The organism is Streptomyces sp. MAR4 CNX-425 (assembly GCF_048656465.1).
Lineage (GTDB): Bacteria > Actinomycetota > Actinomycetes > Streptomycetales > Streptomycetaceae > Streptomyces.
Genome location: NZ_JBMDLF010000014.1, coordinates 57,672 through 115,342 on the forward strand (window position 1 = coordinate 57,672; position 57,671 = coordinate 115,342).

39 protein-coding genes (1 of these 39 only partly in view) are annotated in these 57,671 nt (G+C 74.0%); 18 read left to right on the forward strand and 21 right to left on the reverse strand.

Annotated elements, in window-relative coordinates:
* The first annotated feature begins 57 nt into the window (after positions 1-57).
* The 3 genes from ACHZ99_RS30525 (at position 58) to ACHZ99_RS30535 (ending at position 2,988) form a co-directional block, all read left to right on the forward strand.
* Positions 58-1,215, forward strand: coding sequence for a 3-deoxy-7-phosphoheptulonate synthase (locus ACHZ99_RS30525; protein ID WP_420308119.1), 1,158 nt, complete (start codon positions 58-60; stop codon positions 1,213-1,215).
* Positions 1,212-2,045: a shikimate dehydrogenase family protein gene (locus tag ACHZ99_RS30530; RefSeq protein WP_420308062.1), complete on the forward strand. Its 834-nt coding sequence runs from the start codon at positions 1,212-1,214 to the stop codon at positions 2,043-2,045. Before ACHZ99_RS30525 ends, ACHZ99_RS30530 begins: the two co-directional genes overlap by 4 nt.
* A 160-nt stretch (positions 2,046-2,205) precedes the next feature.
* Complete coding sequence (locus ACHZ99_RS30535) at positions 2,206-2,988, forward strand: hypothetical protein (RefSeq protein WP_420308063.1); 783 nt, start codon at positions 2,206-2,208, stop codon at positions 2,986-2,988.
* 25 nt (positions 2,989-3,013) lie between these two features.
* On the opposite strand, the gene ACHZ99_RS30540 is transcribed toward ACHZ99_RS30535, so the two are convergent.
* The 7 genes from ACHZ99_RS30540 to ACHZ99_RS30570 all read right to left on the reverse strand — a co-directional run bounded on the left by ACHZ99_RS30540 (position 3,014) and on the right by ACHZ99_RS30570 (position 10,418).
* Complete coding sequence (locus ACHZ99_RS30540) at positions 3,014-3,700, reverse strand: HAD-IA family hydrolase (protein ID WP_420308064.1); 687 nt, start codon at positions 3,698-3,700, stop codon at positions 3,014-3,016.
* Between the two features lie 10 nt (positions 3,701-3,710).
* Entirely contained in the window at positions 3,711-4,844 is a 1,134-nt protein-coding gene (locus ACHZ99_RS30545) for a Gfo/Idh/MocA family protein (protein WP_420308065.1), read from the reverse strand.
* Positions 4,841-6,004: a DegT/DnrJ/EryC1/StrS family aminotransferase gene (locus ACHZ99_RS30550; protein ID WP_420308066.1), complete on the reverse strand. Its 1,164-nt coding sequence runs from the start codon at positions 6,002-6,004 to the stop codon at positions 4,841-4,843. Before ACHZ99_RS30550 ends, ACHZ99_RS30545 begins: the two co-directional genes overlap by 4 nt.
* Before the next feature lie 693 nt (positions 6,005-6,697).
* On the reverse strand, positions 6,698-7,810 hold the full coding sequence (locus tag ACHZ99_RS30555) for a type III polyketide synthase (protein WP_420308067.1): 1,113 nt from the start codon (positions 7,808-7,810) through the stop codon (positions 6,698-6,700).
* Between the two features lie 97 nt (positions 7,811-7,907).
* The gene (locus tag ACHZ99_RS30560) at positions 7,908-9,128 is read right to left on the reverse strand and encodes a beta-ketoacyl-[acyl-carrier-protein] synthase family protein (RefSeq protein WP_420308068.1); all 1,221 of its coding nucleotides are present in this window, start codon (positions 9,126-9,128) and stop codon (positions 7,908-7,910) included.
* A complete protein-coding gene (locus ACHZ99_RS30565) occupies positions 9,118-9,402 on the reverse strand; it encodes an acyl carrier protein (RefSeq protein ID WP_420308069.1) in 285 nt (94 codons plus the stop codon). Before ACHZ99_RS30565 ends, ACHZ99_RS30560 begins: the two co-directional genes overlap by 11 nt.
* A gap of 47 nt (positions 9,403-9,449) precedes the next feature.
* On the reverse strand, positions 9,450-10,418 hold the full coding sequence (locus ACHZ99_RS30570) for an acyl-ACP desaturase (RefSeq protein ID WP_420308070.1): 969 nt from the start codon (positions 10,416-10,418) through the stop codon (positions 9,450-9,452).
* 266 nt (positions 10,419-10,684) lie between these two features.
* Between ACHZ99_RS30570 and ACHZ99_RS30575 the strand changes: the two genes are divergently transcribed.
* On the forward strand, positions 10,685-11,455 hold the full coding sequence (locus ACHZ99_RS30575; RefSeq protein ID WP_420308071.1) for a vWA domain-containing protein: 771 nt from the start codon (positions 10,685-10,687) through the stop codon (positions 11,453-11,455).
* A gap of 37 nt (positions 11,456-11,492) precedes the next feature.
* Here the strand turns inward: ACHZ99_RS30575 and ACHZ99_RS30580 are convergent, their stop codons facing one another.
* From ACHZ99_RS30580 to ACHZ99_RS30600, 5 genes are all read right to left on the reverse strand, one after another.
* Positions 11,493-12,233: a hypothetical protein gene (locus ACHZ99_RS30580; RefSeq protein WP_420308072.1), complete on the reverse strand. Its 741-nt coding sequence runs from the start codon at positions 12,231-12,233 to the stop codon at positions 11,493-11,495.
* Positions 12,234-12,344: 111 nt separating this feature from the next.
* On the reverse strand, positions 12,345-13,877 hold the full coding sequence (locus ACHZ99_RS30585; protein ID WP_420308073.1) for a hypothetical protein: 1,533 nt from the start codon (positions 13,875-13,877) through the stop codon (positions 12,345-12,347).
* A 283-nt stretch (positions 13,878-14,160) separates the two neighbouring features.
* Entirely contained in the window at positions 14,161-15,339 is a 1,179-nt protein-coding gene (locus ACHZ99_RS30590) for a protein kinase domain-containing protein (RefSeq protein WP_420308074.1), read from the reverse strand.
* Positions 15,340-15,766: 427 nt separating this feature from the next.
* Positions 15,767-16,561 (reverse strand): SAM-dependent methyltransferase, encoded by a 795-nt coding sequence (locus ACHZ99_RS30595; protein ID WP_420308075.1) that lies wholly within the window; start codon positions 16,559-16,561, stop codon positions 15,767-15,769.
* Positions 16,558-17,403 carry a helix-turn-helix domain-containing protein gene (locus tag ACHZ99_RS30600; RefSeq protein WP_420308076.1) on the reverse strand — a complete coding sequence of 282 codons (846 nt, stop codon included), beginning with the start codon at positions 17,401-17,403 and terminating at the stop codon, positions 16,558-16,560. Before ACHZ99_RS30600 ends, ACHZ99_RS30595 begins: the two co-directional genes overlap by 4 nt.
* A 512-nt stretch (positions 17,404-17,915) precedes the next feature.
* Here ACHZ99_RS30600 and ACHZ99_RS30605 point away from each other — a divergent pair.
* The 8 genes from ACHZ99_RS30605 to ACHZ99_RS30640 all read left to right on the forward strand — a co-directional run bounded on the left by ACHZ99_RS30605 (position 17,916) and on the right by ACHZ99_RS30640 (position 29,955).
* Positions 17,916-21,275, forward strand: a complete 3,360-nt coding sequence (locus ACHZ99_RS30605; RefSeq protein ID WP_420308077.1) for an ALF repeat-containing protein — start codon at positions 17,916-17,918, stop codon at positions 21,273-21,275.
* A gap of 108 nt (positions 21,276-21,383) precedes the next feature.
* Positions 21,384-21,878, forward strand: a complete 495-nt coding sequence (locus ACHZ99_RS30610) for a hypothetical protein (protein WP_420308078.1) — start codon at positions 21,384-21,386, stop codon at positions 21,876-21,878.
* Between the two features lie 73 nt (positions 21,879-21,951).
* Entirely contained in the window at positions 21,952-24,177 is a 2,226-nt protein-coding gene (locus ACHZ99_RS30615) for a trypsin-like serine protease (protein ID WP_420308079.1), read from the forward strand.
* A 132-nt stretch (positions 24,178-24,309) separates the two neighbouring features.
* The gene (locus ACHZ99_RS30620; protein ID WP_420308080.1) at positions 24,310-25,587 is read left to right on the forward strand and encodes an MFS transporter; all 1,278 of its coding nucleotides are present in this window, start codon (positions 24,310-24,312) and stop codon (positions 25,585-25,587) included.
* Between the two features lie 151 nt (positions 25,588-25,738).
* Positions 25,739-26,761: a FecCD family ABC transporter permease gene (locus ACHZ99_RS30625; RefSeq protein WP_420308120.1), complete on the forward strand. Its 1,023-nt coding sequence runs from the start codon at positions 25,739-25,741 to the stop codon at positions 26,759-26,761.
* Between the two features lie 2 nt (positions 26,762-26,763).
* The gene (locus ACHZ99_RS30630; RefSeq protein WP_420308081.1) at positions 26,764-27,561 is read left to right on the forward strand and encodes an ABC transporter ATP-binding protein; all 798 of its coding nucleotides are present in this window, start codon (positions 26,764-26,766) and stop codon (positions 27,559-27,561) included.
* Positions 27,552-28,553, forward strand: a complete 1,002-nt coding sequence (locus ACHZ99_RS30635) for an ABC transporter substrate-binding protein (RefSeq protein WP_420308082.1) — start codon at positions 27,552-27,554, stop codon at positions 28,551-28,553. The genes ACHZ99_RS30630 and ACHZ99_RS30635 overlap by 10 nt, the downstream gene beginning before the upstream one ends.
* A 127-nt stretch (positions 28,554-28,680) precedes the next feature.
* On the forward strand, positions 28,681-29,955 hold the full coding sequence (locus tag ACHZ99_RS30640; protein WP_420308083.1) for an FAD-dependent oxidoreductase: 1,275 nt from the start codon (positions 28,681-28,683) through the stop codon (positions 29,953-29,955).
* A 103-nt stretch (positions 29,956-30,058) separates the two neighbouring features.
* Here the strand turns inward: ACHZ99_RS30640 and ACHZ99_RS30645 are convergent, their stop codons facing one another.
* The 9 genes from ACHZ99_RS30645 to ACHZ99_RS30685 all read right to left on the reverse strand — a co-directional run bounded on the left by ACHZ99_RS30645 (position 30,059) and on the right by ACHZ99_RS30685 (position 48,937).
* The gene (locus tag ACHZ99_RS30645; protein ID WP_420308084.1) at positions 30,059-31,303 is read right to left on the reverse strand and encodes an NAD(P)/FAD-dependent oxidoreductase; all 1,245 of its coding nucleotides are present in this window, start codon (positions 31,301-31,303) and stop codon (positions 30,059-30,061) included.
* Between the two features lie 130 nt (positions 31,304-31,433).
* Positions 31,434-32,738: a Rieske 2Fe-2S domain-containing protein gene (locus tag ACHZ99_RS30650; protein ID WP_420308085.1), complete on the reverse strand. Its 1,305-nt coding sequence runs from the start codon at positions 32,736-32,738 to the stop codon at positions 31,434-31,436.
* 24 nt (positions 32,739-32,762) lie between these two features.
* Positions 32,763-35,663 carry a PEP/pyruvate-binding domain-containing protein gene (locus ACHZ99_RS30655; RefSeq protein WP_420308086.1) on the reverse strand — a complete coding sequence of 967 codons (2,901 nt, stop codon included), beginning with the start codon at positions 35,661-35,663 and terminating at the stop codon, positions 32,763-32,765.
* A 19-nt stretch (positions 35,664-35,682) separates the two neighbouring features.
* Complete coding sequence (locus tag ACHZ99_RS30660; protein WP_420308087.1) at positions 35,683-36,768, reverse strand: SAM-dependent methyltransferase; 1,086 nt, start codon at positions 36,766-36,768, stop codon at positions 35,683-35,685.
* 53 nt (positions 36,769-36,821) lie between these two features.
* On the reverse strand, positions 36,822-38,087 hold the full coding sequence (locus ACHZ99_RS30665) for a Rieske 2Fe-2S domain-containing protein (protein WP_420308088.1): 1,266 nt from the start codon (positions 38,085-38,087) through the stop codon (positions 36,822-36,824).
* A gap of 72 nt (positions 38,088-38,159) precedes the next feature.
* Complete coding sequence (locus ACHZ99_RS30670) at positions 38,160-38,630, reverse strand: hypothetical protein (protein ID WP_420308089.1); 471 nt, start codon at positions 38,628-38,630, stop codon at positions 38,160-38,162.
* 1 nt (position 38,631) lies between these two features.
* On the reverse strand, positions 38,632-39,546 hold the full coding sequence (locus ACHZ99_RS30675) for a thioesterase II family protein (RefSeq protein ID WP_420308090.1): 915 nt from the start codon (positions 39,544-39,546) through the stop codon (positions 38,632-38,634).
* A complete protein-coding gene (locus ACHZ99_RS30680) occupies positions 39,543-40,601 on the reverse strand; it encodes an NAD-dependent epimerase/dehydratase family protein (RefSeq protein WP_420308091.1) in 1,059 nt (352 codons plus the stop codon). The genes ACHZ99_RS30675 and ACHZ99_RS30680 overlap by 4 nt, the downstream gene beginning before the upstream one ends.
* Positions 40,598-48,937: an amino acid adenylation domain-containing protein gene (locus ACHZ99_RS30685; RefSeq protein ID WP_420308092.1), complete on the reverse strand. Its 8,340-nt coding sequence runs from the start codon at positions 48,935-48,937 to the stop codon at positions 40,598-40,600. Before ACHZ99_RS30685 ends, ACHZ99_RS30680 begins: the two co-directional genes overlap by 4 nt.
* Positions 48,938-49,187: 250 nt before the next feature.
* Here ACHZ99_RS30685 and ACHZ99_RS30690 point away from each other — a divergent pair, with 250 nt between their 5' ends.
* The 6 genes from ACHZ99_RS30690 to ACHZ99_RS30715 all read left to right on the forward strand — a co-directional run.
* Entirely contained in the window at positions 49,188-49,925 is a 738-nt protein-coding gene (locus ACHZ99_RS30690; protein ID WP_420308093.1) for an ABC transporter ATP-binding protein, read from the forward strand.
* Positions 49,922-52,294, forward strand: coding sequence for an FtsX-like permease family protein (locus ACHZ99_RS30695; RefSeq protein ID WP_420308094.1), 2,373 nt, complete (start codon positions 49,922-49,924; stop codon positions 52,292-52,294). Before ACHZ99_RS30690 ends, ACHZ99_RS30695 begins: the two co-directional genes overlap by 4 nt.
* Positions 52,295-52,666: 372 nt before the next feature.
* On the forward strand, positions 52,667-53,398 hold the full coding sequence (locus tag ACHZ99_RS30700) for an AfsR/SARP family transcriptional regulator (protein ID WP_420308095.1): 732 nt from the start codon (positions 52,667-52,669) through the stop codon (positions 53,396-53,398).
* 14 nt (positions 53,399-53,412) lie between these two features.
* Positions 53,413-56,217, forward strand: coding sequence for a polyketide synthase (locus tag ACHZ99_RS30705; protein ID WP_420308096.1), 2,805 nt, complete (start codon positions 53,413-53,415; stop codon positions 56,215-56,217).
* Positions 56,214-57,359 (forward strand): acyl-CoA dehydrogenase family protein, encoded by a 1,146-nt coding sequence (locus tag ACHZ99_RS30710; protein WP_420308097.1) that lies wholly within the window; start codon positions 56,214-56,216, stop codon positions 57,357-57,359. Before ACHZ99_RS30705 ends, ACHZ99_RS30710 begins: the two co-directional genes overlap by 4 nt.
* A 26-nt stretch (positions 57,360-57,385) precedes the next feature.
* Positions 57,386-57,671, forward strand: the 5' portion of a protein-coding gene (locus ACHZ99_RS30715) for a RedY protein (protein ID WP_420308098.1). Its footprint extends 50 nt past the window's final position; the window shows 286 of its 336 coding nt (coding positions 1-286); it begins with the start codon at positions 57,386-57,388; its stop codon lies off the right edge, out of view.

Below are 57,671 nucleotides of genomic sequence, written 5' to 3' on the forward strand. Positions count from 1 at the left end.
GCCCATGCATCCGTCCTCGCCGGAGAGGATCACAGTCAGCAGGAGTGGGCGGCCGAGCTGGCCGCGGCGCTGGCGCGGCCCGCCGCGCAGCAACCGGACTGGCCGGACCCGAAGCGGGTACGCGATGCCTGCGAGACCCTGCGCGAGGCGCCCCCGATCGTGACGGCGGCCGAGACCCGCCGCCTGCTGGGACGGCTCGCGGCCGTGGCCCGGGGTGAGGCATTCCTGCTGCAGAGCGGCGACTGCGCCGAGACCTTCGCCGGGAACACCGAAGCGCACCTGCGCGCCAACCTGCGCTGTCTGCTCCAGATGGCCGGGGTCCTGATGCACTCCGCCGAGATCCCGGTCGCCGTGGTGGGACGGATCGCCGGCCAGTACGCCAAGCCCCGCTCCGCCGCCACCGACGCCCTGGACCTGCCGGTCTACCGCGGCGACGGCGTCAACTCCCACGAGCCGGTGCGCGCCGCCCGTACACCTGACCCGGACCGCATGGTACGGGCGCACGCACACGCGGCAGCCGCGATGAACCTGGTGCGGGTGGTGAGCCACGCCGGGGTGGAGATCTTCTCCAGCCACGAGGCGCTGCTGCTCGACTACGAGCGTGCGCTGCTGCGCCCCGAGCCCGGCGCCGCCCGTATCGACAGCGGCTCCGCGCACTTCCTGTGGATCGGCGAGCGGACGCGGCAACTGGACGGCGCGCACCTCGCGTTCGCGGAGCTGCTCGCCAACCCGGTCGGGGTGAAGATCGGGCCGGGCACGACTCCCGAGGAGGCGGTCGCGTACGCCCGGCGGCTGGACCCGGACCGCACGCCGGGGCGGCTGACCTTCATCAGCCGGATGGGGTTCCGGAAGGTCCGCGACGTCCTGCCGGCGATCGTGGAGCGGGTCACGGCCACCGGTCACCCGGTGATCTGGCAGTGCGACCCGATGCACGGCAACACCCATGAGTCGCCCTCCGGGTACAAGACGCGGCGACTCGACGAGGTGTGCGACGAGGTGCGCGGCTTCTTCGAGGTGCACAGGGCCCTCGGCACCCACCCCGGGGGCATCCACGTGGAGGCGACGGGCGACGAGGTCACCGAGTGCCTCGGAGGCGATCAGGAGCTCTCCGACGCCGATCTGGTGGCGCGTTACGACACCCTCTGCGACCCGCGGCTGAACACCCGCCAGGCGTTGACACTCGCCTCTTTCGTGGGGGAGTTGCTGCGGGGATGACTTCCTCCGGCCCCGAGGAGCGGGGAGCATCGATCACGCCGCCGATCAGTGGCGCCACCCGGCTGTACGCGGTCCTCGGCGATCCAGTGGCGCAGGTCCGGGCCCCGGCACTGCTCAACGCGCTCTTCGGCCGGCTGGGCAGGGACGCCGTTCTGGTACCCGTGCTCGCCACCCCGGATGACTTCACCGACGTGGTCGGGGGCCTCAAGCGCGTGGGCAACCTGGACGGGATGCTGTTCACGGTGCCGCACAAGGCGGCCGCCGCGCGGCTCGCCGACCGGCGCAGCACGGTCGTCACCGTGGCGGGCGGCGCGAACGCGATGCGCCGCGAGCCTGACGGCAGCTGGTCCGCGGAGAACTTCGACGGCGCCGGCTTCGTGCGGGGGCTGGCCGCGGCGGGCCACGTGCTGCGGGGCCGCCGCGTCACGGTGTCCGGTGCGGGCGGGGCCGGCAGTTCGATCGCCGTGGCTCTCCTGGACGCCGGTGTCGGCGGTCTCTCGCTCTACGACCCCGATGCCGAGCGGCTCGCCGCCCTGCTGAAGCGGCTCGACGAGCACTGGCCCGGCCGGTCGGTGGGCACCGAGGCGCCCGAGCTGGAGCTCGCCGACATCGTCGTCAACGCCACCCCGCTCGGGATGCGGCCGGACGACCCGCTGCCGTTCGACCCGGCGCGGGTTCCGCCGGGGCGGGTGGTGGCCGACATCGTGATGAAGCCGCGCCTGACCCGTCTGCTCAAGCGGTCGGCCTCGCTCGGCCTCACGGTGCACCCGGGAATTCACATGCTGGACGCACAGCTGGATTCCTACCGTCACTTCTTCCGTCTCGGATGACGCCCGTCACCTCGTTCTCAAGGGTATTTCAGGGGTATTGGCCGCGCGCCGGCGCTGCCTAGGATTATTCCCGCGCGTACACATACTCCCCTCCCCCGGAAATGAGGCGTTCCGCATGACTCGTGTCTGGTTGTCAGTGCGCATGATGAGGCATCACCGTATGGGGCATCACGACCATGTCTCGCTGCTCGTCACCGACGTCTTACCGGCCCTGGTCAGCCACCTCCGGTCCGCGGACGGGCAAGGGCGCTGGCGTTTGGAGCGCCACCCCGAATCCGCCCCGGTGGCCCTGGAAATCCGGTTCGAATCGGTGCCCGACGTCCTCGGCGAACTCGAACAGCGGGTGCAGCACGCGGCGGCACGGCTCGGCCTCTCCGTCGAGGTGAGCCGTACGGGTGCGGACGGCTCGGGCGTATCGGCCGCGCTTTCGGAACTCGCCAGCGAACTGGCCCTGAAGGTCCTGGGCGGCGGCCCACTCGACCGGGCCGAGCAGGTCTCCACGGCGGCGCTCCACCTGCGATTGCTCACCGAACTGACGCCGCCCGGAAACCGGCCCGCGTTTCTCTTTCTCAACTGGCAGCACTGGAGCCGGACATTGGGTCCCGCGCTACGCGTCGAGCTGCACGAGCAGGCGGAGAAGCTGGCGCCGGCGCTGCTCGCGGGCACCGTGGAGACCGCACGCGACCACCGCCACCGGCCGGCCTGGACGGAGTACGGCCGGGCGCTGCGCACCACCGTGGCGGACCACGCGGCGGCGGGCCGCCCGGCGCTCGCCTACGAGCTGTTCGACCACGCCCACCACACGCACCTCCGGTTGGGCATCACGGTGGCGGCGGAGGCCGTCGCGGCGCGGGCGCTGCGCTCCGCGCTGGCCGCGGCCGACCCGGCAGACACGAGCACGGCCCTGGAGGCCGTGCTCGCCGCCGCGCCGCTCGCGATCTGACCCGTCCGACCGCGGGATTCCGTACTCACTCCGCCACGGAGGCCCCGGTCAGCCGGAGCAGCTGGAGCAGCTCAAGCGGGTGGCGGAGTGCGGCGTCCGGGTCCGTGGCGAGCAGCGCGGCCTCGTCGGTCTCCCCCCACAGGGCGGCGACCGGCGGCACCCCGGCGCTGCGGGCACTGATCAGGTCGGTGACCGCGTCGCCCACCATGACCGTCTCGTACGGGGCCGTGCCCATCAACCGCATGGCGCGGATCACGATGTCCGGTGCGGGCTTGGCCCGGGCCACCTCGTCGGAGCCGACCACGTGGTCGAACAGGTCGAGTACGTCGAGGCGCCGCAGCAGCGAGCGGGCCCGCGGGCCGCTCTTGCCCGTGGCCACCGAGGTCCTGATGCGGTGCCGGCGCAGCTCCTCCAGCAGCTCCCGGACCCCGTCGAACATGGTGACCTGGTGCTCCAGGCGATAGCTCTCCCTGACGAAGGGCTCCTGCATGGCCGGGGGCAGCCCCATGATCCGCATGATCTCGGGGAAGTACCGCCCCAGGTGGCGGCTGTACTCCTCGAACGGGGCCGGGCCCGGCCCCACCACCTCCCGGTACGCGACCGCGAACGCGGCCCGCATCACGGCGAAGCTGTCGACGAGCACGCCGTCCATGTCGAAGACGACGCCGGCCGGCCGGCCGGTCCGCGCGAGCGAGTTGGTGTCGACGGACATGCCTGGCCCCTCACATCGTGGTGGTCGGTTGGGGTGTCGCCCCCGACGGATTCGAGGGCCTTGAGGTACGTCCCCGCGACGCGCGCGCCGAGGCGTAGAGGCGTTCGATCACGCGGATGGTGCGATCGGCCTCCTCGGCCGCCCGCCCCTTGGCGCCGGGGTCGGCGAGCCGGGTCAGGAGGTCGTCGAGCTGACGGTCGTACTCGACGCCGATCGGCTGGTCCGCCAGCGGTACGGCGTCCGTGCGGCCGTGCCGGCCCACCAGCAGCTCGGAGCCGCCGGCGCGCTGCGGGCTGAAGCCGAAGGTGCAGCGCAGCGACGCGGTGCCCGCCGTACCGTCGACGCGGACCGTGGTGACGTCGAGCGGCTCGTGCGAGGCCCAGCTGGTGCGCAGGGACACGGACACGCCGTCCTCGGTGACCAGGAATCCCCGCGCGGTGTCCTCCACGTCCGCGGTGACCGCACCGCCCGCGGGGGCGTCGCCCCGCCACCGCGCCGCGGCGGTGCCGCCGGCGATGAAGTCGGCGGAGACGGCCCCCGCGACCTGGTCGAAGCGGGCGGGGCCGATCAGCGGGCCCAGTACGTCGAACAGGTGCCAGCCGAGGTCGAGGAGGGCGCCGCCGCCGGCCAGTTCACGCCTGGTGAACCAGCCGCCGCCGGCCGGCACCCCACGGGCCCGTACCCAGGACGCCTCGATGTGCCGGATGTCCCCGAGGCCCTCCGCGGCGGCATGGAGTGCCCGGACGTCGGCCCGGTGCACGGCGGCGCTCCCGGCGAGCAGCACCGCCGGGCCGGAGCGCTCGGCGGCGGCGAGCCGCGCCGACTCCGCCGAGGTGAGGCAGACCGGCTTCTCCACGAAGACGGTCACGCCGCGCTCCAGCAGCCGGGTGGCGATGCTGCCGTGCAGGTGGTTGGGGACCGCCACCACGGCGAGGTCGACCTGCCCCGGTTCGAGTTCCTCGACCGACTCCAGGGAACCGGCGCCCGTACCGGTGGCCGCCCACGCCGCCCGGGCCTTCGGGTCCGGGTCGACCACGGACACCACCGTGTATCCGGGGTGGGCGAGCAGCCGGTCCAGCCAGATCTCGCGGGCCGCCCAGCCGAGTCCGACCATGGCGACCCGGACCTGCGGACGACGGTTCACAGGTGCGCCACGGCTTCCGCGACGACCGCGGCGATGTCGTGCATCTGCCGCTCGGTGCCGAGCAGGGTGCGGTGGTGCAGCCAGATCCCCTCGCTGTTGATGAGCTCCGAGTTGGGGCAGCGCAGGGCGATCTCCTCGGCGGTCTCGTCGGGGGACGAGTGCTCCCAGAAGGCGTCCGTGCGGTAGACGGCGCGGAACGCCGCGAAGGCGGGCAGGCCACGGGCGATCAGGTCGTCGACCAGGGCGTTGCGGCGCTCCTCGGTGAGGCCGGGCACCCGGAACATCGCCATGTAGTGCGGATTGCGGTCGGCCCGGTCGTCGACCTGCTGCGGCACCACGCCCGGGATGTCGGCGAGCAGCCGGGACAGCACCGGCCAGCGCTCCTCGCGGGTGTCGATCTGCCCGTCGAGGCGCGCGAGCTGGGCGCGCAGCACGCTCGCGGAGAACTCGTTGAGGCGGAAGTTGGAGCCGGAGGTGCGGTGCCGGTACGTGCGGTCCTCGCGGGGGCGGCCGCAGCTGTGGCGCAGGAAGCCCAGTTCGTAGGACTCGGCGTCGGGAAAGAGCACGGCGCCGCCCTCACCCGCCGTCATCAGCTTGCCGTTCTGGAAGCTGAGGGCGGCTATCGTTCCGAACTCGCCGATCCGGGTGCCCCGCCAGCGCGCGCCGTGCGCGTGCGCGGCGTCCTGGACCAGGGGGACACCGCTGTCCGCGGACAGCTTGCCCAGCGCGTCCATGTCCGCCACCAGCCCGGCCATGTGCACGGGCATGATTGCCTTGGTCCGCTCTGTGATCGCCTGCGCCGCGCGTGCCGGATCGATGTTGTAGGTGTCCAGGTCGACGTCGACCGGAACAGCGACGGCGCCGAGGCGCTGGGCGGCCTGCGAGGAGGAGATGAAGGTGAACGCGGGCACGATCACCTCGTCGCCGCCCCGCACGCCCATCACCTCCAGGGCCAGTTCGAGAGCGTGCGTTCCGTTGGTCACCGCGAGGGCGTGGGCGGAGCCGTGGTAATCCGCGAACTCCGCCTCGAACGTATCGACTTCCCTCCCGTCCATCCGCCACCACTGCCCCTGCTCCAGGGCCCGGATCAGTCCCGTACGCTCCGCGTCCCCGTACTGCGGCCAGGACGGAAAGTCTAAATTCCCAGCGAACTCGGTCATCGCAACTCTTTTCTGTTCGGGTGATTACCGCGAAGATACCGAGGGACCCGGGGGGACGTCATTCCCCTAACCATCCCCTAGCTCCCCCCAGAAAATGCGGGAATAGCGTTGCGGGTGGGTGAGAAGCAGCGGTGACAGGTGAGTTCGCGGGTGGCGCGGCCGGGCGGGCCACCGGGGGCGCAGCAGACGCCGCACGCCGTACGGGCCCGCCCCCCGGCCCGCTCCGCGATCGGCCGCGCTACGAAGCCGCCTCGGCGGCCGGCCGCATCCCACAGGTGAGCGCCTTGCCGATCTCGCCGACCGACTCCAGCGGCGCCGGGGTCGGCACGCCGCACAGCGCTCCCGCTCCTCACCGGCAAGCCCCGGCGCCGCCTCCCGAAGCGCCCGGGGGCCGACGCCGGTCAGCCGGGGCACGTGAAATTACAGCACGATCTCGTCGCGCACCAACGGAATCCCCGGGTCACGACACATCTGCTTATCCGGATGTGCGTCGACCGTTCGGAATACATTCATGAGGGCACGTGCCGTCGGCCGGTCGCCTCGGGGTGGCTGAGGTGACAGTCGTCAGGAATGCCGGCGTGCGCCGGATGACCTCGGCGTGGCCGCGTTCCGAGTCGTTCTGCCGGATCAGCGGGCCGCCGTCGCCCACCCCCGAATACCGCCGCCCCGGCCACGCGCCTCGTGGTGCGGTGCTCACCAGCGGAGCAGCACCTGCTCGATGGCGAAACCCGGACCCATGGCGGCGACGAGGCCGGGAGTACCCGGCGGCGGGGGCGATGCGAGCGCCGCGTGCAGGACGTCCAGGACGGAGACGGAGGAGAGGTTGCCCCGGGCTGCGAGGGACCGGCGGGTGAGGTCGAGTGCCTGGGGAGACAGGCCCAGGGCGCGTTCGACCGCGGTGAGGACCTTGGGCCCGCCGCCGTGCACGATCCAGCTGCCGATCCGGCCGGGCGTCAGGCCGTGGCGGCCGAGGAAGTCGTGGACGGCTTTGGGTACGTATTCCTCGGTGAGCGCCGGGACTTCGGGCGCGAGAAGGATGGTGAAGCCGTGGGAGCCGATGTCCCACCCGAGGGTGTCCTCGGTGTCCGGCAGGAGCCAGCTGTGGGTATCGGTGATCTCAGGGCCGGCCGGTGTGCCGGGCCGGTGTGTGCCGAGTGCGACGACCGCGGCCGCACCGTCGCCGAAGAGCCCGCCCGCGACGATGTTGGCCATGGAGGTGTCTTTCTGGCGGTACACCAGCGAGCACAGTTCGACCGCGAGGAGGACGGCCACGTGGCCGGGGTGGGCGCGCAGGTAGTCGTGGAGGCGGGCGAGGCCGACGGCTCCTCCCGCGCAGCCGTTGCCGAACAGCGGGATGCGTTTGACGTCCTGTCGTAGTCCCAGCCGTTGGGCGAGCCGGGCCTCCAGCGACGGCACGGCCAGTCCCGTGATGGTGGTGCTGAACAGGGCGTCGACCTCGTGCGGGTCCACGCCTGCCGTGCGCAGGGATCCGGTGATCACCTGCCGGCCCAGGTCGAGGGCGGTGTCGAGCCAGATGCGGTTGCTTTCGGTGAAGTCGTCCCGGCCGATGAGGTCCAGGAGTTCGTCCAGGGGCAATGACATGTGGCGGGCGCCGACCCCGGCATTGGACTGGACCTTGCGGGCCAGGTGGGTGCGTGCGTCGGACTTCGCCGGCATCCGGGCGGTCAGCGCCTCGGTCAGCTCCGACTGCGGATAGCGGTAGGGAGGAAACGCCGTGTGCAGCGCGGCCAGCCGGGGCCCGCGCGGCCGGGGGTCCGTGAGGCGTCCCGGTGTCGTCAGTGTCATGCGCTCAACCGTTGTCTTCCCTGCGGTCGCGGTCGCCGTCGCTTGCGGTGAGGTGGACACGCATCCACCCGGATCAGTCCCCGATGCCGGACAGGCCCTAGGCGGCCTCGAACAGCAGCACGGCGTTCTGCCCGCCGAAACCGAACGAGCAGCTGATCCCCGTGCCCGTGGTCAGCGGGCGCGGGCCGGCGGCCACCACGTCGAGTTTGTGATCGCCGTCCTGGGACTCGAAGTTCGCCACCGGGGGGATGCCGGCGTGACGCAGGGCGAGCACGGTGTAGGCCGCCTCGATCGCACCGGCCGCCCCGAGGGAATGCCCGATCACGCCCTTGGGAGCGGTGACCGGCGGCGACCGGTCACCGAAGACCCGGGCGAGGGCGGCCGCCTCCAAGGCGTCGTTGGTCGGGGTGGAGGTTCCGTGGGCATTGATGTGGCCGATGTCCCGCGGTCCGCACCCCGCGTCCTCCAGCGCCGCGGTCACGGCCTGGATGACGCCCCGGCCCTCGGGGTGCGGAGCGATGGGGTGGTGGGCGTCGGCGCTGGATGCGAACCCTCGCAGCAGGGCCTGGACGGGCGCGCCGCGGGAGCGCGCCGCGGCCAGAGGCTCCAGGACCAGCACGGCGGCGCCCTCGCCCAGGACGAAGCCGTCGCGCGCGGAGTCGAACGGCCGGCTGGCGAGACGGGGCTGGTCGCGGCGTCGGGACAGGGCCCGCATCCGTGCGAAGCACGCGGCCGTCATCCGGGACCGGGCGGACTCGGCACCGCCCGCCAGCACGATGTCGCACGTTCCCGACCGCAGCAGGTCTCGCGCGACACCGATGGCGGTGGCGCCCGAGGCGCAGGCCGTGGACACGGTGAAGTTCGGCCCGCAGGCTCCCAGATCGATGGCGACTTCACCGGCCGCCATATTGGGATTGCTGCGCGGCACGGTGAGCGGGGAGACCCGGCCGGGGTGGCCCGTCGCAAGGTGCTGGAGGGCCTTCTCGTACGCCGCCAGGCTGGTTCCTCCGACGCCCAGGACGACGCCCACCCGCTCGGCCCGCCAGGCGGGCGGGTCGAGAGCCGCGTCCACGACCGCGCGACGGGCCGCCGCCAGGGCGAACCGGATGAAATCATCCAGACGCGGCGTGAGCCGGCCGAGTTCCGCTTCGGCGTCGAAGCCGGTGACCCGGCAGGAGAAGTCGACCGGCATTCCTTCCAGGACGGGATCGGCGGCCGCGGTGGAGCGGCCCGCGCAGAGAGCGGCCCAGTTGTCGCCCGGGGTGAGTCCCGCCGGAGTGACCAGGCCGAGCCCGGTGACCGCGATGTCAGTGGGCATCGTGGAAACCCCGCGCCGCCTCACCGAGCGTCGCCGACGGCGAGAGGTCCAGGGTCTCCTCGGAGAGGACGACCCCGAATACCTCCTCCGCCGCCACGACGAGTTCCATCAAGGACAGGGAGTCCATCCCGAGGTCCTCGAAGGTGGTGGCGGTGCTGAGTTCCTCCGGGCGGACGGGCACCTTCACGTGCCTGGTCAGCAGGGTGACGAGGACGTCGGGCAGCGCGGGCTGCTCCGTCGCCAGGTCCACCGCTGGCTCGGCCGGATGCGTCATGTGGTGTCTCCCGTCTGTTCTCGCGGCAGGCGAACAGCCCGACCACGTCATTGGTGTGTAGCGGCGCCGTTCATCCGGGCGTACACGTCGCGCGCGCGGGCCGCCTGTGTCTGAAGGTGCTGCGCGTACAGACCGATCCGTTCCTGTGCGTGCTGCCCGGCCGGGCCGAGTCCGGGCATCGTCAGCACGCCGAGATTCCGGAGCAGCGGCACGACGACGTGCTCATGGTGGATGTCCAGATTGAAGATGCCCGCCGCGGCAATGCGCGCGGCCCGCGCCCGGAACCCGGCGATCGCGGTGCCGGGCATCTCGAAACCGCAGAGAACGTCGGCCAGGGCCGCCATCGCCTCGTCGGGGAAGAGGCGCAGGGCATCGTGGTACAGCCCCCGGTAGAAGAGCATGTGCAGGTTCTCGTCGGCCGCGATCCGGGTCATCAGCGCCTCGCCCACCCGGTCGCCGCACAGGGCGCCGGTGTTGCGGTGCGCCTGTCTGGTCGCCAGCTCCTGCACGGTCACATAGGCCAGGCAGTGCAGCGGGGAGAGCCAGTGGGCGGACCACCCGGTCGCCACGTGACTCATTCTCAGGCGCTCCAGAGCGACGGGGTCCACCACCCGGCGGGCATGGACGAAAGCCCGCAGTGCGGCCGAGTGCCGGTCCTCCTCGGCGGTCCACCGGTGGACCCACGTGCCCCAGGCACCCTCGCGCCGCAGACTGGTGGCGATCTCGAAGTGGTAGCTGGGGAGGTTGTCCTCGGTCAGCAGATTGACGACCAGCGCGTCGCCCACGGCCCGGGGCAGCGCCGACTGCTCCGGCGTCCAGGCCGCGCCCTCCAGCGGCCCGTCGAAGTCCCGGGCCGCGCTCCACGGCACGTACTGGTGGGGGAACCAGTCCCGTGCGGCGTCCAGATGCCGCTCCAACAGCCGTTCCACCGACGGCTCCAGGTCACGCAGGACACGCTCTGCCTCCGCGGCGGCTTCCGTCACCCGCTCGTTCCCTTCGTCGTCCCCGTGGGACATGCCTGTGCGGCGGACTGTTAACGCATGCGGGCCGCAACCGGAAACGACCTTTCACCCGTTCGGTCTTCCCGCGTCAACACGCCCCTCGCGACGTGCGGCTGAGCGTTGCGATCTTGATCAGTTTGCGGGCAGGGCGACAGGGCCCTGGCAAGTAGCCCGACACGCGACCGTGCCCCGGGCGCTGCCGGGGCCGGTTGGCCCCTCGTACGTCCATCCGCGCCGACCTACGGTGGGCGCCTTCCGTCCGTCCACTCCGGGGGAACCGCATGGGGATCGACTACACCAAGCCGCTGCATCGACCGGCCACCGGGAGCCCGGCCATCAGCCTGGAGAAGGTCCAGGCTGCCGCTCCGCGCCTGGTCAACCTGTACAAGACGGCACGCGTCTCCCTGGAGAAGAGCGGCCTGTCCGGGCAGCGCGCTGCCGTCTACCTCGTGCTGGACCGTTCCCGCAGCATGAGCGGCCACTACCGGAGCGGCACCGTCCAGCACCTCGCGGAGCAAGCGCTGGGGCTGTCCGCGCACCTCGATGACGACGGCACCGTGCCCGTCGTCTTCTTCTCCACCGACGTCGACGGCGTCGCCGAACTGAACCTGCACGGCTACGAGGGACGCATCGGTGCGCTGCACGGCAGCTTCGGGCCCATGGGGCGGACGAACTACCACGTGGCCATGCAGGCCGTCATCGATCACTACACGGCCTCGGCTACGGCCGAACCCGCCCTGGTCATCTTCCAAACCGACGGCGGCCCCACGTCCCGCACCGCGGCCGAGCACGTGCTGTGCACCGCCGCCCGGCTACCGATCTTCTGGCAGTTCGTCGGTTTCGGCGACCCGGAGAACAAGCAGTTCGACTTTCTCCGCAAGCTCGACGAGTTGCCGGTGCCGTCCAAGCGGGTCGTGGACAACGCCGGATTCTTCCCGGCCGGGGCCACTCCGGAGGCCCTGTCCGACGCGGCTCTTTACGAGGCCCTGATGAGCGAGTTCCCGGACTGGCTCCGCGCCGCACGCGCCGCAGGCATCCTCGCGGGCGCCTGACGGCACCCGATCCGAGCGGCCCACGCCGCACCACTGCTCACGTGAGGTTGGCCACCTGAGCTTGGACGAGGGCCGCCGGGAGGGGCCCGTGGTCCTTCTGATCCAGCGACTCGAGCCGAAAGGAGGCGGTCTGCGTACCGACCCTGACAACGGTGAGATATTCCGTGAACACGATGTCCTCATCCTTGACGTCCTCCACCCGCAACCGCACCGACACCGACTCGTCGGCTTCCTCCGCCACGCGGGGACCGTCGATCTCCTCGACCGAACGCACCGGCGCCGAGCTGAGAGTCCGGTCCTCGGTGAAGCCGTCCCCGCACGCGTCGGTGGCGTCCCGCAGGGCCTGCATCACCGTCTCGGCGTCGCCACCCCGATAGGAGCGCAACTGAATGTCGACAGAAGGGGCGGTCAACTTCGGGCCGGAATCGGACTCAAACGGGTCGGCCGCACGGTTGACGGTCGCGACCGGATCCGTCTCGGTGGCCCCTTCAGCCAAGCTGACCAGCGGCTGGCACACGCGCTTGGACGCCGTGTAGCCGAGATCGTCGTACGAGGGCTCCTCGGAGACAGGCAGGCTGACGATGTAGCCTCCGGCTGTACTCCCCTCGCGGAGCGCGGCCTTCTTGAGCCGACCCTCGGACCAAGGCTTCGCCGCCGCCTTGCCAGGCGCCTTCGCGCCGCCCTGATCGCCGCTCTCCCGGGTACCACCACCGCAGGCCGTCAACGGCACGGCCACGAGCACGCCCACGGCGAGCCCGACCATCGAAGTGCGCTTCACCGGGCCCCCTCCTTCACCGCATCCGCGGCCCGGTCGGCTTGAGGTATGACGTTCGCATCCCCGCCCCCTTCTCCCTCTTCTTGTCTGACGTAGTCACCTTCGGAGTTCAATTCAGCCGCCTTTCGCGCCCGGCAGGTTACCGAGCAGCAACGCTTTGAGTTCCTGGTCGATGTTCGAGTGAACCGTCTCGATCGCAGCCAAGTAGCCGCTGTGGTCTGCCGGCCAGTACCTCTTGCGGACAGCGGACTCAGCGGCGATGGAGAACATCACGGCCTGGTCGACAGCGGAGAGGAAGGACCATCGGGTGCCCTCTTTCAGCTCATCCTCGCCGACCTCCACCACAGCATCAGCGGTAGCGTTCTCCTTACGAGCCTCCCCGCCTGGCCAACGGGTGATGTCACGCACCAGAGTCCATATGTCGTTCGCCGCGACGACTTGCTCGCGGTAATCGTTGAGGGCGGCGCGCCACTGCGATCCCGGCCTTGACCAGTCGTACACGTTCAAGACCTTCAGCAGGCGCTCCTCGACGGCATTCTGCTTGCTCCGCTGGTCCCCGAGCTCGTCGTCACCCCGAAGGTCCCGCACTTCGATGCCGAGGATTTCCTCAAGTTCCTGCGCGGTCAGCACACGCGCGGTGGTCGTCCCACTCAGGGTGCGATAACCCCGGAGATACTCGATGACAGTGGTGGTCCCGACAACCCATTCCGTACGGCTGATCGTCAGCCCTTCCTTCGCCTCGATCGCCTGTCGCAACCCGCCGCTGTACGCCAGTCCCTCCGGTACGGTCGTGGACGCCGTGAGCTCGACAGCGCCGTCAACGATGTCGTAGTCCTGGCCGAGTCGAGCGCACTCTTCGGCATGGATCGCCTGCTGAGCCCGAACTTCGAGGTTGACCGCCTGGTAGCCGCACGTGTCGCCGGTCCCGAAAGTGTGATGCAGCCGATCTCTACCCGACGGGGTCAACCAGACGGACGGGCCAGGGCCCACGGTGAAGTGTTCCCCCCGTTCGAGGCTCTCCACGAAACGCGACAGGCCACTGAGTATTCTGGTATCCGGCTCTCGCAACACTGTGAGCACCTGAGCATCCGCGACCTTGTCCGCCACCAGGTGATTGATCTCGATAACCAGTGCTGCTGGGCTGCCTCGACGGAACGATTCGTCGACGGTTGTGCGCTGGTTCTCCCGGAGCTGATCGTGAGCGAACTGGTCGAACGAGCCGAAGGTCACCTCTGCCGCATATGCCTTCTGGCGCATTGACAGCTGGAAGTCGGGGGCCAGTACCTCAACCGACATTCCTAATTTCCGCAGCACAGGACCGGTGATCCGAGCCTCCTGCGCGGCTTGGGACTCGCCAGGTGCGATCACATGGACGCCTTGATCGCCCAAGGCCAACAGGAAGGTCGCAAGGAGGCGGACGCTCCGCATTCTTTCCGGCCCACGCCGGCTGCCTCCATGCAGGACGACGCCACCCGTCAGTGCCACCGCCAGGTCGATGTCGGCTTCATCGAACTCCAGAGGGCCGTCGTTCGGAGCAGCCTCGCGCACCAGATGCCAAGCTCTGGGCGCAAGCGCAGCCGGTGCTTCACCAGCTATGCAACGCCTCCGGAGGTCGAGAGCATCGCGGGCGAGTTGCTCTTCACGCACAAGTATCGCCTTGATCAGTCAGTTCAGCCCAGCCCGGGTAGGTTCAAGGGACATCCGCTCCCCTCAGCGAGCCTTCCGTGGTTCCGGTGTGGCGTCGAGCGGACCCTCGCCCGAGCGGCGACCCCTCCGGCGAGGTCCACGTTCCCTCGACGCGGACCCCGCTGCCTGCCTTCTTAGCAGGTCAAGCGCAGTTTGCTGGTCCGGTGACGTGCACGGGCGCTCGTCGTTGTGCCGGGTTGTCGCCGTCGCTACATTACCGCCGCCTGGACTCGTGCCCTGGCCGTCAGCAGCGGCCGGGGCTGTACCAGGCGGTGAACGCAGGGCCGACCACCGTGGCGACGCGCATGCACACCGGGTGCTGCCCGAGCAGGTTGGTGACCTCGATGACCACGGCCGTCCCCTCCGGGCCGGAGGAGACCACGGTGCGGGCGTCGGAGGTGCGTAGCCGCAGCCAGCCGCTGTTGTCGTCGAGTGCCCGTTCAGCGGCCTCCGACGGCGACGCCTCGCCACCATCGGCAGAGCCCGAGGTCAGCTGGCGCGCGGCTCGATCGACCGCCCGCTCCACTTCCGCCTCGTCGTAAGCAGTCAGGGTCAGAAAGCCGCCGACCGCGACGAGGAGCGCGGCGGCGACCAGCAGGGTTCGCCTGCCGCGGCCCCGTCCCTTCCGGAACGTGCCGGCCGACGGGGCGGGGGCGCCGTGGCGGTCGGCACCGGGGAGCCTCGGCCGGGGCTCCATGGCGGGCGGCCCGCCTTGCCGCCCACCGGCGTCCGCGCGGGCAAGGGGCACGTCATCCGCCGACGGCGGCGCGCTCGTCCTCAGCTCCGCCAGAGCGGCGGCAGCCTCGGCGGCGCTGGATGGCCGGTCGGCCCGCTCCCGGGCCATCAGGGTGAAGACCACGTCGTCCACCTCGACCGGCAGCCCGCGCACCGCGCGGCTGGGCCGAAGCGGCAGGCTCTCCCGGTGCTGCTCGACCACCTCGGCCACCGTGCCGGTGTACGGCGGCCGGCCGACCAGTACCTCGTACAGCACGGCACCCAGCGCGTACAGATCACCGGCCGGAGTGGCCGGTGATCCGTCGCCGTGTTCCGGCGCGAGGTAGAGCACCCTTCCCGTGGCCGGGGCGTTTCCTTCGGCGTCGGTGGCCGGGGCGAAGTCTCCGAGCCCGGCGTCCAGGACGGTCACCGTCACCTCCTCGGCGGCCTCTTCGATCAGCACGCCGGCGGGCTGGAGGCTGCCGTGCGCCAGGCCCGCGGCGTGCACCTCGGCCAGTGCGGCACCTATCTGCTCGGCCACGGCCAGCGCCCGGCGCCAGCCGATCCGGCCCGGTTCACCCTGTAACTGCCCCAGGGGGCGGCCCGTCAGCGGCTCCCACACCAGGTATCCGCGGCCGCCCGGGCCGGCCGGTTCGGTGACGCCGTGGCCCCGCAGGGAGGTCAGGTACGGGCTGTCCAGCCCGGCCAACGCAGCGGCAGTAAGGTGGCCGCGGCGCCGGTCGTCGGTCCGGCCGCGGGGCAGGTCGACGGTCGGCCCGGGCTCAGCGGGGCGGGCGGTGTCGCGCGGCCTACGGCCATTGCTTCCGCCCGCCGCGTTCAGTCGGTGCGGCCGCTCAGCCACGCGGGAGGTGGCGCAGGCAGCCAGTTCGGCGGCTGCGTCGGCCGATGGAGCCACATCGCGGCGATGCGCGTCGAGGGTTCGCAGGGCAGCCCGTCTCGGCCTGTGGTGCCGAGCTCGGTGGGACGCGGCGAGCGCGGCGTGCGGCGGGGCACGCGCAGCGCAGGTGCCTGACGTGGTCCGCCGCACCACTTGGTAGTGGGTCATCCTCGCCGGGGAGGCGGGCGGGCGATTCCCGGGGTGCCGCGCCCGCTCCGCGCCGTCCGTGGTCATGGGATCACGGGATCCGTGCCACGCCACCCCACCCCGCGCGCTCGGTGAGGCGGCCGGTGTTCGCGTCGGGCCGCCAGTTCGGCCAGGACACGAAGCCGGGTTCGACCAGATCGAGGCCCTCGAAGAAAGCCTTCGTCACCTCCGGTTCCCGCATGATGTAGGGAATGGCACCGGAGTTGTTGTATTCCTCCTGCACCGCACGGTGCTGGGGATCGCTGGCGGTGGAGTGGCTCAGGGACAGATAACTGCCGGAGGGGACCCGGGACACCAGACGGCGTACGAGGCCCAGGGCCTCGTCCCAGTCCACGATGTGCCCCAGCACGTCATTGCTGATCAGGGCGATGGGCTGGTTCAGGTCCAGGGTTTTCGCGGCGCCGTCGAGGACCAGGTCCGTGTCGCGCATGTCCGCGAGTACGTAGTCCATGGCCCCCTCTAACGTGCTGTCGCCCATGGCGTGAACGTGCAACAGGACGAGGGGGTCGTGGTCGACGTAGACCACGCGGCTCTCGGGCGCGATGCGCTGAACGATCTCGTGCGTGTTGTTGGCCGTGGGCAATCCGGCGCCGAGGTCGAGGAACTGGCGCATGCCGGCTTCCCGTGCCAGGTAGGTGACGGTGCGTACCAGGAAGTTCCGTGATTCCCGGGCCATCTGCGTCATGTCGGGGTACTTGGTGCAGTAGGCATCGCCGGCGGCCTTGTCGGCGGCGAACCAGTCCTTGCCGCCCAGCCAGTAGTTCCAGACGCGCGCGCTGTGGGGGACGGATACGTCAATGTGGTCGGGCTTGGTCGGTTCGGTCATGGCAGTACCTCTTTCCACTTGTGGGGATGGGACGCTGTGAGGCAGGAGTAGTCCAGGAGGGTGCGGTAGGCCGCCACGGCCGCGGGTTCCTGCACGACGTCGGCGGAGCCGGCCGGGCTTCCCTGCCGTACCACGTGGTCGGGGATCTCGGGCACGTCGACCCGGAAGAGGGTCAGGCTCGGGCATTCGGTCAAGACGTGCGGGGGTCCGTGGAGGGCGTGCACCTGCAACGTCGCCTCGCGCCGGCCGGCGGCGGACCGCAGTTTCCGCATCTGCCCGGCCATGATCTCCTCACCGCCCACGCGGGTGTGCAGCGCCGCGGCGGACATCAGGGCCCAGATATGTGTCTGCTGGGCACGCACCCGCTCCTGGCGCTCCATCAGGAACTCCGTTCGCCGGTCCCGGTCCGCGGGAGAGAGAAACGGCCACAGGGCGTCGAGAACGGCGCGGGCGTAGTCCGGTGTGCGCAGCAGTGCGGGAACGAGCGCCGGATCCCAGGTCCTGACCACACTGGCCGCGGATTCCACGCTCATCAGGTCGAGCTGCCAGGAGTCCATGACGGCACGCCACGGATGCCACCAGCCCGGCAAGTTGGCGGTCGCCAGCTTCCCGAGGATCTCCCGGATCTCCGCGGGGCCGGCCCCGTAGGCCCGAAGCAGCGTGTGGACCTGGCCCTCGTCCAGCGACGTCCGGGCCTGTTCGATCCGCCGGACGGTGGCGGGGTGAGCGCCGAGGGCGTCGGCCGCCTGACCCGGCGACAGCCCGGCGCGCTCCCGTAACTCCTTGAGCCGGGTGGCCAGGACGAGGTGCGCGACCGTCGGGCCAGACCTCTCTCGGGCCACGGGGCACCCTCTCCAGCAGTCTCCGCAACTTGCGGAGCCCGGTCACTCTGCATCTTGCAACCTCCGCGCGCAACCCTTTGAGCAGGTCCGACCACGGCGCGTGGCCGACAACCACAGTCACGCACCCCTCACATGTAGCCGAGCTGCTGGCGTCCCTCGGGGCGGAGAACCGGTTTCAGGGTGGGGTGGAAGCCGCCCGGCGCGGCTGGATCCCGCTCCCGCCCGGTACGGAGCAGACGCGCAGCACCGGCCGCGGCCGCTCGACCGGTCGCACACCGCGCCACGGGCTCCCGGCGCCCGCGCGGTACGGAACACGGAGCTGACGGCGCCCATCAGCGGCGGCCGCGGGCCTCCGCGCACGCGATCTCCCACCCGGCGTAATTGGCATGTACAGTCAGATCCCGTATCCCCCACAGGATGCGGCGGCGCGGACGCGACCGCGGCGGCCTGCCCTGTGGCTGGGACACCGCATCCTGACTCCCTGCCGACCGCCCATGGGAAGGATGCCCGTCATGTCCCACTCGTTATGGAACAGACGCAGGGTGCTCGCCACCCTCGCCGGCACCGCCGCCGCCCCCGTGCTGCCCGCCATCGCCACCTGGTCCGCCGTGCCGGCCCACGCCGCCGTCGCCGGCAGCGCGGACACCGGACTGCCCGACACCGAACGGGGCCGGGCAGTCTGGGCGTACAAGACCGGCGGGCGCCGGGTTCAGGAGGCGGCGGCCCTCGCGCTGACGGGGGGTCCGGCCGCGGTGTCCGCGTTCCTCGCCACCGAGCTGCCCGCGCTGCGGGCGGAGGACAACCGCTTCGCCATCGTCGCCGCGCTCCCCCGGGCCGGCCGGGCCGTGCAGACCTCGGCGGGCACCGCCCTGTCCGGCGGGGACGACGCGGTCACCGCCTATCTGGCGGGCGGTTTCCAGCCCTCCGTCATGGAGGATCTGCGGGTCGCGGTCACCGTCATCCTGAACAACTCCGGGGACACGGTGCGGCAGAAGGCCACGGAGGCCCTGGACGCGGGCACCGAGACCGCCCTGCGGGACTTCCTGGAGGACATCCAGTACACCGCCAAGAACGAGGACGAGCGGGTGGAGGTCGTCTACCTCCTCGCGACCGCGACGCCGTGGGTGAAGGAGTACGCGCAGCGCGCCCTGGACGACGGCTCGCCCGAGGCGATCCACCAGTTCCTCGTCTCCGGGCAGTACATCGCCCGCGCCCGGGACGAAGAGGCCGCGAAGATCGGGCAGCTGGTCGAGATCGTGGAGCGGGAGGGCGAGAAGGCCCGGCTCAATACGGAGCAGGCCCTCGCCGCCTCCGAGAAGGCGAAGGAGGCCGCCGCGAAGGCCAAGGCCGCCGCGCTGGAGGCCGCCGCGGAGGCCAAGGCCGCCGAAGGGGACGTACGCAGGTCGGCGCGGGCCGCGAACAACGCCGCCAGCGCCGCCCGCGGCGCCGCGAGCGCCGCCCGTACGGCCATCGCCGCGTCCCGGCAGGCGCAGAACGCCTCCCAGCGGGCCGCGCGGGCGGCGCAGGCGGCCGCTGCCGCCGCCGCGGCGGCGGGGCGCGCCGCCTCGCGGGCCTACCGGTCCGCCATCGCCGCGTCCAAGGACGCCTCGCAGGCGTCGGCCGCCCGCGCCGCGGCCGAGGGGGCCCGGGACGCCGCACGCCGGGCACGGACCGCGGCGGCGGCGGCCGACCAGGCCGCCATCGCCTCGTCGAAGGCGTCGTCGGCCGGGTCCGCCGCCGCGAGCGCGGCGCAGAACGCGGCCGCGGCGGCGAGTGCCGCCGCCTCCGCGGCCACGTCCGCGGGCGCCGCCCAGTCGCAGGCGGCGGCCGCCCGCCGGGCCGCCGCCGAGGCCAACGCCGCCGCCGCCCGGGCCACCCGGGCCGCGAGCACCTCGCAGGCGCTGTCGAACAGGGCGGCGGCCGCGGCACGCGTCGCACGCGACGCCGCCAACAGCGCGGCGGAGCACGCCGAGAACGCGGCGGACGCCGCGGAGGAGGCGGCCAGGCACGCGGGGGAGGCGATCGAGTACGCCAAGCGGTCCACCGCGTACGCGAACGCGGCGGTGCAGGCCGCCGACACGGCCTCCGACGCGGTCCGGGAAGCCCAGGAGGTCGAGCAGGCGGCCCGGGACGCCGACGCGGCGAAGCTGGCCGAGGACACCCGGATCGGTGTCGAGGAGGCCGGGGTGCTCGCGCAGGAGGAGGCGGCGGACACCCGGCTCCTGCAACGCGACCTCGACCGGTCGGCGAATACGTCGCAGGAGATCAAGGACCTGATCGCCGCCGCCGAGGCGGCGTACGGGTCCGGCGATACGGCCACGGCGGTCACCGAGGGCCGCAAGGCCGCCGTCAAGCTCCTGAACGCGACCGGCTCCTGGACCCGGGAGGCGGCCGAGTACGCGCTGTCCGGCACCGAGCACGACGTCCTCAACTGGATCGACGTGGACCGCCCGCTCGCCGAGCGCCAGGACGACCGGGAGAGCACCCTCACCCTGGCGCAGTCCGCCGTCTCCGAGGTGGTCGCGGCGGCCGCCACGGCGCTGGAGAGCACCGACCTCGACGCGCCGGCCGCGTTCCTGCGGGAGGGGTTCAAGGAGGCCGCGGCCGAGGAGTACCGCATCCAGATCGTACGGATCCTGGGCGCCGGCCCGGGGCGGGCCGTCCAGGCTGCGGCCCAGGCGGCGCTGGACGCGGGGTCGGCCGAGGCGATGCACCGCTTCCTCGCCTACGAGTGGGCGGAGGCGGTCAAGGAGGACGACCGGGTCGAGGTGGTCACGCTCCTCGACAGCGGCGGTCCGCACATGAAGGCCGCGTGCCAGATCGTGCTGGAGGGTTCGGCACGGATGCGGCGCGCCTTCGTGCTGAAGGACAAGTTCAACATCGCCCGGATCGACGAGGACCACGCGGCGCACGTGGCGGCCATGCGGGCCGCCATCGCCCACGCGGCCAGGGTCGCCGCCCAGGCGCAGCAGGACGCGGCGCTGGCCTCCAAGGCCGCGGCCGAGGCCCGGCAGGCGGCCGAGGAGGCCGCCGAGTGGGCGTCGAAGGCGCAGAACTGGGCGGAGGCCGCCGCGGACTCGGCGGCCCGGGCGGACCAGAACGCGGACGCCGCCGACGCGTCGGCGGCGGCGGCGAAGCGGTCGGCGCAGGCCGCGAAGGCCGCGGCGGCGACGGCGCGGGGCGCGGCCCGTACGGCCACCTACTCGGCCCGGCGGGCGGCGCGGTCGGCCAAGCAGGCGGTGTCGTCCGCGTTGCAGGCGCAGGCGTCCGCCACCGCCGCCAGGGCCTCCGCCGTGCAGGCCGGGAAGGACGCGCGGGCCGCCGCCGCGGCGGCCACCGAGGCGCACCAGATCTGGGCGGCGAAGCGGAAGGCCGAGCTCGAAGAGCAGGCGAGGGAACGGGAGCGGCAGCAGCGCGAGGCCGAGGAGCAGGGCGATCATCCCGCCGACGACCCGGAGAACGACGACGACGGCGACACCAAGTGGCTCGGCATGTGGCCGGAGGACATGTCCGACCCGAAGGACTGGGCGGAGGCCACGAGCCACTGGAGCACGGCGCTCGGCGCCTTCGCCGTCGTCTCGGGGGGCGTCGCCCTGTTCCCGCCGGCCGCGCCGATCGCCGGCCCCCTCGCGGTGGGCCTCGGCCTCGCCTCCTGGGGCATGCAGGGCGTCAGCGCCATCATCACCGGATTCGCGTACGGCTTCACCAGCGACCAGTTCTGGAAGGCGCTCGGCCAGGCCGCGATCCCGCCGATGCTGTCCAAGATCAGCAAGGCCGTCAGGCACATCGGGCTGGTCAGGGACGTCGGCAAGAAGGTCGTGGACATCGGCAGCGACGCCTATACCACCGTGATCGGCTGGGTCACCTGGTAACCGGCACCACCGTGCGGCACAGCCGCCGGCGGCCGCTGCGGACGATGCGGGCGCCGCACTTTCACTACTCGAACAGCACCGGTTGGCAGACCGGGGAAACGAGAGGCCATGAGGTTGATCAGGCGTGCCCTGATAACGGGGATTGTCGCGGCGGTGGTGGCGGCCGCCTACGCCGTCGCGGCACCGGCCGGGGAGCAGGACGTGTCCCCCGCTCCGGCGGCGGCGGGCGATCCGGGATACGCGGTGGAGAACTTCGCCTACCCGGACGCGGACCGGATCCAGCAGGAGCGCGGAATCCTGCTGAAGCGCGGCAACGGGCACATCGTGCTGTCCGCCGAATGCGGTGACGGCCTGCTGCGCGTATGGGCCCGCGGCAAGCCGGAGTTCTGTTTCGAGGTGACCGGCGACGCGGGTTATCTGTCGCTCGACCTGCCCGCGGTCTACACGGTCCGGGGGGTCGACTACGACACCACGATCACCATGACGGTCGACGAGGAGACCAAGACCTACGACATTCCCCGCAACCAGTGGGAGGCGGTCGGGGAGGGCGCCGATCCGGAACGGCGCGACCACACGCTGGTCGAGATCAGGACCAGTAAGTGACGGCGCCGTTCACGTGCGCCGGACACCGGCGCGGCCCGTACCGGATCCCCCGCACCCGACCGAGGAAGAGGTCATGAGACAACCCCGTACTCCCCGTAGCGCCCGCGGCGTGTGGGCCGCCCTCACCGCGTTCGCCACGGCGGCGCCGCTCGCGCTGGCCGCGTCCCCGGCCGCGGCCGTCGTCGGCACCCCGCAGGCGGACAACTCCTACGGCTTCACCGCGCGCCTCGTCGTCGGCGACTTCCAGCGCGGGTGCTCCGCGGCTCTCGTCGACCGGGAGTGGCTGCTCACCGCCGCCAGTTGCTTCGCCGACGACCCGGCCGCGGGCATCGCCGTCGCGCCGGGCAAACCGGAGGCCAGGACCGTGGCCACCATCGGCCGCACCGACGTCTCCGACACGTCCACCGGCCAGGTGCGCGACGTCGTCGAGCTGGTGCCCTACGCCGGCCGCGACGTGGTGCTCGCCCGGCTCGCCCGGCCGGTGTCCGGCATCGCCCCGGTGCCCGTCAGCGCCACCGCGCCCGCCGCGGGCGAGGAGCTGCGGGTGGCGGGCTACGGCCGTACCGGCACGGCCTGGGCCCCGGACAAGCTGCACACCGGCGCCTTCACCGTCGACGCGGTCGGCACCCCCGACCTCACCCTGGCCGGCGCGGACGGCGCCGCCGTCTGCGCCGGCGACACCGGCGGCCCCGCCCTCCGGGTGGCGAACGGCGGCGCCGAACTCGTCGCGCTCAGCTCCCGCTCGTACCAGGTCGGCTGCTTCGGCGTCGACACCGCGGACGGCACCCCGAACACCGCGGTCAGCGCCCGCGTCGACGACCTGCGCGGCTGGGTCGAGGACACGGTCGGCCGCCCGCGGTACACCGACTTCAACTGCGACGGCGCCGAGGACGTCGCGATCGCCGACCCCCAGGTCACGGTGGGCGGCGCCGCCAACGCCGGCGTCGTACGCGTCGTCCTCGGCGGCGGCAGGGGCACCGCCGAGATCAGCCAGAACCTCGACGCCGTCCCGGGCGGAGCCGAGGCGAACGACCGGTTCGGCAGCGCCCTGGCCACGTACGACCAGAACGAGGACGGCTGCACCGACCTCGTCGTCGGCATCCCGTACGAGGACCTCGGCGGCGCGGACGCCGGCATGGCCAGCCTCCTCTACGGCGCCCCGGGCGGCCTGACCACCGGAAAGGCGTCGGTCAACTACGAGCAGGGTTCCGGCCCCGGCGACATCGGCGCGTCCCTGCGCGAGGCCGGCGACCGGATGGGCGCCGCGCTGGCCGCCGGGCACACCACCGCGGGCGAGCCCTACCTGGTCATCGGGGCCCCCGGGGAGGACATCGGCTCCGGCAGCACGGCCGACGCCGACGCCGGCACGGCCTACTACCTGCGGGGCACCGTCAACCAGGGGCTCGCCCAGGGGCGGGACGGGGTGTCCGGCGGGCCGGAGCCGGGCGACGACTTCGGTGCGACCGTCGCGGCCACGCCGCAGCACATCGCGATCGGCGTACCGGGCGAGGGCCTCGGCAGCGCGGCCGAGGCGGGCGGGGTGCAGTTCTTCGAGCACACGCTGTCCACGGCCGGGGTCCCCAACCCGATCGGGGTGGTGAACCAGGACCAGGACGACGTCACCGGCGCCGGTGAGGCCGGCGACCGGTTCTCCGACGGCCTGGCCGGGGTCCCCTACCGGCCGGCGGGCTCCGCCGCGGCCACCGACTCGGTCTTCTTCGTCGGCGCGCCCGGTGAGGACGTGACAGTCGACGGCGTCGGCCACGTGGACTCCGGCGGCGTCTTCAACATCCGGGTGACCGCGGCCGGCGCCATCAGCCAGCACAGCACCATCTGGCAGGGGCACGCCGGCGTCGCCGGGGGTCCGGAGAACGGCGACCGCTTCGGCGCGACGTTCGCCGCGGCGAACACCAGGCCGAAGGCGCTCAGTTCGGCCGACAACATCGCGCTGGCGGTCGGCGCTCCCGGGGAGGACCTCGGCGGGATCGCGAACACCGGCGCCGTCCAGACGTTCGCTCCGCTGTGGTCGCCGGGCGACTCGGACCGCTGGATCCAGGCGGGCTCCGCCGGGCTGCCCGGCAGCCTGGGCGCCGATCAGCGGGTGGGCGCCCATATCCAGGCCACCGGCGGCCGCCTGTACATCGGCATGCCCTACGGCCCGTCCGCGTACGGCGCCATGCACGCGCTGCCCTGGCCGAACGTACGCGGCTGGCCGGACACCTCCGCCGTGACCAGCTACGAGCCCGGCGCGAACGGCCTGCCGGCCGTGGGCACGCGCTTCGGGTGGGCCATGCGGTGACCCGCCCGGCGCCCCGTACGGCGTGACGAAGGGCCCCGCGCACACCCGGGTGTGCGCGGGGCCCTTCTGTGCCGGAGTCCCGCACTGCCGCGCGGCCTCCGCGATGCCTTAGGGTGGCCGCCGGAGAGTGTAATGATAACTATTTTCATCAAGGGGAGGGCGCCGCGCGCGCCCGGGGCGGGCGGGCGTTCGGTCCTGCGCGACGTGGCGTTCCTGCGGCTGTGGTGCGGCGCCACGGCGTCCGGGCTGGCGACCTGGGCGCTGCCGTTCGTGCTCGGCCTGGCCGTGCTGGAACGGGTGCTGACGGCGGCGGACCTGGGGCTGCTGCTGGCCGCCCGCACCGCCGGCTTCCTCGCGGCGGTGCCGGTCGGCGGGGTGCTCGCCGACCGGTATGCGCGCCGCGCCGTGGTGCTGTGGTCCGGGCTGGCCGCCGCCGCGGCCGCGCCGCTGCTCGCCGCGGGGCTGGGCCGGTCGCCGGCGCTGGCGGCCGCGGCGGCCGCGGTGACCGGCGCCGGCCAGGGCGCCTGCCGGCCGGCGTTCCAGGCGCTGACCGCCGAGGTCGTCGACGAGGGGCGCAGGCAGCAGGCCAACGCCGCGACGACGCTGGCGGTCCGGGTCACCACGCTGGCCGGCCCGGGGCTGGCGGTGCTGCTCGCGGCGGTCCTGCACGTCCGCGGCCTGCTGCTGGGCCTCGGGGCGCTGTGGCTGGTCGCCGCGCTGCTGCCGGGCAGCGGCGCCGGGGGCAGGCCCCGGACGGCCGCCACCGGCCGGGTCTCCTTCGCCGGGGAGTTCGCCGAGGGGGTGCGCGAGGCGCGCCGCCACCCGTGGTTCGTCGCCGGCCTCGGCGCGCTGGCCGCCGTCATCTTCACCGGCTACTCCGCCACCGGCGTCGCCCTGCCGCTGGTCAGCCGGGACCGCTACGGCAGCGAAGCGGTGCTCGCCGCCGCGCTGTCCGCCTACACCGCCGGGGCGCTCGCCGGCGCCGTGGCCGTCGCCCGCTGGCGGCCCCGCGCGCCGGGCTGGACGGCGCTCGCCGCACTCGCCGGGTACGGGGCGGCGCCGCTGAGCCTGGTGTTCCCCGTCCACCCGGCCGTGGTGATCGCCGCCTACGCCGTCGCCGGCCTCGGCATCGAGCTGTTCAATGTGCCCTGGTTCACCGCCGTCCAGCGCGAGGTCGCCCCGGAGCGGCTGGCCCGCGTCTCCTCGCTGGACTTCCTCGTCTCCTACGGCCTGGCCCCCGTCGGCCTGGCGCTCATCGCGCCGGCCGTCGGCGCGTTCGGCACCGGGCCGGTGCTCGCCGGCTGCGCGCTGGTCTGCTTCCTCGCCCCCGCCACCGCGGCCCTGACCCCGTCCGCCCGGGACTTCTCCGGCCGCCGGGCCCGGGTGCGCCGGGGGGTGGATCAGGCGTGATATAAAAATGGCAATCATTTCCAATAAGAGCGAAGGGGCGGCGGGTGACGTCGTGATACGCACCTCGGCAACGGACGCGGGGCCGACCGCGCCGGCCGGAAAGGACCCGGCGGCGCCGGGCCGGCGGACGGCGGCGTCCCGCACCGGCCTGGTGGCCCTGTGCGCCGCGCTGCTCGTCGTGCTGCCGGTGTCGGTGGTCGTGGCCATCGGCCTCGGGCCCGCGACGATCGCCCCCGGCGACACCGCCCGCCACCTGTGGGCGGCCCTCACCGGAGGGCGGGTCGCCGCGGGCGAGGTGACGGAGTACCAGATCGTCTGGCAGATCCGTACGCCCCGGGTGCTGCTGGCGGCGCTGGTGGGCGCGGGGCTCGCCACCATGGGCGTCGCCGTACAGGCGCTGGTGCGCAACGCGCTGGCCGACCCGTTCATCCTGGGCGTCTCCTCGGGAGCGTCGGTCGGCGCCGTGGCCGTCTCGGTCACCGGCGGCCTCGCCGCCCTGGGCATCTACGCCGTCTCCGCCGGCGCCTTCCTCGGCGCCCTGGCCGCGTCCGCGCTGGTGTACGCCGCCGCGGTCGGCCGGGGCGGTGCGCTGGCGCCGCTGCGCCTGGTGCTCACCGGTGTGGCGCTGGCGCTCGGCTTCCAGGCCGTCATGAGCGTGATCGTCTACTTCGCCCCGGACAGCGAGGCCACGGCCACCGTCCTGTACTGGACCATGGGCAGCTTCGGCGCCGCCACCTGGGGGGCGTTGCCGGTGGTGGCCGGCGCCGTGCTGCTGGGCGTGCTCGTGCTGCACCGCGGCGGCCGGGCCCTGGACGTGCTGGCGCTGGGGGACGAGAGCGCGGCGAGCCTGGGCGTCAGCCCCGACCGCTACCGCAGGGTGCTGCTGGTGCTGGTCGCGCTGGTGACCGGGGTGATGGTGGCGGTCAGCGGCGCGATCGCCTTCGTCGGGCTGGTCATGCCGCACGTGGTGCGCATGGCCGTGGGCGCCTCGCACGCGCGCGTGCTGGCCGTCGCGCCCCTGGCCGGGGCGGTGTTCATGGTCTGGGCCGACCTGGCGGCCCGGACGCTGGTGGCGCCCCGGGAACTGCCGCTCGGCGTGATCACCGCGCTGGTCGGCGTGCCGGTGTTCATCGTCCTGATGCGCCGCAAGGGCTACGTGTTCGGAGGCGGTTGACGATGGAGCTGACGCTGGACGGGATCTCGGTGGTCACCGACGGCCGGAGCCTGGTGCGCGAGCTGTCCCTGACCGCCGGGGACGGCGAGGTGGTGGGCCTGGTCGGCCCCAACGGCAGCGGCAAGTCCACCGCGCTGAAGTGCGTCTACCGGGCGCTGCGCCCCACCGCCGGCACCGTACGGGTGGGCGGGGACGACCTCGCGCGGCTGGGGATGCGGCACAGCGCCCGGCGGATCGCCGCCACCACCCAGGACGGCACCGTCGAACTGGACTTCACCGTCGCCGAGGTCGTCGCGCTCGGACGTACCCCGCACCTGCGCGGCAACCAGCCGCTCAGCCGCCGCGAGCGCGAGCTGTGCGACGACGCGATGGCCCGTCTCGACATCCGCCACCTCGCCGGGCGCAGCGTGCTGACGCTGTCCGGCGGCGAGCGGCAGCGCGTGCTGCTCGCCCGGGCGCTCGTGCAGGAGCCGGAGGTCCTGGTGCTGGACGAGCCGACCAACCACCTCGACGTACGCCACCAGGTCGAGCTGCTGTCGTACCTGCGGGGCTCCGGCCTCACCGTGCTCGTCGTGCTGCACGACCTCAACCTCGCCGCCCTGGCCTGCGACCACCTCGGCGTGCTCGCCCACGGCCGGCTGGTGGCCGCGGGGCCGCCCGCGCGGGTGCTCACCGCTGAGCTGGTCGCGGCCGTCTTCGGCGTCGCCGCGGACGTCGTCCCGCACCCCCTCACCGGTGCCCCGCAACTCCTCTACTCCCTCGATCGACCCGTTGTGAAAGGCGTCCCCTCATGCCCGTGACCCCGTCCCGCCGGCCCGGCGCCCTGCTCGCCCCGGCCCTCGCCGCGACGCTGCTGCTCGCCGGCTGCGGCGCCGACGTCGACTCCGGCACCGGGAACGCCCGCACGGTCACCGTCGACCGCTGCGGCGAGCCCGTCGAGTACACCCGGCCGCAGCGCGCGGTCGCCTACGAGGGCGGCAGCGCGGACAAGCTGTTCATCCTCGGCCTGACCGAGCACGTGCACGGCTACGTGATGCCGCCGGCGAACCCGCCCGTGACCGAGTCGCCGTGGGCCCCGGAGTACGCCAAGGTGAAGATGCTCAGCGACGACCTGCTCAACAAGGAACTCGTCGTGGAGGCGAAGTCCGACTTCGTCGTCGCCGGCTGGAACTCCGGCTTCAGCGACGAGCGCGGCATCACCCCCGAGATCCTCGACCGGCTCGGGATCCAGAGCTTCATGCACACCGAGACCTGCTACAACTACCCCGGACACCCCCAGCGGGTCACGCCGTTCGAGGCCCTCTACAGCGACCTGGAGCGGCTGGGGAGGATATTCGGCGTCGAGGACAGGGCGGACGAGGTGGTGGCCGGGCTGAAGCAGCGGGTCCGGGCCGTCGCCGAGCGGGCGCCGGAAGGCGACCCGGTGCCCGTCTTCCTCTACGACTCCGGCACCGACCAGGCCTTCACCGCCGGCAGCCAGGTCCCGCCCACCGACATCATCGCCGCCGCCGGGGGCCGCAACGTCTTCGCCGACCTGGACGAGCGCTGGACCCAGGTCGGCTGGGAGGCGGTCACCCGGTCCGAGCCCGAGGTCGTCATCATCCTCGACTACGGCGACCAGCCCGCGCAGGAGAAGATCGACTTCCTCAAGTCCTCGCCCCACACCCGGCATCTGCCCGCCGTCCGGAAGGGCAACTTCTTCATCCTCGACTACAACGAGGGCATCAGCGGGCCGCGGAACATCGACGGCCTGGAGAAGTTCGGGCGTTACCTGCGCGAACTGAAGAGCTGAGCCGCCCTCCCCGGGACCGCACCGGCTCCCCCGGCGGCGTCAGCCGGGGGTCAGCGGCCCGTAAGAGCCCTCCTGCACACTCGTCGCGACCGGAGACAGCCGCCGGAGCCCCACGGGCCGGCGTCGCGTGTGCCGGCGCTACCGACTGCGGGAGGACGGAAGCTTGGAGCGCACCACGTGTTGCGTGGCGGGGGGCGGGCCGGCGGGCATCATGCTCGGGTTGCTCCTTGCCAGGGCGGGCGTCAAGGTGACGGTGCTGGAAAAGCACCGGACCTTTCTGAGGGACTTCAGGGGGGACACCGTCCACCCTTCGACGCTGCGGCTGCTGGACGAACTCGGCCTGGGGGAACGGTTCGCGGAGCTGTCGAGCAGCAGACTCCGGGAGATGCGGGTGGAGATCGACGGCACCCCCGTCGTCGCCTCCGACTTCGGGCGCGTACCCGGCCGGCACAAGTACCTCGCGATCGTCCCGCAGTGGGACTACCTCAACCTGATCGCGACCGCCGCCGCCGAAGAGCCGACCTTCGAGCTGCGGATGTCCACCGCCGCCACCGGCCTGACGTTCGGCAGGGGCGGCCGGGTCACCGGCGTACGCTACGAGCGGGCGGACGGCACGACGGGCGAGATCGCCGCGGATCTGACCGTCGCCTGCGACGGGCGCGACTCGGTGGTCCGGGAGGCGGCGGGGCTGCGCCCCGACTGGCGCCACGTCCCCATGGACCTCTGGCAGATACGCGTCCCCAGCCCGAACGCCCACGCGGACGGGCACGTGACCGCGAAGCTCGGCGGCGGTCAGATCGGCATGACCATGGACCGGGGCGGCTACTACCAGACCTGGTACGTGATCGAGAAGGGCCGCGACCGGGAGCTGCGGTCCCAGAACATCGAGCACTTCCGGGAGCGGCTGGCCGGGCTGTTCGGCTGGACGGACGGCGAGACCGACGCGGTGCTGGACTGGGACGAGGTGAAGCTGCTCGACATCACGATGGGGCGGCTGCGCCGCTGGTACCGCGAAGGTCTGCTGTGCATCGGGGACGCGGCGCACATCATGACGCCGGCGGGCGGCTTCGGCGTGAACCTCGCGGTGCACGACGCGGTGGCCGCCGCCCGGCTGCTGGCCGGCCCGCTGCACCGGGGCACCCTCACCTCCGCGGATCTGGCGCGGGTCCAGAAGCGGCGGCAGCTACCGGCGAGGGCGGCGCAGAAGTTGCAGTCGGTCGAGCACGAGATGCTGCTGAAGCCCGCCTTGGAGGGCACCATCAGCAGCGAACGGATGCCGCTCCTGTTCCGGCTGTTGCAGCGGATGCCCGCGCTGCGGACGGCGACCGCGTACATCGGCGGGTTCGGTCTGCGGTCCGAGCACGCCCCCGGCTTCGCCCGCAGGGACGCCCGGGCGCGCTGACGCGGTCGCCCCGGCCCCGCGCAGGACCCCGGCGGCCGGGCCGCCGGGGTCGCGGGGGTTCGCGGGGCGGGGCGCCGGAGTCCGCCGGCGCCCCGCCCGTCGTTCAGGAGTCGTTCGCGCCCGCCGGCGCCGGCGCGCCGCCGTCGACGTCCATCACCGCGAGCCCGTCGGCCAGGCCCGAGACGAGCCGGATGAAGTCGGCCCGGGTCTCCAGCTCACGTACCGGGTCGATCAGCTCCTGGGCCCGTTCCCAGTAGTCGGTGCGCTTCCGGCGCGCGTCGTAGAAGTAGCGGACGAACGACACGACCGTGCCGAAGAAGTCGCGGTAGGTGTCCTCGTAGTGCTGCTGGTGGTCGTCCTCCCGCTCGGGGGCGTCGAGGATGCGGTCGACGGTCCGGGCGGCGGCCGACGCGCCCTTCATGGCGAGCATGACGCCCGTGGAGAAGAGCGGGTCGACGAAGGCGGCGGCGTCGCCGGCCAGCAGGAAGCCGGGGCCGGTGAACGTCTTGGCGGCGTACGACCAGTCCTTGGTGACCCGGTAGTCCGCGACGCGGACCGCGCCGTCGAGCAGGCGCCGGGCCTCGGTGGAGACCTTCAGCCTGCTCTGGAAGAACTCCTCCGGGCCCAGGCCGGTCTCCGCGTACAGGTCGCTCGGGCCGACGAAGCCCACGCTGCGGGTGCCGTCGGCGAACGGGATCACCCAGACCCACCCGTCCCCGTGGTACTCGGTGAGGATGTTGCCGCGGTCCTTCCCGGGGAAGAACTCCCCGCCCTGGTAGTACGTCCACACCGCGATGTTGCGCAGGTCCTCGTGCCATTCGAGCAGGCTCTCCCGGTGGGCGAGGAACTTGGACTGCCCGGAGGCGTCGAGGACGTAGCGGGCGCGGACGTCGACGGCGGAGCCCCGCCTGCCGAGGGTGTAGCGGACGCCGGCGGCCCGGGCGCCGTCGAACAGCACCTCGGAGACCGCGGCCTCCTCGACGACGGTGGCGCCGAGTTCCCGCGCGTGGTTGAGCAGGGTGTTGTCGAACTCCGCGCGCTTGACCTCGAACGCGTACTCCCAGGGCCCGGCCTCGGCGAAGTGGATGGTCCACAGCTCGCGTTCGGCGCCCCACCGCAGGGTGGTCCCGTACTTGCGCAGGAACAGCTGGGACTCGACCTTCTCCCGCGCCCCCAGCTCCTCCAGTACGGGCATGACGCCGGGGACGAGCGACTCGCCGATGTGGTAGCGCGGGAACTTCTCCTTCTCCAGTACGAGGACGTGCCGGCCCGCCTTGGCGAGCAGCCCCGCTGCGGTGGCGCCGGCGGGCCCGCCGCCGATGACGATGACGTCGTACTCCTTGACCACGTGGGTCTCCAGTTGTGTGTGGGGGCGCTCCGAGGCAGCCCCGCGGGAGCCGCGGGGCTGCTCGGAGCGGGACGGTTCGCGGTCCGCCTCATGGGCGTCAAAGATGCTCCCGGGACCGCTGGGGAGCTGGTCAGGCGTGAGCCGTGGCCCTGGCGGCGGCCGGGCGGCCGGCCAGGTGCCCGTCGGCCTCCGCGACTTCCACGGCCTCCGCGGTCTCCACGGCCTCCACGGCTTCGGCCGCCTCCGCGGCGTCCGCCGCCTGTGCCGCCTGTGCCGCCTCCACGGCCTTCACCTCCGCGAGCCGTGCCTCCGCGGCCGCCGCCTCCTGCGCGGCCTGGAGGACCTTCGCCTTCGAGACCTTCGCCGCCTCCCCCGGCGTCCTCTCCGGGGCCTCGCCGCCGTCCGGGTCGACGCCGGCCTCGCGGAGCAGCTGGGCGCGCATCTGCACGTACTTGGCGTTCAGCTCGTCCACGGCCACGAACTTGCTGGCGCCGCGCCGGGAGACCTTGGGCGTCTGGCCCTGGATCATCCGGACGTCCTGCATGTCCTGGATCCACTTCTCGAAGAACAGGCCCACCGCGGGGACCAGCCGGCGCAGCCGCTCGGACCGCAGGGCGGACTTGAGCCGCGGGAACTCGTACCAGCGGAGGATGAACTCCGTGTTGTCCTCGTCGATCGGCGTGAACCAGGCGGTGACCTCGAACTGCTTGGTCACCACGTGCGTCATGTTGGGGAACGCGAAGGTCACCTCGTAGTGGTTGGCGTTGGACGGGTCGTCCTCGTCGAGGTGGTCGTAGGTGTAGCGCAGGGTGTGGCCGTCCACCTCCAGGTGGTTGTTCGCGATCTTGGTGGTTGCCAGGTAGCGGCGGCGGCCGTCGAGGCCCAGCTTGCGCGGGGTGCCGTGGAGGAACACGTAGTCGACCGTGTTGAACCAGTTGTCCCGGTGCACGAAGGTGATGTGGTAGAACTCCAGCGTGCTCTCGATGTACCGGGTGTAGTTGACCGGCCGGCTCCAGCTCATCGTGGCGTGGGAGAGCGGGATGTCCGCGACCTCGGTGGGGACCTCGATCTCCGGGAGCACCGCCCGGTCCTCGCCCCACCACAGCCAGATCAGCCCGAGGTGTTCGCGCACCGGGTAGCTCTTGATGCGCATCGTCTTAGGGATCCGGGCGTCGGATCCCATGCAGGGCATCGCGACGCACTCGCCCTGGCCGTTGAAGCGGAATCCGTGGTAGGGGCACTCGACGGAGTTGCCCTTGAGCCTGCCGTCGCCGAGGTTGGCGCCCTTGTGCGGGCAGCGCGCCTCCTGGCAGATGAGGTTGCCCTCCAGGTCGCGCCACAGGACGAGGTTCTGGCCCATGCGGCGCGTCTTGGTCGGCTTGTTCTTCTTCACGTCCTTCGACTGGAGGATGACGTACCACTGGTTGGGGATCATCTGCTGCTCTCTCCTCGGTCTCGGCTACGCGGGGTCGGGGTCGGGGTGGGCGCCGGGCGCGGCGCCGGCGCGCATGATCTCGACGACGCCCGTGTCGCCGTCGACCACGACCGTGTCGCCGGTGTTGATGCGCTGCGTCGCGTGCTTGGTGTTCACGACGGACGGCAGGTTGAACTCGCGGGAGACGATCGAGCTGTGCGACAGCATCGAGCCGATGTCGGTGACGACCGCCCCGGCGATGGCGAACAGGGGGGTCCAGGAGGCGTCGGTGTAGCGGGTGACGAGGATCTCGCCCTGCTGGAGCTCGTCCGCCTGCCAGGTCAGGTCCTCGATGATGCGGGCCCTGCCGACGGCGCGGCCCGGGCTCGCACCGAGCCCGCGGAGCGAGTGCCCGTCCGTGACGCTCGCGGGAGCGGCGGGGGCGGGCGGCGAGTCGTCCTCGCCGATGAAGGTCAGCGCGGGTTCGGGCTGGCGCCGGTGGTGCTCGTGCAGGCGCCTGGCCTCCTCGATGCGGTCCCTGACGAAGACCTCGCGGGCGGGGACGCGGCCGGCCAGGTAGTCCCTGATGTCGTGGACGTCCAGGTAGGCGACCTCGTCCACGGAGTGCAGCAGCCCCTCGGCCGCGAGGCGGCGGCCGACGTCGTAGACGACGTTGCGCACCTGCCACACCGGGGTGATCATCGCCATCCTGGCGACCTCGCGCAGCTCGCTGCAGGTGACGTACAGCTCGATCACCCGGGCGAGGGTGGCCCGCTTCGCGCGGGGCAGCCGCGCCAGCAGTTTGTCGATCGTGCGGCGGGTCTCGCCGTGGTCGCGGGTGAGGACGTCCTCGACGGACAGGCCGTCCTCGGAGTAGCGGCGCATCATCTGGAAGATGTAGGACGGGTCGTCCACCCAGCGGGGGAGGGTGAGCTCCATCTCCTGATGCCCGCGGACGCCGTTCATGCGCAGGAACGGCTCGATGTGCGCGTCCCAGAAGGCGCGCCCGGCGGGGTCGTCGAGGAGCGCCCGCTCCACCTCGGCCAGCGGGGTGTGCCGGATGATGTCCAGCACCCGCGGCTGCCGCCCGGCCTCCCGGGTCAGCGTCCACAGCTCGCGCGCGGACTCGACGGTGCGCAGGCTGGACATGTCCATCTTGAGGTGGTTCCGGAGGTAGTTCCCGTCGTCGCCGAGCCACTTGGCGCACAGCTCCGTCATCAGGCCGTACGCGCCGAAGGCGTTGATGTAGTACGGCATGTAGCCGACGTGCATCTCGTGGTAGTTGAACAGGTAGCGCTCCAGCTCGACGGAGAGGTCGCCGCGGTCGAGCCGGCTGAGGTCCAGGTGCCGGGAGCGGTCGAACTCGTAGAGCCGGGCGGCCTGCATCCCCTCCGCGCGCCGCTTCATCCCGCGCAGCTCGGCCACCGTGGTGCGCAGCCAGAAGTTGGCGGAGCGCAGCCCCTTCAGCCCGCCGGGGTAGCGGCCGAAGGGGTTCTCGTAGCCGCCGAGGTCCACCTCCTCGCTGGTGAACCGCTTGGTGAAGTGCCCCTGGTCCCTGGTCGGCGGGCACTGCCCGAGCAGGTGGGCGTGGTAGGAGACGTTGAGGTAGATGTGCCCCCGGTGGTGTCCGATGTACTTGGCGGAGTCCCCGAGGTCGCGGGCGCCGATGGTGCCCGCGCAAGGGCCGTGGACGTTGTCCTGGTGGTAGCGGGCCCAGCTCAGGCCCAGCGGGGTCATCAGGCCGACGAAGATCTCGCCGATGTCCATGCGGGACCACAGCGTGCCGCGGTGGATGTCGTCGGGCTGCGGTGTGAGGTACGGGCTGCGCGAGCGCGCCGGCGCCGCGTGCGCGGTGACCGGCCGGGACTGGAGCAGGTGGAACGTGCCGTCGCGCAGCGCCCACTCGACGTCCTGCTCGCGGCCGTAGTGCTCGCGGATCCCGACGGCGAGCCGGCCCAGCTCGGCCAGCTGCGCCTCGGTCAGGCAGGGGGCGCTGCGCGCGGTGGGCTCGACCTTCGCCATGCCCAGTGCGCCGGACGCGTCGGGTGCCCACTTGACGACCTTGTGCCGGATGCGCCTGTCCACGACCTCCAGGGAGCGGTCGTCGACGACGAAGAAGTCGCTGGAGACGCGCCCGGAGACCAGGCCCTCGCCGAGGCCGTGGCAGGCCTCGACGACCATGCGGTGCTCCCGGCCGCCGACCGGGTCGACGGTGAACAGCACGCCGCTGACCTCGGCCTGCACCATCTCCTGAACGACGACGGCCATGGCGTCGTCGGGTTCGCCGGCCTCGCCGGGGCGGCGGTAGACGCCCGCGCGGTCCGACCAGAGCGACGCCCAGCAGGTCTTGACGGCGTCGAGGAGCTCTTCCCCGCCGGCCACGTTCAGCACGGAGTCGTGCTGGCCGGCGAAGGACTGGGCGCCGGAGTCCTCCTTGCCGGCCGAGGAGCGGACGGCCACGCGCGGGCCGCCCAGCTTCCGGTGGGCGTCGAGGATCAGCTCCGCCAGCCGGGCGGGCACCGGGGCGGCCAGCACCAGCTCCCGGATCGCGGGGCGGTCCAGGTCCCGGATCTTTCCGGCGAGGCCCGTCTCGTCGAGGAACCGGCGGAACGCCCCGGTGGTGATGCAGAACGCCGGCGGCACCGGCAGCCCCCGCCCGGTCAGCTCGTCGAGCTGGGCTCCCTTGCCCCCGAGGACGCCGGTCTTCGGCGCCCGGCGGCCGTTCAGCACGACCACGTCCCGGCGGTACGGATTCTCCGCGCCCCGGGGCTTCGCGGCACGCCGCGCCCGGGGGGCGGGGGGCCGCGCGGCCGGGGCGGCGGTCGCCCGCGCCGCCCGCTGCTTCCCGCCGGCCCCGCCGGTCCCCTTGGTCCTCCCGGCCTTCCCGGTCCCGGTCGTCACCGGCGTCCCGGCGTCGCCGCCGGCGTTCTCGGCGTAGGCGGTCATGTGATCCCTCCCGGCTCCCTCAGGCCCTCGCAGGCGCCCGCTCGTTGGTGCCGACGAAGGCGCGGAACTGCTCGCCGGGAATCACCTGGGACGCCGTCACCTCGGCGAAGCCGGCCTCCCGCAGCTGGTCGACGAGATCCCGCTCGTGCGGCAGCGGACCGCCGAAGTCGGCGCACTCCAGCCACAGGTTGAGCATGTCGAGGCTCACGTGGCCGCCCTGGCACGCGGTCGTCAGCACCAGCCGGCCGCCCGGGGTGAGCAGTCCGCGGGCCCGGGCCAGCGCCTGCACCCGCTCCTCCTCGGCGAAGTAGTAGATGCTGTTGTGCAGGGTGATCAGGTCGAACCGGGCGCCGGATTCGAGGGTGCGCAGATCGCTCTCGCGCACCTCGACCCGGTCCTCCAGGCCCCACTCGGCCATGTTCTCCATGGCGTGCTTCACGACGTCGGTCTGCATGTCGATGGCCAGCGCGGTGAGGTGGGGGTTGAGCGAGGCGGCGTGCCGGACGTGGACGCCGCTGCCGCAGCCCACCTCCAGCAGCCGGACCGGCCCGCTGCGGGGCACGACCCGGTCCAGGGCCATGTGCACGAAGGGCTCCACCACCCGGGTGGACCGGGCGATGACGGTGCCGTCCTGGTCGGACAGCGAGAAGCGCCGTCCCTCGCGCAGCATCTCCGGGGCGTTGAGCAGCGCCGGGACGTGGTAGCGCAGGACCTCTTCGAGGGCCGCGGCCGACGCGTCGTGCCGTACGCGGGCCAGCAGCTTCGCCGAACGGCTGCGCAGCCGGTAGCAGCCGTCCCGGAAGTCGAGCACGGAGAGCCGGACGCCGATGTCCAGCCAGACGCGCAGCGGCCCGGTGTCGTCGATGCCGAGCTTGTCGGCCAGCGTCTCCAGGTCGCACGGGCGCTTGGCCAGCCAGCCCAGCATGCCGCTGCTGGAGGCGGCGACCAGGAAGGCGGCCCGGTAGACCGGTGTGATCAGGCGCCTGGACAGCATCAGGAGCACGGGCATCTCGGAGGAGGTGGCGATCTTGGCGACGGAGAGCGGGCCGGCCATCGGCTTGCCGGCGCGCCTGTCGACGTCGTCTGGGGACACGGGTGTGGTCATGGCTGGCATCCCTGGGTTGCGGAGGGGCTGGTGCGGGTGGGGTGGCCGGCGGCTCAGCCGGCGTCGCGCTCGACGCCCGCCGGGACGGTGTTCCGGCGGGCGGTGCCGCCGGGCGCCGCCGCGCGGCGCTTGGCCGCCGTGCCGCGGCGTGCGACGCCGGAGCCGTTGGCGGCCGCCTCCCGGTGCGCGGCGCCGTTCGACGGGGCCGGGTCCGCCGGCGCGACGTGGGCGGCGGGGTCCCCGGCGGGCTCGGCGGGGACGGGCCCGGCGGGCGCGGCGTCGCGGTGGGCCTGCTGGATGAGCTTGGCGCGGATGGACAGGTAGCGGGCGTTCATCTCGTCCGCCGCGACGAACCTGCTCTCGCCGCGCTGGCTGATCTTCGGCTCCTGGCCGAGGACGACCCGCATGTCCTGCCGCTCGCCGATCCACCGCTGCATGCCGAGCGCGATGCCGGGCGCGGCGGCCCGGAGGGTCCGGGAACGCAGGTACGGGGCCAGGCTCTCGGCCTCGTACCAGCGGAACAGGACCTGCGTGTGGTCGTCGTCGATGGGGGTGAGCCACATCGTGATGTCGAACTTCCGGTTGATCACGTGGACCGTGCCGGGGAAGGTGAAGACGATCTTGAGGGGCTCGCCGGAGTCCGGGTCGTCCTCCCGGCCCAGCTCGAAGGACGAGCGCAGCGTGGTGCCGTCGGCGTCGACCTCCGTGCGGTGGTTGGTCACCCGGCACGCCTCGAAGTAGCGCTGGCGGCCGTCGAGCCCGAGCTTGCGCGCGGTGCCGTACAGGAACATGTAGTCGAGGTAGTTGAACCACGAGCCGCGGTGCACCCAGGGCGCGTGGTAGAACTCCAGCATGCTCTCGATGTAGCGGGTGTAGTGCACCGGCTGCGACCAGGACCCGGTGATGTGGACGCCCTTCCAGCGGGTGATCTCCGGCGGCACGTCGAGGTCCGGGAGGTCCGCCTCCGCGCGCCGCTCGCCCCACCACATCCACACCAGGTCGTGCCGCTCCCGCACGGGGTAGTTGAAGATGCGCAGCGACTTGGGGATGTGCGCGTCCCGGCCCAGGCACGGCACGGCGGTGCAGGCGCCGTCGGGGCCGAAGCGGAAGCCGTGGTACGGGCACTCCACCGCGTTGCGGTTGATGCGCCCGGCGCCGAGGTCGGCGCCCTTGTGCGGGCAGCGCGCCGACTGGACGACCGCGTTGCCGTCGATGTCGCGCCAGGCCACGAGCCGCTCACCGAGCCGGGTCATCCCGGTCGGCTTCTTCTTCCTGAGGTCCTTGGTGCGGGCGATGGGGTACCACTGGTTGGGGATCATTCTCCACTCCTGCCTGGTCGCGTCTGGTTGCGGCTGAGGGGGTGCGCCGGCCTCACCGGCCGGAGACGGCTGTCACGGTGCGACCCCGCCGCGCCCGGCGCGGGGCGCCGGCACACGCGACGTGATCACGTAGGAGAGGGCGAGGGCCACCGGGCTGGGCGTCCGCGACGAGGCGGGCGCGGAGCTGAGGGCGTGGGTGACCGCGTCGGCGTAGCCGCGCCAGCCACTCGGGCTGATCCGGCCGGTGCGCAGCTTGTTGACGCCGAGGTGGATGACGAGGGCCGCCGTCACGGCGTCGATGGCGTAGGCCAGCGAGACCAGGTCGCCGGGCGGGTCGGAGGTGCCGCTGTCGGTGACGAACTGCTTCTCCAGCAGCCACTGCCCGACGTCGATGGCGAGGTCCTTGTGCCGCGAACCGCCGCCGCCGGCGCCGCCGCCCGGGCCGCCGCGGCCGCTGCCGCCGCCGGCGGGCGGGCGCGGCGCGGTGACGACGGTGCCGAGCAGCGAGGTGGATGCGATCTTGGCCAGGGTCAGCGCGATCATGTCAGTGTTCCTCCGTCGACGGGCCGGGGCGGCGGGCGGGAAGCGGGCCGGTGTCCGCAGCCGCTCCGGGAGCGCGGTACCGGGCGAGGTCGCGGCGCATCTCCTGCCACAGCCGGGGGCGCGCGGCGCCGAGGAGGAAGAAGTGGCCTCCCGGGACGTCCCGCCGCACGAAGGACCCGGCGGCGTACTCCCGCCACGCCTCGACCTCGGCGGGCCGGGCGACGGGGTCGCCGCCCGCCACGAACGCCGTCATCGGGCAGTCCAGCGGCTCGCGCGGCGTCCACCGGTAGCCCTCGCACATCCCGAGGTCGGCGCGCAGCACGGGCAGGCGGCGCTCCAGGTACGCGTCGCCCACTCCCCCGCCTGGGCCCAGCCCGCCGAGGTCGCCGACGACCTTCCGCAGCTCCCCGGCGGGCAGCAGGGCGCCGCCCCCGCCGCCGTAGAAGTGCGGCGCCCGGCTCGCGGCCACGAACATGTGCCGGGGGCCGGCGGCGCCGCGGCGCCGCAGCTCGCAGCAGACCTCGTACGCGACGAGGGCGCCCATGCTGTGCCCGAACACCGCGTAGTCGTCGGCGAGGCCCTGCCCGAGGAGCGCGTCGGCCAGGTCGTGCACCAGGGGTTCCATGGCGGTGTACGGGGCCTCCCCCAGCCGCAGCCCGCGGCCGGGCGGCAGCACGGGCACCACCTGCACGTGCCCGCCCAGGTGCGGCGCCCAGCCGCGGAACGCCGACGCGGCGCCGCCCGCGTACGGAAAGCAGACCAGCCGCAGCGCGGCGGCGCCGTCGTCCGCCGGCTCCACCCCGGCGAACCACCCGCCGCGCAGCGGCGGCGGCCCCGCTCCGGTCCGCCCCGGCGCCACCGCCGCCCCGGCCGGCGCCGCCGCCGGCACCGCCGATCCGCCCGCCGGCCCCGTCATGCGTCCCGCCTCCCGCGCGGCAGGAGGGCGCGTCCCTCCGCGGAGTGCAGCCAGTCGAGGGTGCGGCGCATGCCCTCCTCGAAGGTGACGGTGCTCTTGAAGCCGAAGTCCGCCTGGGCCCGGCCCACCGGGAAGGACTGGTCGCGGTTGAAGAGGTTGACGGCGTGCCGGGTGAGCAGGGGCCGGGAGGTGAGCCGCAGCGCTCCGTAGACCGCCTCGGAGGCGCAGGCGACGCCCATCGCCACCGGGCGGGGCAGGCTGAGCCGCGGCTGGGGTACGTCGAGGCCGCGGGCGAGGGCCGCGACGTACTCGCGCCAGGTGGTCTCCTCGGTGTCGCGCAGGTTGTACGCCCTGCCCACGGTGTCCGCGCTCTCGCAGGCGGCGATCATGGCCTCGGCCGCGTTGTCCACGTACAGCAGCCCGGCCGGGGCCGTGCCCCGGCTGATGTGGACCATCTGGCCGCGCAGCAGCAGGCCGGCGATCTCGACGACGAAGTCCTTGCTGCCCGGCCCGTAGACCGACACCGGGCGGATCACGGTCAGCGGCAGGCCGGCGGCCGCGGCCTCCTCCCGGACGGCGAGTTCGCCGCGCGCCTTGCTGCTGCTGTAGGGCAGCCCGATGTCGCGCGGGGGCGCGCTCTCGTCGCACGGCCGGGCCGGATAGCCGTAGACGTCGGTGGTGCTGACGTGGAGCAGCCGCCGCACGGTGCCCGCGTCGCCGGCGGCCCGGGCCAGGTTGCGGCAGCCGTCGACGTTGACCCGCCGGAACTCCACCCGCGGCGCCCAGTCGGCGGAGAGGCCCGCGCAGTTGTAGACGCGGTGGACGCCGTCGGCGGCCCGGCGCAGCGCGGCCGGGTCCCCGAGGTCGCCCACCACGAACTCCACCGGCAGGCCGGCCAGCCCGGACCGGTCGCTGCCGGCGCGCACCAGCACCCGGACGCGGTCGCCGTGCGCCACCAGGCGCCGGGCGAGCCGGCTGCCGATGAACCCGGTGGCGCCGACGATCAGGACGTCGGCCGGGCGGTCGCCGGCTCCGCCGGCGCGGTCAGCTGTCACATCGTCTGGCATGCCTGCCCCAGCCGGTCGAGGGTGTCGTCGAGGTCGGTGACGCGGTGGCCGGCGTTGAGGAAGAACCGCAGCCGGCACTGGTCGCGGGAGACGGCGGGGTAGCCGATCGGCATCACGTTGACGCCCTGGTCGAGCAGCGACCGGGACAGCGCCATGGTCCGCTGCCAGTCGCCGGTGATGACCGGCACGATGGCCGAGTCGTGCGACAGGCCGGTGTCGAGGCCGCGCTCCCGCGCGCCCTGCCGGAAGTGGTCGGCGACGGCCCGCAGCCGGGCCACGAGCCCGGGCTCCTCCCGCAGTACGCGCAGCCCCTCCAGCGCCGCGGCGCTGGACGCCGGGGCGATGCCGGTGCTGAAGATGTAGAGGGGGGCGGTGTACTTCAGATACTCCACCACCGCGGTGCTCGCGGCGATGTAGCCCCCGAGGCTGCCCAGCGCCTTGCTGAGCGTGCCCATCCACAGGTCGACGTCCGCCCGGTCGACGCGGTGGTGCTCGCCGAGCCCGCGCCCGGTGCTCCCCAGCACGCCGACGGAGTGCGCCTCGTCGACCATCAGCATCGCGCCGTGCCGCTTCTTCAGCTCCACCAGCGCGGCCAGGTCGGGGACGTCGCCGTCCTGGCTGTAGACGCCCTCGACGGCGATCAGCACCCGGCGGTGGCGGTCGCGCAGCCGGCCCAGCAGGCGGTCGAGGGCCGCCAGGTCGCCGTGGGGGAAGGGGCGGCGCAGCGCGCCGGAGAGGATGCTGCCGCGCACCGTGCTGTCGTGGCTGAACTCGTCGTGCAGGATGAGGTCCTGCGGCCCGAAGAGGTGGCCGACGGTGGCGACGTTGGTGGCGTGGCCGCCGGCGAAGACGACCGCGGCGCCGGTCCCGAGGAAGGACGCGATCTCGCGCTCCAGCTCGTGCTGCAACGGGGTCTCGCCGAGCAGCAGCGGGGTGGCGGAGGCCGAGGTGCCGTACCGGTCGACCGCCGCCTTCGCCGCCTCCCGCACCCGCGGGTGGTGGGAGAGGCCGAGGTAGTTGAAGGCCGCGAAGTTCACCACGTCCCGCCCGTCCACGGTGGCGCGGACGCCGTTGAAGCCCTCGTGGAGCCGCCCGTACGGGTTGTGGCCGGCGGCCTCCGCGGCCCGGCGCCGCCCGGCCAGCTCCCGGTACTCGGCGGACTCCTCGAAGGACCGCTCCGGCGTCGCCGCCGGCCCCGCGGGCGGCGGCGGTGCCGGGGTCTCCTGGCCGGTGGCCGCGGCCTCCGCCGCGGGTACGGGGGCGGGGTGGCCGTTGTGCAGCGCCCGTGCCACGTCCTCGACGGTGGGGTCCTCGGGCAGCGACCGGCGCGCGTCGGGCCGCAGGAAGGTCGCCTGCCCGGCGAGTGCCCGCTCCAGCTCGCCGCGCATCAGCGAGTCGAAGCCCAGGTCGGCGCCGAGCCGGGCGTGCGGCGCGATCTCCTCGGCCGGGAAGCCGGTGACGCGCGCCAGCTGGGCGAGGAGCACGTGGCGTACGCCGCCGCCCGCCACCCGCGTGCCGGTGCCGTTGCCCGGCGCCGGGTCCGGGTCCGGTGCCGGTGCCGCGGCGCCGCCCCGGCGCCCGTGCCCGGCGGGCATCGAAGGGGTGCTGGACGCGTGCGCCGGGGCGGCTGTACGGGGGGTGGGGGCGCCGTTGTGCGCCGCGGTCCGGGCGGCCGGCGGCGCGGCGACCCAGTGGCGGCGGGGCTCCAGTACCGCGTGCGGCACGGGCACGCCCGCGGCCCGGCGCCCGGGGTCGGCCGCCGGCCAGTCCACCTCGGCGCCGGCGCAGTGCAGCCGGCCGAGGGAGCGCCAGAAGGCCGCCCCGGCGGGGTCGCCGCGGTGCAGCGAGGAGACGTAGAGGGCCGACTCCCGCTCCGCCTCGGGGGTGTTGGCGCGGGCCAGGGCCAGCAGCGTCTGCTGCGGGCCGACCTCCACGAAGGCGTCGCAGCCCAGGTCGCGCAGGGCCGCGAAGCCGTCCGCGAAGCGGACCGTGCCGAGCATGTGCTCCACCCAGGCGTCGGCGTCCATCCGCTCGACGGGCCGCGCCGTGGCGTCGGACACCCAGGGGACGGCGGGGCGGCGGGTCCGCAGCGGGAGCGCCGCCTCGCGCAGCGGCGTGGCGGCCCCGCTCATCAGCTTGGAGTGGAAGGCGTGGGAGACGCGCAGCGGCCGCACCTCGACCGACCGCCGCCGGAGCTCCTCGGCCACGGCCCGGATCTCCCGGTCCGCGCCGGACAGCACCAGGTGCGCCGGGGAGTTCACAGCGGCCACCGCGACCGACGCGAACGGGTCCGCGACGGTACGGATCAGCCCGGCGTCGCCGGTGCAGGCGATCATGGCGCCGTCGCCGGGCTGCGCGTCCATGTGCCGCCCGCGCACGGCGGCCAGCCGCAGCGCGTCGTCGAGCGACAGGGCGCCCGAGACGCAGGCCGCGCTGTACGCGCCGATGCTGTGCCCGAGGACCGCGGCCGGCCGGATGCCGTACGACTCCCACAGCCGGGCCAGGGCGACTTCGAGCGCCACCGTCGCCGGCTGGCAGTACCGGGTGCGCGCGAGCCGGTCGGCCCCGGCGTCGTCGCACAGCAACTCCAGCAGCGGGACGCCCAGGAGCGGGTCGAGCACCTCGGCGCAGCGGTCGAGGGTCCGGGCGAAGACCGGGTGGTCGCGGTGGAGCGGGCGGCCCATGGCCGCGTACTGGCTGCCCTGGCCGGAGAAGAGGAAGGCCACGGACGGGGTCCGCCGGCCGGCCGGGGCGCCGCGGACGACCGCCGGGGAGGCGTCTCCGCGTACCAGCGACTCCAGCTCCCGGTCCAGCGCGCCGGCGGAGCCGGCGGTGACGACCGCGCGGTACGCGAGGTGGGCGCGGGCGGTGTTGGCGGCGTGGCTCAGCTCGGCGAGCGGCTGGCCGGGGTGGGCCGCCAGGTGGAGGCGGTAGCGGCGGGCCAGGGTCGTCAGCGCGGTCGGGGTGTGCCCCGACAGGCACACCGCGTGCACCGGCCGCTCGGGCGCCCGCGGCGCGGGCCCGGCGGGCGCGTCGGCGCTCTCCAGCACCACGTGCGCGTTCTGCCCGCCGAAGCCGAAGGAGCTGACTCCCGCGCGTACCGTCCCCTCGGCGGCCAGGTCGCGCGGGCCCGTGGCCACGGCGAGTCCCGACGACTCCCACGCCAGGCGGCCGTTGGGAGAGCTCAGGTGCAGCTGCGGCGGCACCCGGCGGTGGTGCAGGACCAGCGCCGCCTTGATGAGGCCCGCGATGCCCGCCGCGGCCTCCAGGTGCCCGATGTTGGCCTTCACCGAGCCGACCAGGCAGGGTGCGGCGCCGTCGCGGCGGCCGTAGGTGGCGGCGAGCGCCTCCCACTCGACGGGGTCGCCGAGCACGGTGCCGGTGCCGTGCGCCTCCACGTACCCGACGTCGCGGGGGCTGATCCCGCCGCCGGCCAGCGCCCGTTCGATGACGGTGCGCTGGGCCGTGCCCCTCGGCGCGGTCAGCCCGTTGCCGCGGCCGGTGTGCCCGACGGCGGAGCCGCGGACGACGGCGTAGACCCGGTCGCCGTCGGCGAGCGCCGCCGACAGCGGCTTGAGCAGCACCAGCCCGGCGCCCTCGCCCCGGACGTACCCGTCGGCCGCCTCGTCGAAGACCCGGCACCTGCCGTCGGCGGCGAGCATCCCGCCCCGGGCGAACGCCACGGACAGCCCCGGCGCCAGCAGCAGGTTCACGCCCCCGGCCAGCGCGGCGCGGCACTCGCCGGCGCGCAGGCTCTGGCACGCCGCGTGCACGGCGGCCAGCGACGACGAGCACGCGGTGTCCATGGCCATGCTGGGGCCGGTGAGGTCGAACACGTAGGAGAGCCGGTTGGCGGCGATGGAGTGCGCGTTGCCCGTGGCGCCGTAGACGTCGACGCCGTCGAGGTCGCGCATCTGGAACTCGGCGTAGTCGCTGCTGCTGATGCCGATGAACACGCCGGTGTCGCTGCCGGCGGCGCGCGTCGGGGCGACGCCGGCGTCCTCGAAGGCCCGCCAGCCCAGCTCCAGCAGGAGCCGCTGCTGCGGGTCCATGCGGTCGGCCTCCCGGGCGGAGATGCCGAAGAACGGGGCGTCGAAGAGGTCGGCCCCGTGGACGAAGCCGCCGTGGCGCGGGGCGTCCACCGCGTCGGCGTCCCAGCGCTCGGGGGGCACCTCGCCGACCGCGTCCCTGCCGTCGGCCAGCAGCCGCCAGTAGCCGTCGGCGTCGGGGGCGCCGGGAAAGCGGCAGGCCATGCCGACGATCGCGACCGGCTCGGCGCCGCCCGGGACGCCCGCCGGGGCCGGAGCCGGAGTGGGAGCCGGGGCGGGCACGGGTGCCGTACGGGCGGCGGCGTCCGGCCCGCCGAGGTGGGCCGCGAGCTGCCGGACGGTCGGGTGGTCGAAGACGACGCCGGTGCTCACCGGCCGGCCGACGCGGTCGCCCAGCTCCGCCGCGATGGCGGTGGCCTGCCTGGAGTCGAGGCCGAGGGCGGTGAACGGGCGGGTGGTGTCGACCGCCGCCGGGGACAGGCCGAGGCCGTGCGCGATGCGCTCGACCAGCCAGCGCTCGACGTCCGCGGGCGCGGGCGGCGCGCCGGACGGCCCGGCCGCCGCCGCGCACTGGTCGATCAGGGTCCCAACCCGGGGGGCGGCCAGCAGCGGGCCCACCGCGACGGCGCGGCCGAGCCGCCGCTCCACCGCGCCGACGGCGTCGAGCAGCGCGGCGTAGTCCAGCCCGAGTTCGCGGAAGCCGCGGGCGGCGACGGCCGTGTCCGCGGCCGTGTCCGGGTCCGGGTCGGGACCCGTCTCCCCGTCCGGCGCACGGCCGTCGGCCGTCGCCGCGCGCGCGGTGCGTACGGCGGCCGCCACCGCCGCCGTCACCTGCGCGCGGTCCCGCGCCGCGGCCGGACCGGGGGCGAGGGGGGTGTCCCGGCTGACGCTGGCGGCCAGCACCGGAAGTCCGAAGGACAGGAAGGCGTCCCGGCACGCCCCGCGCCGGGTCTTGCCGCTGGTCGTCTTCGGGATGGCGGACTTGCGGAGCAGCAGGACGGCGTGCGGGGCCACCTCGTGCTCGGCGGTGATCGCGGTACGCAGCCGGGCCAGCAGCCCGTCCGGGTCGTCGGGCCGGCCCTCCGCCTCGTACGCCACGACGAGCCTCTCGGCGCCGTCCAGCGTCACGCCGAACGCGGCGCTGCTCCCCACCCGGCCGGCGGACGCCGCGCGCTCCACCGTGAGTTCGATGTCGTGCGGGTGGTGGTTGCGGCCGTCCACGACCACGACGTCCTTGATGCGGCCGACGACGTGCAGCTGCCCGTCGCCGACGAAGCCCAGGTCCCCCGTGCGGTGGTATCCGGTGCCGTCGGCGTCCCCGGCGAGCGGCACGGCGAAGGACTCCGCCGTGGCGTCGGGGCGGCCCCAGTACCCGCGCGCCACGCCCGGGCCCGCCACCCAGACCTCCCCGACCTCGCCGGCGGGTACCGGCCGCCGGGTGGCCGGGTCGACGATCCTCACCTCGTGGCCGTCGATGGGGGTGCCGCAGCCGACCACCTCGGTCGTCCGTCCGGCTTCGCTTCCGGCGGTACGGGGCGCGCCGCGCTCCAGCGACGCGGACGCGAAGACCCCGGCCGAGAACCGCTCGGCCGGCCGGATGCCGGCGACCATCAGGGTCGCCTCGGCGAGCCCGTAGCACGGCATGAAGGTACGGGCGTCGAACCCGCACGCCGCGAAGCGCTCGGCGAACCGCTCCAGCGTCTTGGCCCGTACCGGCTCCGCGCCGTTCACGGCGATGCGCCAGCGGCTCAGGTCCAGGGTCTCCAGCCGGCTCGCGGGGATCCTGCTGATGCAGTGCTCGAAGCCGAAGTTCGGGGCGGCGCTGGTGTCCGCGCCGGTGTCGGAGAGGGTGCGCAGCCAGGTCTCCGGGCTCCGCAGGAACGTCAGCGGCGCCATGAGGTGAGCGGGGAAGCCGCCGTAGAGGGGCTCCATGAGGGCGCCGGCGAGACCCATGTCGTGATACGGCGGCAGCCACGACACCAGCTGCGAGTCCTCGCCGTGGCCGCAGTGGCGGTGGATCGAGCGGATGTTGCCCAGCAGGTTGTCGTGCCCGATGACCACGCCCTTGGGCACCGCGGTCGACCCGGACGTGTACTGGAGGAACGCCACGTCGCCGGCCGTGGCCCCGGGGTGCCGCCACGCCGCGGCCCGGTCGCCGCCCTCGTCCGCCAGTGTGTCCGTGGCGATCCACCGCACCGGGCCGAGGTCCGTCCGGCCCCGCGCGCCGTGCCAGTCGCGGGCGAGCCGGGCCAGCTCCGCCGTGGCCAGCGCGTGCCCGGGCCGCGCGTCCCGCGCGATGGCGTCGAGGCGCGGCATGGTCTGGCTGACCCTGCCGGCGTCCGGCGGGTACGTGGGTACGGCGATCGCGCCCGCGTACAGGCAGCCGAGGAAGGACGCGACGTACTCCAGGCCCGGCGGCTGGAGCACCAGGACGGGCCGGCCCCGTACGCCCTCTCCCCCTTCCTCCTGCAACCGCGCCGCGATGGTCCGGGCCCGGCGGTCGAGGTCCCCATAGGTCCACGACTCGGCGGCGCCGTCGGTGTCGGTGAGGAAGCGGTACGCCAGGGCGTCCGGCCGGGTCCCGGCGTGCCGGCGGAGGACGTCGATGAGCGTCGCCGGTTCGGGAGCGCGGCGCGCGGGCGTCCGGCGGGCCGGGGCGCCGTCCGTGAGGCGGCGGTAGTCCGTCTTGCCGTTGGCGTTGCGCGGGAGGGACGCGAGCCGGGTGACGCGCTGCGGCAGCATGTAGCGCGGCAGCCGCTCGGCGCAGTGCCGCTTGAGCCCGATCAGGCCCGGCGGCTCGGCTCCCCGCCGCAGCGCGTAGAAGACCGCGATACGGGGCCGCTTGCCGCTGTCGTCGACGACCGCGGCGGCGTCGGCGACCGCGGGGTGGGCCAGCACCGCGGCCTCGACCTCGCCGAGTTCGACGCGGTGCCCCGACAGCTTCACCATGCGGTCCCGGCGGCCGCGGTAGACCAGCCGGCCGTCCTCGACGCTCACCAGGTCGCCGGTCCGGTGGCGGCCCCGGTGGTGCTCGGCGGCGGCCGGGTCGGCGGCGCGGCGCCAGTAGCCGGGGGTGACGCAGACGCCCTCGACGACCAGCTCGCCCGGCTCGCCGGAGCCGGACACCTCGCGGCCGTGCTCGTCGACGAGGTGCAGCCGGGCGCCGGATATGGGGCCGCCGATGGGCAGCGGGCCGTCGCCGGCCAGGTCCGCGTCGCGCACGCGGTGGTAGGTGCAGACGTTGGTCTCGGTGGGGCCGTAGAGGTTGTACAGCGCGGTGTCCGCGGGCAGCAGGGCGGCCAGCTCGCGCAGCTGCGGCAGCGGGAACACCTCGCCGGCGAAGAGCACGTAGCGCAGGCTGCGGGCGGCCGCGGGGGTGAGCGCGCCGGAGTCCGTCAGCAGGTGGAGCACCGAGGGGACCGAGTACCAGACGGTCACGCCGTGCCGGGCGATGCCCGCGGCGAGCGCGCCGGGGTCGCGCGCCTCGTCGTCGCCGACGATCCACAGCGCCGCCCCCGCGGCGAGCGCGACGAAGAGGTCGAAGGTGCTGAGGTCGAAGTTGAACGAGGCGTGGTTGGCGAAGACGTCCTCGGGGCCGACGTCCAGCTCGTCCCCGGCCCAGCCGGCGAAGTTCCGCAGGTTGCGGTGGGAGAGCTGCACGCCCTTGGGCACGCCGGTGGAGCCGGAGGTGTAGAGGATCGCGGCGAGCGCCGAGTCGTCCGGCGTCCCGGCGGGCGGCTCGCCCGCGCCGGCGGTGAACTCCCGCCAGGAGCGCACCCGGTGGCTCCCGGCCCAGGCCGGCGCGGCGGCGGGCACGGCGGCGCCGGGCGCGGCGGGGTCGTAGACGACGACGGTACGCACCGAGGCCGGCAGGCCGGCGTCCGCCAGCCCGGCCAGGTGCCCGGAGTCGGTGAAGAGGACCGCCGGTTCGGCGTCGGCGAGCACGGTCGCGACGCGGGCGGCGGGCTGACCGCCGTCCAGCGGCACGTAGGCGCACCCGGCGCGCAGCGCGCCGAGAACCGCCTCGGCGTACGCGGGGCGCTTGGCCATCCAGATCGCGACCCGCTCGCCCGGCCGCGCGCCGGCCGCGTGCAGGGCGGCGGCCAGCGCGTCGGTGCGGGCGGCGAGTTCCCCGTAGGAGACGGTGCCGCCGGCGCCGAGCAGGGCGGGGCGGTCGGCCGTCCCGGGGGCGAGCCTCCGGGGCAGGCCCAGGGCCGGTGTGCTGCCGGTCGCTGTGCTCGCGCCCGGGCGGATGAGCGGCTGCTGCCTCGTCACGTCGTCTCGATCCCTCCGGTCAAGTGCGCTGCGCGGCTCACTGTGCCCGGGGGTGCTGACCGAACGCTGACCTGCTCCTGACCGCCCCGCCACGCTGCGTCCGCGGCCGGTCCCGCTCTGCTAGCTTGGGCCTGCCCACGATGATCACTCTGCGCGATCGCCCGGGAGGGATCCGGTGACGGCGCTCCGCGCCGGGATGCCGCCCGGCCCACGCGACGGCGGGCCCCGGGTCCCGGAGGAGGATGCGTCCATGTCCCAGGAAGGACAGCACGAGACCACGCGCCGCGGCGGGGTACGCCTCCGGGGGGTCGGCAAGACGTACGGCACGGGCGAGGCCGCGGTCGACGCGCTGGACGGGGTCGATCTGGACGTCCCGCCGGGCGAGATGGTGGTCGTGCTCGGCCCCAGCGGCTCGGGCAAGACGACGCTGCTGAACGTCATCGGCGGCATCGAGCCCGCGACCGCGGGCGACATCCGCGTGTCCGGCGTGGAGCTGACCGGCCGGGCGCCCCGGGAGCTGGTGGGCTTCCGCCGGGAGCAGATCGGGTTCGTCTTCCAGTTCTTCAACCTCGTCCCCACCCTCACCGCGCGGGAGAACGTGGAGGTCATCGTCGAGCTGACCGGCCGCGGCGACCGGCGGGCCGTCCCCGGCCTGCTGGAGTCCGTCGGCCTGGCCGACCGGATGGACCACTTCCCCGCCCAGCTCTCCGGCGGCCAGCAGCAGCGGGTGTCGATCGCCCGCGCGCTGGCGACGGACCCCGGCCTGGTGCTGGCCGACGAGCCGACCGGCGCCCTCGACGTGGCCACCGGGAAGTCCGTGCTGGCCCTGCTCCAGGAGGCCAACCGCTCGGGGCGGGGGGTGCTGATGGTGACGCACAACGTCTCGGTGGCGCGGATCGCGCACCGCGTGGTCCACATGCACGACGGCCGCGTCGACGCCGTCGAACGCAACGAGAGCCCCGCCGACGCGGCCTCCGTGAGCTGGTGACCGGCGTGAAGCGCACCCTGCTCGCGAAGACCCGGCGTGACCTCCGCCGCCGCTCGGCGCAGTTCGCCGCGATCGCCGTGACCGTGCTGATCGGCGTCACGCTCTTCATCTCCAGCTACGACGCGTACCGCAACCTCGCCGCGTCCTACGACCGCACCTACGCCCAGCTGCGCTTCGCCGACCTGACCGCGAGCGGCGGGGACCCGGACAAGGTCGCGGCCGCCGCCCGGGACGCCGCCGGGGTCGCCGCCACCGCCGTCCGCACCCAGGCGGAGGTGCCGCTGCGCATCGGCGACGACAAGCTCGTCGGCCGCGTCGTCGGGCTGCCCGCCGACCGCCCGGCGGCGGTGAACCGGGTCGAGGTCACCGAGGGCCGCGGCCTCGGCTCCGGCGGCTCCGGCGATGACGGGGTGCTGCTGGAGAAGCACGCCGCCGGCACCTTCGGCCTCGGCCCGGGGGACACCCTGCGCGCGTACGACGGGAAGCGCTGGCGCTCGCTGACCGTGCGCGGCGTCGTCATCTCGCCGGAGTACCTGTGGCCGGCCCGGAACCGGCAGGAGGTGCTCGCCGACCCGCACTCCTTCGCCGTGGTCTTCGCCGCCGAGGACACCGCCCGGCGGCTGGCCGGCCCGCAGGCGCACCGCCAGACCCTCGTCCGCCTCACCGGCTCCGCCCGCGACGACGGCACCGCCGGCGAGGTCGCCGAACGGCTCCGCCGGGCGGGCGCGGTGAGCGTCACGGACCGCGAGGACCAGCCGTCCAACGCCGTCCTGCGCGAGGACCTGAAGGGCTTCCAGCAGCTCGCGGTGGCCTTCCCGCTGCTCTTCCTCTCCGCCGCCGCGGTCGCCGCGTACGTGCTCATCACCCGGCTGGTGCTCGCCGAACGGAAGGTCATCGCCACCTTCCTCGCCGCCGGCGCGCACCGCAGCGCCGTCGTCCGGCACTACCTCGGCCACGGGCTCCTCGCCGGCACGGCCGGCGCCGCCGCCGGCGTGGCGCTCGGCATCGCCGGCACCGCGGCCGTCACCCACGCCTACACCTCCGCGCTGGGCATCCCGCACACGGCCGTGCAGACCCGCCCCGCCGTGGTCGTGGCGGGCCTGGCCTTCGGCGTCCTCGTCGGCCTGGCCGGCGGCATCGCGCCCGCGCTGTCCGCGTCCCGCACCGCGCCCGCGGAGGCGATGCGCGGGGACGCGGGCACGCAGAAGCCGCCCGGGCGGGTCAGCCGCGCGGTGGCCGGGGCCCGCTGGCTGCCGCTGGTGCTGCGGATGTCGCTGCGGGAGCTGGCCCGCAGCCGCCGCCGCACGCTGGCGACGATGACCGGCACCGTGCTCTCCCTGGTCCTGGTGCTCTCCACCGTCGGCATGACCACGAGCATGAACGCCCTGGTCGACGCCCAGTTCGGCACCGTGATGAAGCAGGACGCCACGGTCCGGACCGGCCCCGGTGCGGAGGGCCTCGCGGGCCGGTTGCGCTCGGTCGCGCACGTGGCGGATGTCGAGGCGATCACGCAGGCCGACGTGACGGTGTCGGCCGGGGACTTGTCGTACGACACCTCGCTGACCGGCTACGAACCGGACACCCGCATGCACGGCTTCCGCACCGGCGACGGCGGCACCCGGCAGCTCCCGGCCCACGGGGTGCTGGCGGGCAGCGCCCTCACCGGCCGGCTGGACGTGGCCGTCGGCGACCGCCTCACCGTGCGCACCTCCGGCGGCCGGACCCGGCACGTGCGGCTCGCCGGCCTCGTCCACGAGCCGATGGGCACGGCGCTCTACGGCACGAAGGACACCGTCGCGGCCCTGACCGGCACGTCCGGCAACGCCTACCAGCTCCGCTTCGCCGCCGGCACCGGCGAGGCCGCGCGGGACGCGGCGCGGGCCGAGATCAGCGGACTGCCCGGAGTGGTGACGTACACCGACGAGCGGGCCCTGCACCGGCAGCTGGACGACTTCCTCAGCCTCTTCTGGATCTTCACGGGCGTCATGCTCGTCCTCGGCGGGCTGCTGGCGCTGACGGTCATCTACGTGACCATGACGGTCAACGTCGCGGAGCGGACCGTCGAACTGGCCACCCTGCGGGCCGGCGGCGTCCGGCTGCGGCGCATCGCCGGCGTGCTGGCGGTGGAGAACCTGACCGCGACGGCCCTCGCGCTCCCGGTCGGCCTGGCCGCGGGCGCCGCCGGCGCCGCGATGTCGCTGCGGGCGTTCAGCAGCGACATGTTCACCATGGAGCTGAGCCTGGGCTGGGAGGTCCTGGCCGCCGCGGCCGTCTCCGTGCTGGCCGCCTCGCTCCTCTCGCAGCTGCCCGCCGTGCGCATGGTGCGGGGCCTGGACATCGCCCGGGTGGTGCGGGAGCGCGCCCAGTGACCCGGTCCCGCGACGGGCGCGTATCGGCCCTTCGTTGAGCCGGAGTCAGCAATACGTGGACGTGCGCCCGCGCACGCGCCCGCCGTTCATTCACTCCGGAACACAACGGTCGGGGGATGGCCGAGGTGTTCCGTACCTGCCAGACTGCGATTCTGGCACCAGCCGCCGGCAATTGGCTCGAATTGACGGCGTGGAAGTACCCCGACCTGAACGGAGGGTCGTCGGCAGGACTTTCCGACCCAACGAGTTCCGGTGAGCCAGCACCACTTGGCGATGAGGGGGAATTCTTCGATGCAGATCGACATTCTCGGCCCCGTATCCGTCTCGACCAACGGACGATCCCTCGGAATCCGCGCGGGCAAAGTCTGCGCCATGCTGGCCTCCCTGGCCCTGGACGCGCGCCGGGTCATTTCCTTCGAGGAACTGGCCGAAGAACTGTGGGCGGGACGGGCGCTGGCCAACACCCGCAACGCGCTCCAGGCGCACGCCACCCGCATCCGCAGGCTCCTGGACAGCCCGGACCGGCAGTCGCCCGCCACGACCGTCGTACGCGCGGTGGGCGGCGGCTATCTGCTCGACGTACCGCCCGAGTGCGTGGACACCAACAGATTCCTCACCCTCGCGGGAAAGGGGTTCGACCTCGTCGAGGACCGCCCCGCACAGGCGATCGAGCATTTCCAGGCCGGCCTGCGGCTGTGGCGCGGACCGGCCCTCGTCGACGCCGGGGACGGCCTGCGCTGCCGCAGCGCCGCCACCTCGTTCGAAGAGCGCCGGCTGACGGTGTGGGAGGACCTGGCCAGGGCCCGGCTCGCCGTCGGCGACGAATCCCGCGCCATCGCAGAACTCCAGCAGCTGGTCTTCCGCTACCCGTTGCGCGAACGCTTCTGCGAATTACTCATGCTGGCGCTCTACCGCGCGGGCCGGCAGGGGGACGCGCTGGAAACCTACCGGCGCACGCGCCGGCGCCTCGACGAGGAACTGGGCGTGGACCCGGGCGGCCGGCTCAAGCAGCGGCACCACGAGATCCTCTCCCAGGACCCGGCGCTCGCCCTCCCCGGCGCGCTGTGGTCCGGCCGCCTGCAGTCCGCCGGCACGGCGTGCTGAGCCGGGGAGCCGCCGTGCAGCCCCCGCCGGAGCCCGTCCGGGAGCCCCGCCGTACCGCCCTCGAACCGGTCGCGATAGTCGGCATCGCGGCGCTCTACCCGCACGCGCGGGGCCCGGCCGGCTACTGGGACCTGCTGACCGGGAACACCCCGGCCCCGGCGGACGGCCCGCAGACCCTCGACGACCTGAGCGTCGACGTCGCGCAGTTCGGCATCCCGCCGGCCCAGACGGGGTCCATGGCGCGTATGCAGGTCCTCGCCCTGGAGGCGGCCCGGCAGTGTCTGCGGGACGCGGGCCACCCCGGCCGGCCGCTGCCCGCCGAACGCACCGACGTGATCGTCGGCACCTGCTTCGGCCTGGACCGCCAGTACGCCAACGCCGCGCGCGTCGAGGGACAGCGGCTCGTCCGCGACCTCCGGCAAACCGCCGTCACCGGCGCCCGGCTCCTGCCCCCCGACACGGCGCGGCAGGCGGCGGAGGAGCTGGCCGCGCTGATGCTGCGCCGGCTGGGCTGCTCGCCGCACGACCGGGTCGGGGAGATGGCCAGCACCATTCCCGCGCGCATCGCCGCCGCCTTCAAGCTCCGCGGCCGGACCCTCGCCCTGGAGGCGGCCGGCACCACCTCGTTCGCCGCGCTGGCGCACGCGGTGACCAACCTGCGCGGCCGTACCGCGGACGCCGCCCTGGTGGTGGCCGGCCAGCGCCAGGAGAGTCCGCTGCTCGCGCGGGCGCTGGCCGCCAAGGGCGAGCCGGCGGACCCCGCCGGCGTGGCCGCCGGGGTCCCGCTGAGCGAGGGCGTGGGGGCCGTGCTGCTCAAGCCGCTGTCCGCGGCCGTACGGGACGGCGACCGGATCTACGCGACGGTCCTCGACTGCACGCTCCGGCACGACGCCGGCGCCGCCGTCGGCGAGCCGCGGGCCGCCGGCCGGCGCCGGGCGACCGCGCTCACCGCGTACCGTGCCCTGGGCGTGCCGGCGGCGACCGTGCAGTACCACGAGTGCGCGGCGGCCACGATGCGCCAGGCGTCGGAGCTGGAGACGCTCCTCGACATCTACGCGGACCTGCCCGAGCGCTCGGTCGTGCTGGGCAGCGTGCACGACCGGCTGGGCGACACCTTCGCCAACTCGGGCCTGGCGAGCCTGACCAAGGTGGCGCTGGCCCTCCACCACCGCACGCTGCCCCCGCAGCCCTCGTTCGCCGGCCGCGCGCAGGACGACCTGTCCGGGACGCCGTTCCGCGTCGCGGACGCGGCGGAGGAGTGGCCCCGCGGCGGGCCGGAGGCGCCGCGCCGCGCGGCCGTCACCGGCACGTCGGTCACCGGGACGCTGTGCCACCTGGTGCTGGAGGGGCACGACCGGCCGCCGCCCGCGGCGGGGGCGCGCCGCCGTACCCGACGGCCCCTCCCCCGGCGGCACGAGCCCATCGCGGTGGTCGGCGCGGGCGGCAGCTTCGCCGGCGCCCCGGACGCCGACCGCTTCTGGGAGGCCGTGCTGTCGGCGCGGGACCGCATCGGCCCGCTGCCCGAGGCGCTCTTCGACCGCGACCTGTTCTACGCCCCGGACCGGCTCAGCCCCACGCACAGCTACAGCGACCGCGGCGCCCCGGTGCGGGTGCCGGACGAGCCGCCGCCCGGCACCGCCGTCTCCCCGGCGCGCTACGCGGAGATGGACCAGGCGCAGCGGCTCGGCCTGACCGTCGCCGCCGAGCTGCTCGCGGGCCCCCGCGCGGGCCCGCCGCCGGCCGGGAACGGGCTCGTGGCGATCGGCAGTTCGCTGAGCCTGTCCCGGGAGCGGGAGGTGAACGCCGCGTACGTCAGGGCCGGGCTGGAGCGCTCGATCCGCGGCCTCGCGGCCCTCGCGAAGCTCGGCCCGGCGGACCTCGGCAAGCTGCTCGACCAGCTGCGCGAGGGCCGCGCCCACCCCGACGAGGCCCTCACCCCCGCGTTCTTCGACGCCACCCTCGCCAGCGGCGCGGGAGCGGCGATCGCCGACGTGTTCGGCCTGCGCGCGGTCCCCGTGGCGGTGGAGGCGGCGTGCGCGTCGTCGCTGGCCGCGGTGGACGTGGCGGTGGGGGCGCTGCGGTCCGGCGCCGCGGACTACGCCGTGGCGGGCGGCGTGGAGCTGCCGTGCAACCCCCGCGACATGGTGCTCTGCTGCGGACTCGGGCTGCTGTCGCACTCGACCATCACGCCGTTCGACGCGGCCGCGGACGGCTTCACCCCGGGCGACGGGTGCGCCCTGTTCCTCCTCAAGCGGCTCGCCGACGCCCGCGCCGCCGGCGACCCCGTGCTCGGGGTGCTGCGGGCGGTCGGCGCGTCGAACGACGTCGCGTCCCTCATCGCGCCGGACGCGGCCGGGCAGGTGCGGGCGATGCGGCGGGCGTTCGCCCAGGTCGACTTCGCCCCCGCGGACGTCGACTACCTGGAGGCGCACGGCACCGGCACCAGGATCGGCGACCGGGTGGAGGTCTCCGCCACCGCCGAGGTCTACGGCACCCCCGCACGGCCGCGGCCGTTGCAGGTCGGCTCGGCGAAGTCCGTCTTCGGCCACACGTTCGCGGCGGCCGGCGCCGCCGGCCTCCTGCGCGCCCTCAAGGCGCTGCACCACGGCCTGGTGCCGCCCAACGCCAACCTGACCACGCTCAGCCCCGACCTGCCCCTGGACGCCGTGCCCGCGGTGGTGGCCACCGCCGCCCGCCCGTGGCCCGCTCCCGGCCCGGGGCGGCCGCGGCGGGCCGCGGTCAGCTCGTTCGGCACCGGCGGCATCAACTACCACCTCCTCATCGAAGAACACCTGGACGGAGCCGACGCAGCGCCATGAACCTCGACCTGGACGCCGAGACCACGCAGATGTGCGAGGTCGTCACCGCCTTCGCCCGCCACAAGCTCGCCGCGCCACCGGACTTCGGCACCCGGGACTTCCGGCAGCGATGGCGGGCCGCCGGCGCGCAGGGCGTGCTGGGCACCACCGTCCCCGACGGCTTCGGCGGCCTCGGCGGCGGCGCGGTCACCGCGGCGGCGGTCATGGAGGCCCTGGGGTACGGCTGCTCCGACGCCGGGTTCGCGTTCTCCGCCGCCGCCCACGTGTTCGCCTGCCTGACCCCGATAGCCGAGTTCGGCACCGAGGAGCAGAAGCGGCGCTGGCTGCCGCCGCTGGCCGCCGGGGAGCTGGTCGCCGCCCACGCCGTCACCGAGCCCGACGCCGGCTCGGACGCCCTGCGCCTGAGCACCCGCGCCGTACGCGAGGACGGGGACTGGGTGCTGTCCGGGGCCAAGTGCTTCATCACCAACGCCCCGGTCGCCGACGTCTTCGTCGTCCAGGCGGTCACCGCGCCGGGCGGCGGCTACTTCGGCCTGACCTCGTTCCTGGTGGAGGCCGGCGCCCCGGGTCTCTCCGTCGGCCCCCGGCACGCCAAGGTGGGCCTGCGCGGCTCCCCGACGGCCGACGTCCACCTCGACGGCGTCCGGGTGCCGCCCGGCCACGTCCTCGGCTCCGAGGGCGGCGGGGCGAGCGTGTTCGCGTACGCGATGAGGTGGGAGCGCACCTGCCTGCCCGCCGTCTACCTGGGCGTGATGCGCCGCGTCTGGGAGCAGACGCGGGAGTACGCGCGCGAGCGCCGCCAGTTCGGTGTGCCCATCGGCGACTTCCAGGCGGTCGCCCACCGCGTCGTCGACATGCTGGCCCGGCTGGAGCAGGCCCGCCTGATGCTGTTCCGGGCCGCCCGCCGCCTCGACGCGGGGCAGGCCGACGAGGTGGCCCCGGCGCTGGCGAAGCTCGTGGTGAGCGAGGCGGCCGTCGCGCTCGGGCTGGACGCCGTCCAGGTCCGCGGCGCCCTCGGCATCCTCGACGGCGAGGCCGAGACGCTGCTCCGGGACGCCCTGCCCGCCCGGGTGTTCTCCGGCACCAGCGACATCCAGCGCAACAACATCGCCCGCGCGCTCGGCCTGGGCGCCCGCCACTGACCCCCGTCCGGACCGGGAGGCCCGTCATGGACCTGATCGTGCACCGCATCCGCCTCCACGCCGGCGTCCCGTCGGCCCGCTTCGAGAACTGGGTCCGGGACACCGACTACCGGACCTGCCCCGCCCTTCCCAGCGTCGTCGCCTTCACCGTGCAGCGCGTCTCGGCCGACCCGGACGCGCCCGTCCACTACTTCGAGGTCATCACCGTCACCGGCCGCGCGGCCTTCGAGGCCGACATGGCGACCGACGCCTTCCGCCGGCTCGCGGCCGACTTCGGCACGATGGCCTCGGTCGTGGACGAGCTCGGCGGTG

Coding starts and splice junctions, on each gene's coding strand:
- ACHZ99_RS30530 (WP_420308062.1), top strand. CDS start 1,212: ATGACTTCCTCCGGCCCCGAGGAGCGGGGAGCATCGATCACGCCGCCG.
- ACHZ99_RS30535 (WP_420308063.1), top strand. CDS start 2,206: ATGGGGCATCACGACCATGTCTCGCTGCTCGTCACCGACGTCTTACCG.
- ACHZ99_RS30540 (WP_420308064.1), bottom strand. CDS start 3,700: ATGTCCGTCGACACCAACTCGCTCGCGCGGACCGGCCGGCCGGCCGGC.
- ACHZ99_RS30550 (WP_420308066.1), bottom strand. CDS start 6,004: ATGACCGAGTTCGCTGGGAATTTAGACTTTCCGTCCTGGCCGCAGTAC.
- ACHZ99_RS30555 (WP_420308067.1), bottom strand. CDS start 7,810: ATGACACTGACGACACCGGGACGCCTCACGGACCCCCGGCCGCGCGGG.
- ACHZ99_RS30560 (WP_420308068.1), bottom strand. CDS start 9,128: ATGCCCACTGACATCGCGGTCACCGGGCTCGGCCTGGTCACTCCGGCG.
- ACHZ99_RS30565 (WP_420308069.1), bottom strand. CDS start 9,402: ATGACGCATCCGGCCGAGCCAGCGGTGGACCTGGCGACGGAGCAGCCC.
- ACHZ99_RS30570 (WP_420308070.1), bottom strand. CDS start 10,418: ATGTCCCACGGGGACGACGAAGGGAACGAGCGGGTGACGGAAGCCGCC.
- ACHZ99_RS30575 (WP_420308071.1), top strand. CDS start 10,685: ATGGGGATCGACTACACCAAGCCGCTGCATCGACCGGCCACCGGGAGC.
- ACHZ99_RS30595 (WP_420308075.1), bottom strand. CDS start 16,561: ATGACCGAACCGACCAAGCCCGACCACATTGACGTATCCGTCCCCCAC.
- ACHZ99_RS30605 (WP_420308077.1), top strand. CDS start 17,916: ATGTCCCACTCGTTATGGAACAGACGCAGGGTGCTCGCCACCCTCGCC.
- ACHZ99_RS30610 (WP_420308078.1), top strand. CDS start 21,384: ATGAGGTTGATCAGGCGTGCCCTGATAACGGGGATTGTCGCGGCGGTG.
- ACHZ99_RS30615 (WP_420308079.1), top strand. CDS start 21,952: ATGAGACAACCCCGTACTCCCCGTAGCGCCCGCGGCGTGTGGGCCGCC.
- ACHZ99_RS30620 (WP_420308080.1), top strand. CDS start 24,310: ATGATAACTATTTTCATCAAGGGGAGGGCGCCGCGCGCGCCCGGGGCG.
- ACHZ99_RS30630 (WP_420308081.1), top strand. CDS start 26,764: ATGGAGCTGACGCTGGACGGGATCTCGGTGGTCACCGACGGCCGGAGC.
- ACHZ99_RS30635 (WP_420308082.1), top strand. CDS start 27,552: ATGCCCGTGACCCCGTCCCGCCGGCCCGGCGCCCTGCTCGCCCCGGCC.
- ACHZ99_RS30650 (WP_420308085.1), bottom strand. CDS start 32,738: ATGATCCCCAACCAGTGGTACGTCATCCTCCAGTCGAAGGACGTGAAG.
- ACHZ99_RS30655 (WP_420308086.1), bottom strand. CDS start 35,663: ATGACCGCCTACGCCGAGAACGCCGGCGGCGACGCCGGGACGCCGGTG.
- ACHZ99_RS30660 (WP_420308087.1), bottom strand. CDS start 36,768: ATGACCACACCCGTGTCCCCAGACGACGTCGACAGGCGCGCCGGCAAG.
- ACHZ99_RS30665 (WP_420308088.1), bottom strand. CDS start 38,087: ATGATCCCCAACCAGTGGTACCCCATCGCCCGCACCAAGGACCTCAGG.
- ACHZ99_RS30670 (WP_420308089.1), bottom strand. CDS start 38,630: ATGATCGCGCTGACCCTGGCCAAGATCGCATCCACCTCGCTGCTCGGC.
- ACHZ99_RS30675 (WP_420308090.1), bottom strand. CDS start 39,546: ATGACGGGGCCGGCGGGCGGATCGGCGGTGCCGGCGGCGGCGCCGGCC.
- ACHZ99_RS30690 (WP_420308093.1), top strand. CDS start 49,188: ATGTCCCAGGAAGGACAGCACGAGACCACGCGCCGCGGCGGGGTACGC.
- ACHZ99_RS30700 (WP_420308095.1), top strand. CDS start 52,667: ATGCTGGCCTCCCTGGCCCTGGACGCGCGCCGGGTCATTTCCTTCGAG.
- ACHZ99_RS30710 (WP_420308097.1), top strand. CDS start 56,214: ATGAACCTCGACCTGGACGCCGAGACCACGCAGATGTGCGAGGTCGTC.